Annotated in this window: 53 protein-coding genes (2 of these 53 cut by a window edge); 28 read left to right on the plus strand and 25 right to left on the minus strand. The window is 70.6% G+C overall.

The features are described from left to right. On the minus strand, positions 1-1127 hold the 5' portion of the coding sequence (locus ASD48_RS29500) for a SpoIIE family protein phosphatase (protein WP_057604787.1). The gene continues 592 nt to the left of window position 1, outside the view; the window shows 1127 of its 1719 coding nt (coding positions 1-1127); the start codon lies at positions 1125-1127; its stop codon lies beyond the left edge, outside the window. A gap of 193 nt (positions 1128-1320) precedes the next feature. On the opposite strand from ASD48_RS29500, the gene ASD48_RS29505 reads away from it, so the two are divergent. Further along, the gene (locus ASD48_RS29505) at positions 1321-2166 is read left to right on the plus strand and encodes an RNA polymerase sigma factor SigF (protein ID WP_057604788.1); all 846 of its coding nucleotides are present in this window, start codon (positions 1321-1323) and stop codon (positions 2164-2166) included. 120 nt (positions 2167-2286) lie between these two features. Here the strand turns inward: ASD48_RS29505 and ASD48_RS29510 are convergent, their stop codons facing one another. Then, positions 2287-2751 carry an ATP-binding protein gene (locus tag ASD48_RS29510; protein ID WP_057604789.1) on the minus strand — a complete coding sequence of 155 codons (465 nt, stop codon included), beginning with the start codon at positions 2749-2751 and terminating at the stop codon, positions 2287-2289. Positions 2752-3119: 368 nt separating this feature from the next. Between ASD48_RS29510 and ASD48_RS29515 the strand changes: the two genes are divergently transcribed. After that, the gene (locus ASD48_RS29515; RefSeq protein ID WP_107104426.1) at positions 3120-3668 is read left to right on the plus strand and encodes a DUF1062 domain-containing protein; all 549 of its coding nucleotides are present in this window, start codon (positions 3120-3122) and stop codon (positions 3666-3668) included. A 111-nt stretch (positions 3669-3779) separates the two neighbouring features. Here ASD48_RS29515 and ASD48_RS29520 read toward each other — a convergent pair whose 3' ends face one another. The 3 genes from ASD48_RS29520 to ASD48_RS29530 all read right to left on the minus strand — a co-directional run bounded on the left by ASD48_RS29520 (position 3780) and on the right by ASD48_RS29530 (position 5569). Continuing rightward, positions 3780-4376, minus strand: a complete 597-nt coding sequence (locus tag ASD48_RS29520; protein WP_057604790.1) for an HD domain-containing protein — start codon at positions 4374-4376, stop codon at positions 3780-3782. Between the two features lie 139 nt (positions 4377-4515). After that, positions 4516-4746, minus strand: coding sequence for a hypothetical protein (locus ASD48_RS29525; RefSeq protein ID WP_057604791.1), 231 nt, complete (start codon positions 4744-4746; stop codon positions 4516-4518). Positions 4747-4885: 139 nt separating this feature from the next. Continuing rightward, positions 4886-5569 (minus strand): hypothetical protein, encoded by a 684-nt coding sequence (locus ASD48_RS29530; RefSeq protein ID WP_057604792.1) that lies wholly within the window; start codon positions 5567-5569, stop codon positions 4886-4888. 1023 nt (positions 5570-6592) lie between these two features. Here ASD48_RS29530 and ASD48_RS29535 point away from each other — a divergent pair. Then, positions 6593-7030 carry a VOC family protein gene (locus ASD48_RS29535; RefSeq protein ID WP_057604793.1) on the plus strand — a complete coding sequence of 146 codons (438 nt, stop codon included), beginning with the start codon at positions 6593-6595 and terminating at the stop codon, positions 7028-7030. A 395-nt stretch (positions 7031-7425) separates the two neighbouring features. Continuing rightward, entirely contained in the window at positions 7426-7893 is a 468-nt protein-coding gene (locus ASD48_RS29540) for a tectonin domain-containing protein (RefSeq protein WP_057604794.1), read from the plus strand. A gap of 172 nt (positions 7894-8065) precedes the next feature. On the opposite strand, the gene ASD48_RS29545 is transcribed toward ASD48_RS29540, so the two are convergent. From ASD48_RS29545 to ASD48_RS42590, 3 genes are all read right to left on the minus strand, one after another. Then, on the minus strand, positions 8066-8413 hold the full coding sequence (locus ASD48_RS29545) for a hypothetical protein (RefSeq protein WP_057604795.1): 348 nt from the start codon (positions 8411-8413) through the stop codon (positions 8066-8068). 454 nt (positions 8414-8867) lie between these two features. Further along, the gene (locus ASD48_RS29550; RefSeq protein WP_057604796.1) at positions 8868-9251 is read right to left on the minus strand and encodes a hypothetical protein; all 384 of its coding nucleotides are present in this window, start codon (positions 9249-9251) and stop codon (positions 8868-8870) included. Further along, positions 9248-9454, minus strand: coding sequence for a hypothetical protein (locus ASD48_RS42590; RefSeq protein WP_078615999.1), 207 nt, complete (start codon positions 9452-9454; stop codon positions 9248-9250). The genes ASD48_RS29550 and ASD48_RS42590 overlap by 4 nt, the downstream gene beginning before the upstream one ends. Positions 9455-9732: 278 nt before the next feature. Between ASD48_RS42590 and ASD48_RS29555 the strand changes: the two genes are divergently transcribed. Next, entirely contained in the window at positions 9733-10500 is a 768-nt protein-coding gene (locus ASD48_RS29555; RefSeq protein ID WP_057604797.1) for a hypothetical protein, read from the plus strand. A 208-nt stretch (positions 10501-10708) separates the two neighbouring features. Here ASD48_RS29555 and ASD48_RS29560 read toward each other — a convergent pair whose 3' ends face one another. After that, positions 10709-11413, minus strand: coding sequence for a hypothetical protein (locus tag ASD48_RS29560; RefSeq protein ID WP_057604798.1), 705 nt, complete (start codon positions 11411-11413; stop codon positions 10709-10711). Positions 11414-11420: 7 nt separating this feature from the next. Between ASD48_RS29560 and ASD48_RS44895 the strand changes: the two genes are divergently transcribed. The 3 genes from ASD48_RS44895 (at position 11421) to ASD48_RS29570 (ending at position 14017) form a co-directional block, all read left to right on the plus strand. Further along, a complete protein-coding gene (locus ASD48_RS44895) occupies positions 11421-11579 on the plus strand; it encodes a hypothetical protein (RefSeq protein ID WP_199876052.1) in 159 nt (52 codons plus the stop codon). 397 nt (positions 11580-11976) lie between these two features. Further along, on the plus strand, positions 11977-13497 hold the full coding sequence (locus tag ASD48_RS29565) for a catalase (protein ID WP_057604799.1): 1521 nt from the start codon (positions 11977-11979) through the stop codon (positions 13495-13497). 187 nt (positions 13498-13684) lie between these two features. Then, positions 13685-14017, plus strand: a complete 333-nt coding sequence (locus ASD48_RS29570) for a putative quinol monooxygenase (RefSeq protein WP_057604800.1) — start codon at positions 13685-13687, stop codon at positions 14015-14017. 219 nt (positions 14018-14236) lie between these two features. Here the strand turns inward: ASD48_RS29570 and ASD48_RS29575 are convergent, their stop codons facing one another. Further along, positions 14237-14806, minus strand: a complete 570-nt coding sequence (locus tag ASD48_RS29575; RefSeq protein WP_057604801.1) for a hypothetical protein — start codon at positions 14804-14806, stop codon at positions 14237-14239. A 311-nt stretch (positions 14807-15117) separates the two neighbouring features. On the opposite strand from ASD48_RS29575, the gene ASD48_RS29580 reads away from it, so the two are divergent. The 3 genes from ASD48_RS29580 to ASD48_RS29590 all read left to right on the plus strand — a co-directional run bounded on the left by ASD48_RS29580 (position 15118) and on the right by ASD48_RS29590 (position 20650). Continuing rightward, entirely contained in the window at positions 15118-16122 is a 1005-nt protein-coding gene (locus ASD48_RS29580; protein WP_057604802.1) for a LacI family DNA-binding transcriptional regulator, read from the plus strand. 304 nt (positions 16123-16426) lie between these two features. Next, positions 16427-19396: a glycoside hydrolase family 2 TIM barrel-domain containing protein gene (locus ASD48_RS29585; protein WP_057604803.1), complete on the plus strand. Its 2970-nt coding sequence runs from the start codon at positions 16427-16429 to the stop codon at positions 19394-19396. 264 nt (positions 19397-19660) lie between these two features. Then, positions 19661-20650: an aldo/keto reductase gene (locus ASD48_RS29590; protein ID WP_057604804.1), complete on the plus strand. Its 990-nt coding sequence runs from the start codon at positions 19661-19663 to the stop codon at positions 20648-20650. 84 nt (positions 20651-20734) lie between these two features. Here the strand turns inward: ASD48_RS29590 and ASD48_RS29595 are convergent, their stop codons facing one another. Then, positions 20735-21379 carry an MBL fold metallo-hydrolase gene (locus ASD48_RS29595; protein WP_057604805.1) on the minus strand — a complete coding sequence of 215 codons (645 nt, stop codon included), beginning with the start codon at positions 21377-21379 and terminating at the stop codon, positions 20735-20737. A gap of 146 nt (positions 21380-21525) precedes the next feature. Between ASD48_RS29595 and ASD48_RS29600 the strand changes: the two genes are divergently transcribed. After that, positions 21526-21951 (plus strand): MarR family transcriptional regulator, encoded by a 426-nt coding sequence (locus ASD48_RS29600; protein ID WP_057604806.1) that lies wholly within the window; start codon positions 21526-21528, stop codon positions 21949-21951. Positions 21952-22494: 543 nt separating this feature from the next. Here the strand turns inward: ASD48_RS29600 and ASD48_RS29605 are convergent. Further along, entirely contained in the window at positions 22495-23238 is a 744-nt protein-coding gene (locus ASD48_RS29605; RefSeq protein WP_057604807.1) for a VOC family protein, read from the minus strand. A 378-nt stretch (positions 23239-23616) separates the two neighbouring features. Here ASD48_RS29605 and ASD48_RS29610 point away from each other — a divergent pair, with 378 nt between their 5' ends. The 5 genes from ASD48_RS29610 to ASD48_RS29630 all read left to right on the plus strand — a co-directional run bounded on the left by ASD48_RS29610 (position 23617) and on the right by ASD48_RS29630 (position 30088). Further along, the gene (locus tag ASD48_RS29610) at positions 23617-26169 is read left to right on the plus strand and encodes a discoidin domain-containing protein (RefSeq protein ID WP_057604808.1); all 2553 of its coding nucleotides are present in this window, start codon (positions 23617-23619) and stop codon (positions 26167-26169) included. Between the two features lie 311 nt (positions 26170-26480). Then, on the plus strand, positions 26481-27269 hold the full coding sequence (locus tag ASD48_RS29615; protein ID WP_057604809.1) for a DUF4097 family beta strand repeat-containing protein: 789 nt from the start codon (positions 26481-26483) through the stop codon (positions 27267-27269). 236 nt (positions 27270-27505) lie between these two features. After that, positions 27506-28210, plus strand: coding sequence for a VanZ family protein (locus tag ASD48_RS29620; protein ID WP_199876013.1), 705 nt, complete (start codon positions 27506-27508; stop codon positions 28208-28210). Between the two features lie 68 nt (positions 28211-28278). After that, complete coding sequence (locus ASD48_RS29625) at positions 28279-29016, plus strand: response regulator transcription factor (protein WP_057604811.1); 738 nt, start codon at positions 28279-28281, stop codon at positions 29014-29016. Beyond that, positions 29009-30088 (plus strand): HAMP domain-containing sensor histidine kinase, encoded by a 1080-nt coding sequence (locus tag ASD48_RS29630; protein ID WP_057604812.1) that lies wholly within the window; start codon positions 29009-29011, stop codon positions 30086-30088. The genes ASD48_RS29625 and ASD48_RS29630 overlap by 8 nt, the downstream gene beginning before the upstream one ends. Positions 30089-30124: 36 nt before the next feature. On the opposite strand, the gene ASD48_RS29635 is transcribed toward ASD48_RS29630, so the two are convergent. Then, on the minus strand, positions 30125-32422 hold the full coding sequence (locus ASD48_RS29635) for a helix-turn-helix domain-containing protein (protein WP_079074041.1): 2298 nt from the start codon (positions 32420-32422) through the stop codon (positions 30125-30127). 197 nt (positions 32423-32619) lie between these two features. On the opposite strand from ASD48_RS29635, the gene ASD48_RS29640 reads away from it, so the two are divergent. Beyond that, positions 32620-33519 carry a PIG-L family deacetylase gene (locus ASD48_RS29640; protein WP_079074042.1) on the plus strand — a complete coding sequence of 300 codons (900 nt, stop codon included), beginning with the start codon at positions 32620-32622 and terminating at the stop codon, positions 33517-33519. Between the two features lie 102 nt (positions 33520-33621). Next, positions 33622-34296: a DUF4232 domain-containing protein gene (locus ASD48_RS29645; RefSeq protein WP_057604814.1), complete on the plus strand. Its 675-nt coding sequence runs from the start codon at positions 33622-33624 to the stop codon at positions 34294-34296. Positions 34297-34413: 117 nt separating this feature from the next. On the opposite strand, the gene ASD48_RS29650 is transcribed toward ASD48_RS29645, so the two are convergent. Together ASD48_RS29650 and ASD48_RS29655 are read right to left on the minus strand one after the other, a co-directional pair. After that, positions 34414-38166: a family 78 glycoside hydrolase catalytic domain gene (locus tag ASD48_RS29650; RefSeq protein ID WP_057604815.1), complete on the minus strand. Its 3753-nt coding sequence runs from the start codon at positions 38164-38166 to the stop codon at positions 34414-34416. Positions 38167-38827: 661 nt separating this feature from the next. After that, positions 38828-39574: an SDR family oxidoreductase gene (locus ASD48_RS29655; protein ID WP_057605048.1), complete on the minus strand. Its 747-nt coding sequence runs from the start codon at positions 39572-39574 to the stop codon at positions 38828-38830. Positions 39575-39937: 363 nt separating this feature from the next. Between ASD48_RS29655 and ASD48_RS29660 the strand changes: the two genes are divergently transcribed. From ASD48_RS29660 to ASD48_RS29670, 3 genes are all read left to right on the plus strand, one after another. Next, positions 39938-41056: a ThiF family adenylyltransferase gene (locus ASD48_RS29660; RefSeq protein ID WP_079074044.1), complete on the plus strand. Its 1119-nt coding sequence runs from the start codon at positions 39938-39940 to the stop codon at positions 41054-41056. Continuing rightward, entirely contained in the window at positions 41053-41655 is a 603-nt protein-coding gene (locus tag ASD48_RS29665; protein ID WP_079074045.1) for a GNAT family protein, read from the plus strand. The genes ASD48_RS29660 and ASD48_RS29665 overlap by 4 nt, the downstream gene beginning before the upstream one ends. 567 nt (positions 41656-42222) lie before the next feature. Next, on the plus strand, positions 42223-43158 hold the full coding sequence (locus ASD48_RS29670) for an SDR family oxidoreductase (protein WP_057604816.1): 936 nt from the start codon (positions 42223-42225) through the stop codon (positions 43156-43158). A 214-nt stretch (positions 43159-43372) separates the two neighbouring features. On the opposite strand, the gene ASD48_RS29675 is transcribed toward ASD48_RS29670, so the two are convergent. The 3 genes from ASD48_RS29675 to ASD48_RS44475 form a co-directional block, all read right to left on the minus strand. Then, positions 43373-43975, minus strand: coding sequence for a hypothetical protein (locus ASD48_RS29675; protein WP_057604817.1), 603 nt, complete (start codon positions 43973-43975; stop codon positions 43373-43375). A 482-nt stretch (positions 43976-44457) separates the two neighbouring features. Further along, positions 44458-46002, minus strand: coding sequence for a hypothetical protein (locus ASD48_RS29680; RefSeq protein WP_057604818.1), 1545 nt, complete (start codon positions 46000-46002; stop codon positions 44458-44460). Positions 46003-46043: 41 nt separating this feature from the next. Further along, entirely contained in the window at positions 46044-46217 is a 174-nt protein-coding gene (locus tag ASD48_RS44475; protein WP_157880725.1) for a hypothetical protein, read from the minus strand. Between the two features lie 327 nt (positions 46218-46544). Here ASD48_RS44475 and ASD48_RS29685 point away from each other — a divergent pair, with 327 nt between their 5' ends. Further along, the gene (locus ASD48_RS29685; RefSeq protein WP_057604819.1) at positions 46545-48464 is read left to right on the plus strand and encodes an ABC transporter ATP-binding protein; all 1920 of its coding nucleotides are present in this window, start codon (positions 46545-46547) and stop codon (positions 48462-48464) included. 307 nt (positions 48465-48771) lie between these two features. On the opposite strand, the gene ASD48_RS29690 is transcribed toward ASD48_RS29685, so the two are convergent. The 4 genes from ASD48_RS29690 to ASD48_RS29705 form a co-directional block, all read right to left on the minus strand. Next, on the minus strand, positions 48772-48993 hold the full coding sequence (locus tag ASD48_RS29690; protein WP_057604820.1) for a helix-turn-helix transcriptional regulator: 222 nt from the start codon (positions 48991-48993) through the stop codon (positions 48772-48774). Then, positions 48993-49484 carry a DUF2975 domain-containing protein gene (locus ASD48_RS29695; protein WP_057604821.1) on the minus strand — a complete coding sequence of 164 codons (492 nt, stop codon included), beginning with the start codon at positions 49482-49484 and terminating at the stop codon, positions 48993-48995. The genes ASD48_RS29690 and ASD48_RS29695 overlap by 1 nt, the downstream gene beginning before the upstream one ends. A 145-nt stretch (positions 49485-49629) precedes the next feature. Continuing rightward, entirely contained in the window at positions 49630-49968 is a 339-nt protein-coding gene (locus ASD48_RS29700; RefSeq protein ID WP_057604822.1) for a nuclear transport factor 2 family protein, read from the minus strand. Between the two features lie 451 nt (positions 49969-50419). Then, the gene (locus tag ASD48_RS29705; RefSeq protein ID WP_057604823.1) at positions 50420-50671 is read right to left on the minus strand and encodes an acyl carrier protein; all 252 of its coding nucleotides are present in this window, start codon (positions 50669-50671) and stop codon (positions 50420-50422) included. 149 nt (positions 50672-50820) lie between these two features. Here ASD48_RS29705 and ASD48_RS42600 point away from each other — a divergent pair, with 149 nt between their 5' ends. Together ASD48_RS42600 and ASD48_RS29710 are read left to right on the plus strand one after the other, a co-directional pair. After that, positions 50821-51096: an acyl carrier protein gene (locus tag ASD48_RS42600; protein ID WP_157880726.1), complete on the plus strand. Its 276-nt coding sequence runs from the start codon at positions 50821-50823 to the stop codon at positions 51094-51096. After that, a complete protein-coding gene (locus tag ASD48_RS29710) occupies positions 51093-52295 on the plus strand; it encodes a bis-aminopropyl spermidine synthase family protein (RefSeq protein WP_057604824.1) in 1203 nt (400 codons plus the stop codon). The genes ASD48_RS42600 and ASD48_RS29710 overlap by 4 nt, the downstream gene beginning before the upstream one ends. A gap of 241 nt (positions 52296-52536) precedes the next feature. Here the strand turns inward: ASD48_RS29710 and ASD48_RS29715 are convergent, their stop codons facing one another. Continuing rightward, positions 52537-53583, minus strand: coding sequence for a BtrH N-terminal domain-containing protein (locus ASD48_RS29715; protein WP_057604825.1), 1047 nt, complete (start codon positions 53581-53583; stop codon positions 52537-52539). 217 nt (positions 53584-53800) lie between these two features. On the opposite strand from ASD48_RS29715, the gene ASD48_RS29720 reads away from it, so the two are divergent. Then, positions 53801-54202, plus strand: a complete 402-nt coding sequence (locus tag ASD48_RS29720) for an S-adenosylmethionine decarboxylase (RefSeq protein ID WP_242432767.1) — start codon at positions 53801-53803, stop codon at positions 54200-54202. Positions 54203-54212: 10 nt separating this feature from the next. Here ASD48_RS29720 and ASD48_RS29725 read toward each other — a convergent pair whose 3' ends face one another. Then, positions 54213-54908, minus strand: coding sequence for an alpha/beta hydrolase (locus ASD48_RS29725; RefSeq protein WP_057604827.1), 696 nt, complete (start codon positions 54906-54908; stop codon positions 54213-54215). Positions 54909-54921: 13 nt separating this feature from the next. Then, positions 54922-55998 (minus strand): PIG-L family deacetylase, encoded by a 1077-nt coding sequence (locus ASD48_RS29730; protein WP_157880727.1) that lies wholly within the window; start codon positions 55996-55998, stop codon positions 54922-54924. A 119-nt stretch (positions 55999-56117) separates the two neighbouring features. On the opposite strand from ASD48_RS29730, the gene ASD48_RS29735 reads away from it, so the two are divergent. Both ASD48_RS29735 and ASD48_RS29740 read left to right on the plus strand, forming a co-directional pair. Next, a complete protein-coding gene (locus tag ASD48_RS29735; RefSeq protein WP_157880728.1) occupies positions 56118-56762 on the plus strand; it encodes a hypothetical protein in 645 nt (214 codons plus the stop codon). Further along, positions 56759-56991, plus strand: the beginning of a protein-coding gene (locus ASD48_RS29740; protein WP_057604830.1) for a 4'-phosphopantetheinyl transferase superfamily protein. The gene runs 514 nt beyond the window's last position; the window shows 233 of its 747 coding nt (coding positions 1-233); the start codon lies at positions 56759-56761; its stop codon lies beyond the right edge, outside the window. Before ASD48_RS29735 ends, ASD48_RS29740 begins: the two co-directional genes overlap by 4 nt.

The following is a 56991-nucleotide window of genomic DNA, read 5'->3' on the forward strand; positions in this document are numbered from 1 at the left end:
AAGGCGTCGTACCAGTCGCCGCCCACCTGCGAGGCGTCGGGCGCGGGCAGATAGCGGACCGCCATCTGCAGCCCGGACACGCGCGGCATCTGCGGCAGCAGATGGTTCTGCATGGTCTCGGCGACCTTGCGCTGGCGCTGGTAGAGGCGCGCGTTGTCCAGAGCCAGGCCGGCGCGGCGGGCGATGTCCTCGATCAGGGGCAGATCGGCGGCCTTGAAGTCCCCCGGCTGCCTGGCCCGGCCCAGGGTCAGGGCGCCGAGGACGGCGCGGGTGCTGCGGATGGGCGCGATGGCCGCGGAGTGCACTCCGGTGGCGTCGAACAGGCGGCGCTGTTCGACCGCGATCCCGGAATCCGGCGGCCCCTGGTAGGTCTGCGGACCTGCCAGCGTCGAAGCGACTCCGCGCAGGGCCCTGGACAAGGGCATCGGGGATTCCTCGGGAACCGGCGGCATCGGGCCCTGGAGTTCCTCGTGCGGCACCAGGGCATCACCGTCCGCCTCGACGACGACAGTGCGCCACACCTCGTCACGTTCGGTGATCAGATCGATGATGACCCAGTCCGCCAGCCTGGGCACCACCAGGGTCGCCAGCCGCCGCAGCGCCTCGTCGACATCCAGGGTGGAGGTCAGCCGGGTGGTGGTCGCGGCGAGAAGCGCGAGCCGTTCGAGTTCCGGCAGCAGGGTGCCCGCCGACTCCGGCCGCGGGTCGGTCTCGCGCGGTTGCCGGCTGTGGAAGAGGACGAGCGTGCCGGGTTCACACTCACCGAGATCGAACGGGGTGATCAGCCACGAGATGGACCGCACGGTGCCGTCTCCGTGCGCGAAGTAGTCCTCCTCGGCCTGGGCGGTGCGCCCGGCGTGGAAAGCCTGCCGCATACGGCACTGGGTCCTCGGCAAGGGCTGGCCGTGGGCGTCCCGGTGCAGCAGATCGTGTGCGTCATGGCCGACGAGGTCCGCGGCGGGCCGGTCCAGGAACCGTTCGGCGCGGGAGTTGACGGCGACGATGCGGCCCTGCTCGTCGACGACGTAAGCCCCGGTCCCGATGGATTCCAGCACGTCGGCGACCGCGGCGGCAGGCGCCGACAGGAGCCGTCTCGCGTGGCTCTGCGTGTGCTCCGGTCCTACCATGCCGCGTTCTCCTCAGCCGACGGGCAGCACGTCCGTTCGACGTATCCGCTTGTTCCGACTGCCCAGGTACCGATGAATCCCACCCTCCGGGTGCGGGCCGGCATAGGTGCACAATGAGGGGGTATTCGCGCGGCGGTGCCGGTTGGATCCAGCCGGCGGGGTGATCGGGCTTCGATGCCGGGAGGGGCAGGTCATGGAACTCATCAGGGCGACGGCCACGGACACGCAGGCGCGCGCATTGCCGGAGGTCGGCGATCCTTCCCGCGTCGCGCCTCGGGACGCCCGAGAGCTGTCCAGGCTGTTCTTCGACCGGCTCGCGGGGCTGGAGGAAGGCACGCCTGAACATCAGTATGCGCGCAATACGCTGATCGAGATGAACATGTCCCTGGTCCGCTTCGCGGCCGGCCGGTTCCGCAGCCGGGGGCCGGAGGAGATGGAGGACATCGTCCAGGTCGGCATGATCGGCCTGATCAAGGCGATCGACCGCTTCGACCTCTCCCGGGAGGCGGAGTTCACCTCCTTCGCCATCCCCTACATCGTGGGCGAGATCAAGCGCTTCTTCCGCGACACCACCTGGGCCGTGCACGTGCCTCGCCGGCTCCAGGAGGCCCGTGTCCAGCTCGCGCGCGCCACGGAGGAACTGCGCAGCCGTCTGGGCCGCACCCCGACGGTGAAGGAGCTGTCGGAGCTGATGAGCCTTCCCGAGGAAGAGGTGTGCGAGGCCCGCCTCGCCGCGAACGGCTACAACTCCTCCTCCCTGGACGCCGCCATCAACGGCAGCGAGGACGGCGAAGCGGCGCTGCAGGACTTCATCGGCGCCGAGGACCAGGCTCTGGAGCTGGTGGAGGACTTCCACGTCCTGGCCCCGCTGCTCGCCGAGCTCGGCGAGCGGGACCGGCAGATCATCCACATGCGGTTCGTGGAGGAACTGACCCAGGCCCAGATCGGGGAGCACCTGGGCGTCTCGCAGATGCATGTCTCCCGACTGCTGTCGCGCACCCTGGCCCGGCTGCGCGAAGGCATGCTCACCACGCACTGAGGGGGCGCCGCGAGCGAGGCGGGCACACCGCCCGCCTCGGCCTGCGACGGCGCACCCGGGCATGCTCGCCTGCCGTGCCTGCCGTGCCTGCCTCGGCGGCTCGGCCGGGGGACCCCTTGATCACCCGGAGAGGCTCCGGCCCGCGGGCTTCCGCAGGCGGAGGTGGGCGACGATCTGCTTCCCGGTTTCCAGGGCGATCGTGTGCAGCTGATCGCACATCCGGGTGACCAGATACAAACCGTGCCCGCCGACGCGGCGGGCGTCGTGCGCACGCAGTTCGGGTGGGTGCGGGGAGCTGTCACTCACGGTGATGCGCAGCAAGGCGGCATCGGGCGTGACCTCCAGCGCCAGATCGCCCGGACCGGGCGCGTGGCGCAGCGCATTGGCGACGAGCTCGCTGACGACGAGCTGGGCGTCCTGGCTCGGCCGGTGGTCGGGGTGATGGCCGGCATCGGCCAGCAGGGTGCGTACGGCTGCGCGGGCCTCGGCGATCGATACGTCTTCAGTGTCCCAGGCGGCGCTGTATCGCAGGGGCGCCGCGGGTTCCTGTTCATCCGATGCCCGGTTCTCAAGCGCGGTGACCATAGAACTCTTTCCGTGGGTCGTTCCTCGTCGTTCGTCACAGGTTGTCGTTGTCGTACAAATCCGCGTACCCGCTGTTGCCTCGCTCATGGGGCATTCCTGCTATCGGCGACTGGCGCGGGGCACGGAACCGGCGCCCGTGAAGCGCCCGAGCGGCCCGCGAAGGGGACGAAAATCAGGTGGCGCCGCTCGAAAAACCGGTGGAGCAGCGCCGCTGTGCGCCGTTACCGTGCTGCCTGACCAAGTCGTCTGGGCTAGGACGTGCCGTTGTACACCGTGTGAGACCTCCCGAGTGCTGATTCGTCGCGCGTCGCGCATGTGCGCCGCGCTGCTTTTTGCTGCGGACTTCTCACTGAAACCGGTGTACTTCTGTGCTCGATATCTGGGTGGTCATGCCCACCTGCCTGCCGATCGTCCTCCGCCGTTGTCACGCGTGCGCGTCCGATCGTTTCCGGGCGAACGGCAAGTTTCGCGTCAACGCGAACCACAAGCTCCTCGACGCCTGGCTCCTCGTGCTCTGTACCGCGTGCGGGGACACGGCGAAGCTCACGGTCCTGGAGCGGATGAACGTGCGCTCCGTACGTCCTGAGCTGCTGGACCGACTGCACGACAACGACCCCGCCCTGGCGGCCGAGTTGCTCCAGGACCCGGTCGTGCGGCGCCGTAATCGCATCGCCCTCGACTGGGACAACGCCTGGCGCCTCGACACCGGCGGACCCGATCACCTGGACCGCGAGGTGATCGACGTCTCGGTCCGGTTCGCGGCGCGGATACCCGTCCGGCCGATGCGACTGATCGCTGAAGGCTGCGGCCTGTCCCGGGCCGAGGTCGAGAGACTGAACACGGAGGGGAGACTCGTTTCGGCGGTCCGGCTGAGCGGCAAGCTCTCCGGCGACTTCACCTTCACGCTCAAGCGCTGATCCCTCTTCGGGACCGGGGGCCCGTCCGGCATGCCCCGCCGGACAGGCCCCCGGCTCTGCCGGTCGCGAGCGCCCGCGGGACCGCCGTGGCGGGGCCGCCCGCCGCCGGCCTCAAACCTGTGCGTGGCCGTATCGCCCCCTGACCGAGGTCAGGTCGGGTTCACCGAACCGGGCCCGCAACAGGCCGAAGGCGTGGACCTTGGCCACGCCGAATTTCTCCACGCGCGCGGCATAGGTGTCGGCGCTGAGGAACGTAGGGGGAGTGGTCTTGCTGTGGAACTTGTCCGCGTACATCACCAGTTGCTCTTCGACTGTCTCGGCCAGGTAGTCGGCCTCGGGTATGCCGAGCCCCTGATCGCGGACGTCGTGCCGGGTGAGACCAACTCCCGTGTGGCAGGAACAGAAGCGGCACAGGCGCTCCGGGAATCCCTCCTGGTCGAGGATCTCGTGGCCGAGGACGCCATGGCGGATGTAGTTGCGGTGATCGATCCGCCCGGCCTGGTCGTACAGCCGGTAGACGCCGATGTCGTGGAGCAGGGCGCCGGCACGGACGAGATCGGTGTCGACAGGGAGGTCTGTCTGCGCCACAAGCTGTTCGGCGATGCCGCAGACGATCTCACAGTGGGTGAAGACGAGGTCCAGGGCCTCGGCCGATGGCGCGTACCGCTCGTGCAGCGCCCGTATCTCGTTGACCGTCGGAAGGATCACTTCGGCAGCGTACCGAACCGCACGTGAGGGAACTGCCGCTGAGGGAGCCCGGATTGGTCGTCGTCGCTGTGGTCGACGCCATCGACGACGTGGCCGCCGACCGCGCGACGGCGCCCGCCCGGTACCGGGGGAGCGCATGTCATTCCCCGAAGGGATAAGGCGGGCACTGCCGACTTGACGGGTGCGCACCGCAGTGCGCGTCCAGGCCTCGCCACGCCAGAACCAGCGCGGCAACGGCCGCGCCGAGTAAGCACAAGTAGAGGAACCACCACCGCAGGGCCGCCCGAGGCGGCCCCTGCAGTGTCGACAGGCCGACGCCCCCCGTGAGCAGCACGACCCAGCCGAGCACCAACACCAGCAGAATCAGCACGCGGCCTCCCGAGCGGTCGTCCGGCGGGCGGACAAGTCAACAGGGACGGACGAGCGACCGGTAGTGCCCGGTACAACCCAGACAACCCGACTGGTTGTGAGGCCAGTTGAGGCCCACCCGGCGCGAGTCCGTCAGTCCGTCAGGGGGTGAAGACCTCGTCGAGTTGGTCGATGGCCCCGCTGCCGTCGAGGTGGTAGGTGAAGACCAGCCCGGAGTTCGGGTGTGTCTCCAGCCAGTCGAGGAACTCCTGTACGCCGATGGGCTGGTTCTCGGTGCTCTCGACGATGGGGTTGGTCACGGTGACGTGGGCGGCCTGATCCATCGGGATGTAGGTCTCCTTGCCGACGGTCTCGAACGGTGCGCCGTCCGAGTCGGGCGAGCCGCATCCCCAGTTGCCGTACTTGACGATCAAGCTCAGAGATCCGCCTTCCGGCGTGTAGCGGTAGACCGCGATCTCGTCGGGGGAGATGGGCATCTTGTGATCGCAGTCGTCGGCATCGCCGTCCGCGCCCGTCGACCCCGTCGCCGTGGGGGCCGCAGGCTTGGAGGCAACGGGAACGACGCTGGGGGACTTGACCCCGCTGCCTGCGCCCGTGGAGGCCGCCGTGCCGGGCTTCTTGTCCGTCGTGGTGGCGGGCGCCCCCGTCTTGGCACCGGTGCCGATCGCCGTCGTCCCGCTCGGTTTCGCGTCACTGGCGGCGCCCGTCGTGTCGCCGTCCCCGGAGCAGCCTGTGAGGCCCAGCGCGCTCACGGCGCACAGGCCCAGCACGACCGCTCGGACGGCGCCCGGTCTGCGACGGCTCTTCCTCGGCGAGTGGTTCATGGTGCGTCCCCCATCTTGCTTGTCGAGATCTCCGTGAGCCTCGGCGGCTCGGGAAGAAGGGACGACTATCAGCCGTCGGCAGTTGCGCCCTGGCCAATTTGTTATGTCGTTTCCTACGGCCGATGCCCTGAGGTGATGGAACCGACCGCACGGGGACCTGCCGCACGGGGGACCGGTCCCTGTCCGGCTGGGAGGCGGCGGACAGGTCGGCCGACGCAACCTTCCGCGTCCGCATCCGCATCCGCAGCCATGTCAGGTGGTCGGGTTCCGCTACCCGATTGAGGTGCGGTGGCGCGTTTCAGGGCGCGCCGCAGCTAGTGGCTCCGCCGGGGCAGGTGACGTCGTCGTTGGACGTCAAGCCCGCGATCCCCAATACCACGACGATGATGGCCAGGATGATCAACGGTATGTTGTCCGCAGCCCAACTGCCCTGCTCGCGCGGAGGTTTCGGAGCGCTGGGCGGTGGGCTGGCATGGTCGCGTGCGGGCTCGGCACCGGACTCGTCGTGTCCCGCTGTGGCCATCGTGTCACCCACCGTCGTTGTCCCTCACATGATGACACGGCATCAGACCTCACCCGTCAAGCCCCGTGCCATCCGGGCACTCCTCGATTTCGAGTTGTGCCGGTACGCGTGTCGACCGGTGCACGTTGATCGTTACGATCATGGCCCTCGCTTCGCTGACCAGGGGGCCCGTGACGACGAAAGGCCCCAGGCGCAACCATGGCTCACCGTTCGCATGACCATGCTCCGGCTCGGTCCGGCGAATCCTGCTACCGCACCACCACGGACGACCTCGACCTGCTGATCCGTGAAGTCCTCCATGCCGCCGACACCGAACACTCCGTCGCCGGAACCGGAGGCCATCCTGTCCGCACGGTCCGGGGTGCGTAACCGGGCTGGTCGCCGACCGGCGGACACGCTCCGGACGCCGGTGGACAGGTCAGACGACCTCGACGGTGCCCGGTACTCGGCTGCGTCCTTGCCGAAAGCACCCGAAGGCCCGGCTCGGTAGCATGCAACGCATGGCCATCAGACTTGAGAACGTCGGCATCGCCGTTCGCGACCTCGAGGCAACGATCTCATTCTTCACCGACCTCGGCCTCACGGTCGTCGGCCGGGACACGGTCAGTGGTGAGTGGACCGACACCGCCGTCGGCCTCGATGGCAATCACGCCAACATCGCGATGCTGCAGACGCCGGACGGTCACGGTCGCCTCGAACTCTTCGAGTACATCCACCCCGAAGCGATCGAGTCGGAGCCCACCCGTCCCAACGAGATCGGCATGCATCGCGTCGCCTTCTCGGTCGACGACATCGACAAAGCCCTTGAGGCAGCCGCAAAGCACGGATGCCTTCCGCTTCGCGGTGTGGCGACCTATGAGGACGTCTACAAGCTCACGTACCTCCGCGGTCCCAGCGGCATTCTGGTGATGCTCGCCGAGGAGCTGAAGAAGAACTGACGGCTGCACGGTCGGCGACGGGGACCGGGCCCCAAGGCGCCGGACAGGGACGCCCTGTCGGAGGCCGCTGTGGCTGAACCGGCCCGAGGAGTCATGCCGGCGTCCAGGCGCGGAGGAGGGCCTCCCGCGCTCGCGGCTTCGGTGTCGCCTCCTGGCCGTGCTCACGGCCCCAGCAGTGAGGGCTCGGTGCCTCCATGTGGGTTACAGCGTTTCTGGCCTATCGGGAACCGCCACGGATTTCCCGGTTCCCGTGCTCCCGGAGGGTGGGGTGGCAGCAAACATCGACTTCTGGATCTTTTAAGCGGTCAATCAGCATATAGCGCTGTTTAGGTGTCCTAGTCGCACCGCATGTACCGGATGCAAGGTGCAACGGGCGACGTGAAAGGGGCACGGACATGGCCGACTGGAAGCAGATCTCCGGTGGTCTGACGACTATCTCGGTGGGGTCGMGGACCCAYGTGTGGGGSGTSAACTCGYYGGGGCAGRTCTACCGGTACACSGGSCACGACGCGAACCCGTGGGTCGGTATCCCGGGGCGTGCGGTGGACATCGGTGTGGCCGCGGACGGGACGGTGTGGCACGTCAACTCGGCCGGTGGGATCTTCCGTTACACCGGGGACCAGGGCTCCACCGACTGGGTCCCGGTCTCGGGAGGGCTGTCGCGTATCTCCGTCGGCTCCCGGACCAACGTCTGGGGCGTCAACTCCTCGGATCAGATCTACCGCTACACCGGCCACGACGCCAACCCCTGGACCGGCATTCCCGGCGCCGCGGTCGACGTCGGTGCCGCCGCCGACGGCACCGTCTGGGTCGTCAACTCGGCCGGCGGCATCTACCGCTACACGGGAGACCAGCCGAGCTGACCCGGTGAGCCAGGACGTGCGGGTCCCGGTCGACCGTGACCAGGACCCGCACACCGATCCGCACACAGAGCGGCTTACCGACTCGCACACCGATCGGCTTGACCGACCCGCACACCGCTCGCCCGGCTCGAGGGCACGGGCGAGCCACCTCGCATGACGCGTCCGGCAGATGTTAGAGCTGGAGCAGGCGTCGGGTGATCTCCCGGTACTGCCTCAGCGCGTGCCGGAGCTCGTCGGACGGGGTGGCGCAGTCCTGGTTCTCCCAGCCGGCCCGCAGGGTACGCCGCCGTTCCGCGAGGGCGTCGACGAGTTGGGCGGCGGCTTCGTCGTAGGCCGCCTCCGCCTCCTCCAGTGCCTCGCGCGGAGCGTCGGTGAAGGTGTTGAGGGCGTGCCCGAGTCGCCCGGCGATCTTGTCCCGATCGTCCAACGGGAGCAGCGGCTCCGGGCCCGGGGCGCGGCGCTCGGCGGGGCGCGAGGCTTGTCCCGCGGGCTGCTGGGCGCGTGATTGGTCGTACATCATCAGGTGCCGCTTCCGTTCCGCCCGAAGGCGCTCTTGGTCTTCTCAACGTCTTCTCGACGGCCTGCTTCAGAGGTCCGGCGACCAGGTCGATACTGCCCGGCTGCGGCTGCGGCTGCGGCTGCGGTCGAAGTCGCTGTTCGGGGTGACCTGGCCCAGGCCTTCGACGGTCCTGTCCTTCATCGTCTGCGCCGTGTCTCCGATGGGCCGGGCAATGGTCATGGCCGCCTGGCCGCTGTCCGGTAGGCGGTTCCCGCGAGGTCCGGGTGGGTGGGCGGGCGAAACGCATCTCCTGTGCTTCGTGGCGGCCTGACCCTGTGCCGTGCTGCCAGTCAACGTCCGGCGCGGGCGGGTGTCAACGCGGTGACCCTGCGATCCGGACCGCAGCGCACGACCTCGGCCGTGCTCTTCGTACCGAAGGCCGGGACTCCTTGCGCGGTCGTTCGGTTGCGGCGCCTCACTCGGTACGCCAGGACTCCAGGCGCTGCGCGATGGTGCGCAGATCGGCTTCCTGCGCGCGGACGGCGCGAGCGAGCTCGAACAGCTCGTCGTCCTTGGCCTGAAGGGGCTGACCGGAGACGTGCATGTACTGGCTGGTGCAGGCCCAGCCGATCACCAGGTTGTAGTCCGTGAAGGGGCGCAGCAGCAGCGCGGTGTGCAGGAAGGTCGCGGCCCGGGAGCCGATCTCCTCGTAGTAGAGGACGCCCCGCTCGCGCTCGAACTTGTGCCGGTCGGCCATGATCGCAAGAGTGCCCCAGTCCGCGATGGGCACGTTGAGCGGAGAGATCGCCGACTGGATCTGCAGGACCCAGCCGACGTCGACACGGATGATCGGGCTCACCGCTGTCCCTCAGGGAAGCGGGCAGCGATGCCGGGCAGGATCCGGGCGGCTTCGGCGACAGCGCCTTCGACGAAGGAGATCCGGTCGGCTTCCTCCACCGTCACATCGTGTACGTGCTGCTTCAGGCTCCGGCCCGTCAGAGCGGCCCGCTCGCGCAGCCGTGCCATCTCTTCTTCGCTGAATTCCACATTGAGTGCAGGCATGGATTCAAGGTACCGCCATTGGTACCGCGCACGGTACCCGCGTGGAGTGAGCAGGTCAGGGTCGTACCGTCGGCGCAGACGCCCCCCGGAAGGTGGTCACCGGGGTGGCTGAGGCGGCAACCGCCTTGTAACCGCTGCCGACCGGCGAAGGTCACACCGACCCGGCAGCACCTCGCACTGAGTACGCCTACTCATGCCTGCCCGCGGCGGGGCGGCGACGATGGGCCTGCGGTGCGGAACGTGCGCAATGTGCGGAACGCAGGAACGGGAGGCGGGGCATGGGCAGGTTCCTGGGGGCGGTGGCAGCCGTCGTCGCGGCGGCTGCGGCGTTGGTCTTCGCATACGTGGCAGGTGCGCCTCCCGCGGTGGTGTTCGCCGTCGGGGCGGGTGTGCTGAGCCTGCTGTGGCTGACGCTCCTTCTCACGCTGCCCTGGAACCTCTACTTCCGTGCGCACGCGGTGCTCGCCGAGATCGCGGTGAGCCGTGAGAAGGGCATGGAGGTCTCCCAGGCCCGGGACGCCGAGGCCGCGCGGATCGCCCGCACGATGCTGCGGACGGCGGTCGCGGGTCATGTCCTGACGGTGGCGGTCGTCCTCTCCGTGACCTGGGCGACGGGCGAGTTCACGGGCTACTGGTTCGCGGCGTTCTTCCTGCTGAGCACCTTCTTCCGGCCGGCCGGCGCGTATTTCGGCCAGCTCCGGCGGCGTCTGGGCACGCTCCTGAAGGACGTCACGTACCCGCGGGACGACGTCGTCGAGGTGCGGGCCCGGGTGGACCGCGCCGAGGCCGGGACGCGGGCCCTGGAGGAGAAGGCGGAGGAACAGTACAAGGCCCTCGCCGAACTGCGCCGCACGGTGGACGCGCTGTCCATGAGCACGTACGAGCGGGCCGAGGAGGTGGACCGCAGAATCGTCGCGCTGGGGCGGGAGTTCGAGTCCACGGTGAACCGGCTCACCGACAATCAGGACATCATCGCGGGCGTGAAGGCGTTCCTGCGCCTGCTGCGCACCACGGACGTAGCCGACGGCGCCCCGACCTCCGGGTGACAGGGGGCCGCCGGTTCGAGGCGCGGCAGCGCCGCCCGGCACAGGCGAGGATTCCGCACGGCACGTGACAAGGCTGTCCGTCGGTCGCCCAGCGAGGCCCGTCCTCCAGCAGGAGGCCAGGAGGCCAGGAGGCCCGGGAGGCAGGGAGGCCGGGAGACCAGGGGGGGTAGGGCGCCCGAGGGGCCGGGTGGCGGGCCGTGCTCGGGCATCACGTGCCCGCACGGCCGCCGAGGCGGGCACGTCGGGCCGTCGGCGCGGCGCCCCACCGCTTGAGAACGCCTGCGGGCTGGCTGACAGTGGGATGCATGAGCCGCCACCGAAGTCCACCACGCAGGGCGCCGTGGATCGTGGGTGGGGCAGCCGTCCTGGTGGCGGGTGGCCTGGGGATCTGGGGGCTGACGGCGTCGGACGGCGGATCCCCTCGACCGACGCCCTCGGCTTCGAGCGCCCTGACCCTGCCCACGTTCGACCAGCAGCCGTCCCTGACGGCCGAGCCGGAAACCTCCAGCACGGCCCGCCCCAAGCCCACGGAGACCCGGACCGCCCCCTCCACGGCGACGGCGGGGAACCCCACGCGCCCCAGCGGCCATGGGACAGCCGACCACACCCGTTCCCCCTCGCAGCCTTCGGCCGTGCCGACGAGGACATCGGCGCCGGAACGGTCCGAGAAGCCCGCACGGTCACCACGGCCGTCGCACACTTCGACGACACGTCCGCGACCAACGACAACGACGATGGCGGCGCCGACGCCCACACCGACCGTGTCCGTGCCATCCGTGCCATCGGCACCGTCCACGCCCACCCCGTCCGCACCGTCGTCGGTGCCGACCGTGTCCGCGCCGCCTTCGACCCCGGTACCCGCGCCGTCACCGACGGCCGAGAGCAGCCCGGGTGCGGCGACGGTCTGGTACACGTCATCCGTGGCCCAGGCCGCTGCTCAGCGCATGGCCGCCTCAGGGACGGTGGGTGACCCGGCGTGCTCCATGTCGGCCCTGGGCGAACCCGACCCGACGCTGGTGCCGCTGGTCGGCCGCATCGGTATCGGTACGTATGGCCACTACTGGTGCCTGATCTGGTAGCGCTCGCTTCGCTCTCCGAGCACTCCCCGCGGCGGCAGGGCGGCAGGGCGGCAGGGCGGCAGGGCGGCAGCGAGGCTGGACGGCTGGGTCGGCCGGGCCGGACCGTCCGACGAGGCTCTGGCCGGGCAGTGAGGTCGGCCGGATGGGATCGGGCCGGGAACAGCCCCCAGGACGCTCTCCTCCAGTCCCGGACGTTTACCGCGGCCGCTGCGGGTCACGCGGCTCACGGAGAGCGGAAGGCGCCCAGGAATCGCTGAGGACGAATCGAGCGTGTCCCTCCGGCCCGAGCCGGGGCAGGGAGTGCCCCGGGTGCTCCGGGCACCGCGCCGGGCGCACGTCCGGGCGTCACCACCGGGCCCGGCCCGCTCGCTGCGGCCGCGAGACGAAAGGCAGACGCATGACGGAGATCCGACCGGCCACCACCACCGACTCGGGCGCCCCGGCGGAGAGTGACGAACACTCGCTCACCGTGGGCCCCGGGGGACCGATCCTGTTGCAGGACGCCTATCTGATCGAGCAGATGGCGCAGTTCAACCGGGAGCGGATCCCCGAGCGCCAGCCCCATGCCAAGGGAAGCGGTGCCTTCGGCCACTTCGAGGTGACGCACGACGTCAGCGCCTACACCAAGGCGGCCGTGTTCCAACCGGGCACGCGTACCGAACTGGTCACGCGCTTCTCGACCGTGGCCGGCGAGCGCGGCAGCCCGGACACCTGGCGTGACCCGCGCGGCTTCGCGGTGAAGTTCTACACCAGCGAAGGCAACTACGACATGGTCGGCAACAACACGCCGGTGTTCTTCGTGAAGGATCCGATGAAGTTCCAGCACTTCATCCGCTCGCAGAAGCGCCGCGCCGACAACAACCTGCGCGACCACGACATGCAGTGGGACTTCTGGACCCTTTCCCCGGAGTCCGCCCACCAGGTCACCTGGCTGATGGGAGACCGCGGCATCCCGCGGACCTGGCGCCACATGAACGGCTACACCTCCCACACCTATATGTGGATCAATGCCGAGGGCGAGCGGTTCTGGGTGAAATACCACTTCAAGACCGATCAGGGCATCGAGTGCTTCACCCAGCACGAGGCCGACCAGATGGCCGCGGTGGACACGGACTACCACACGCGTGATCTCTTCGAGCACATCCGGGACGGCGACTTCCCCAGCTGGACGCTGCATGTGCAGGTCATGCCGTACGGCGACGCGGCGGGCTATCGATTCAATCCCTTCGACCTCACCAAGGTGTGGCCGCACGGCGACTACCCGCTCATCCCGGTCGGGCGCATGACGCTCGACCGCAATCCCACCGACAACCACGCCGAGATCGAGCAGGCGGCCTTCCAGCCCAACAACCTGGTGCCCGGCATCGGACCGAGCCCGGACCGTATGCTCCTGGCCCGGCTGTTCTCGTACGCGGACGCGCACCGCTACCGCATCGGCGCCAACTACCAGCAGCTTCCCGTGAACGCACCCGTCGTCGACGTCCACACGTACTCGAAGGACGGGGCGATGGCCTACCGCAAGACGACGGATCCGGTCTACGCGCCGAACTCCAAGGGCGGTCCCGAGGCCGATACCGCCCGCTTCGGCAGCCCGCCCAGCTGGGAGGCCGACGGCGAGATCACCCGTAGTGCCTATGTCTCCCACCCGGAGGACGACGACTGGGGGCAGCCCGGCACCATGGTGCGCGAAGTCCTCGACGACGCCGCCCGCGACCGCCTGGTCGACAACGTCGTGGGACATCTCCTCAACGGTGTCACCGAGCCGGTCCTCGAGCGTGCCTTCGCGTACTGGTCGAACATCGACGAATCCATCGGCAAGCGCATCGAGGACGGGGTGCGGGCCAAGGCGGACGAGAAGGATCCCAAGGCCGCCGAACAGGGCAATCCCGCACGACGGGCCATGCAGCACAAGGCGTGAGGTCCACTCGGCAGCGCCAAGTGGCGCCCGAGCTCTCGGACGAGCAGGCCGCCGACGCCGAGCGGCACGCCGTCGAGGGCCGGGTGCCCGGACGTGTCATTGTCGGTTCCCGACGAGGCCGCCCCGACGGCCCGGCGAGGGGTGCCGCCACCCCCGCGGGGCCGTCCACGACACACCAGGAAAGCTCATGATCTTCATCACCGCCCGGTTCCGTGTCCTTCCCCAGCACGCGGACGACTGGCCCGACATCACCCGAGGCTTCACCCTGGCGACGCGCGACGAGCCCGGGTGTCTGTGGTTCGACTGGTCGCGCAGCGTCGACGACCCTGCCGAGTACGTGCTGACCGAGGCGTTCCGCGACGACGAGGCTGGTGCGGCCCACGTCTCCTCCGAGCACTTCGCCGCGGCCTGCGCCGAGCTGCCGTCGTACCTCGCCGAGACGCCCAGGATCGTGAACGTGACCGTCCCGCAGAACGACTGGTCCCTGCTCGGGGAAATGGCGGTGGGGGACGACCGCTGACGCGCTTCTCCCTTCATGAACGCCGGATCGCGACGGGCCTGCCGTGCGAGCCGTGATCGACTCCGGTTCCGTGTCCGTGGAACCTGGGACGTGTCGGCCCGGTTCGCCGCGATCTGCCGGCTGGGGCTGTCCACGGCGGGTGCTTCGGCGTGCTCGCACGTCTGACCACGACGGCGACGGTCACAGCGGCCGACGCACCCGCCAGGAGATGGCCGCGGCTCAGGAGACGGCCACCACCACGTTGAACCACGGCGTGCTGAGCGACCTCAGCGGCGAGTCCAGCTTCTGGAGGTTGAGGCGGTAGGTGCCGGCCGGCAGCACCCCGCCGCCGGGCAGCGGTCCCAGGGGCAGGTAGCGCCCGTTGGCCGCACCGGCGCGGTTGTAGGTCCACACGCCCGCCGAGGTGTGCATGATCGTGTAAGCCCCGCGGCTCAGCGACGGGTTGACGGCGGACCGCCTGGTCGCGTCCAGGGCGAAGGAGGCGCCCGCGTACGACGGCACGCGCGCGGGCCGGGTGAGGGTGAAGCTGAAGTACCGGTTGGCGTAGCCGGCGCCGGACGTGAGCGGCGGGCAGTTGACCGCGACGACGGTCCGCCCGGTCACGTTCCCCAGCGAGATCGGGTTGCTGTACGAGCCCGAGCCGAACAGTCGACGGCAGTCGTACTGGTAGGTCGCCGCCGAGGCCGGCGGGGCGGCCACCAGTGCCGTCGCGGCGGCGGTGACGACGGCCGCCGCGACGACGCCCGCCCGGCGCGACAGCCGTCCGAGCGTCCTGTCGATGAGTGTCATGAGCAGTCTCCCCCTCTGCGGGCCCGGGTCCCGGACCTTGGTGAACAGCGGATCCGGCGCCGAATCTAGGGCCGCCGTCAGCCGTCCGGTGGGTGGTGACCGATGCACGGAAGGAAGAGATCACCGATGACGGTGCGTGGGAGTAACGGCCCACCGGGAGACGCGGGTTGATCGTGTGGGCTCCGCCGGAGCCCGGCACGGGCGGCCGCCGGGCCGCGAGCGGACCCGGCTTCGTCCGGCCCATCGGCCCGTGCATACTCGGGCTCTGCGCACGCACCCGCGTTCGCGAGAAGAGAAGAAGGAGGTGGGCGATGGTGTCGACACCGGGGGCCGAGCCCCGGAAGATCACGATCAACGACGTGGCCAGGTCCGCCGGAGTGTCCCGGCAGACCGTTTCGCGGGCCCTCAACGACAAGGGCGAGATCGACGGCGACACCAAGCAGCGTGTGCTCGACGCGGCGCGCGCGCTCGGCTACCGTCCGAGCCGATTCGCCCGGGGGCTGGTCCGCCAGGACACCATGACCATCGGGCTGGTCATCCCCGACCTGCTCAACCCCTTCTTCACCGAGGTCGCCGCCGGCGCCCTGGAGGCGGCCAGAACCCGCGGCTGGCACGTGGTCGTGTACGCCACCGCGGACCGGGCGGACGAGGAACGCGGCACACTCCAGGTGATCACCTCGCAGGTGGACGCGGTCATCGGCTACTTCAGCTGCTCCGAGAGCGAGCTGGAGTCGTACACCCGGGGCATGCCGGTGGTGCTCATCGGCCGTGAGGGCCGCAGCACGCGGTTCAGCTCGATCCGGATCGACGGCGAGCGGGGCGTCCGGGCCGCGGTGGCGCACCTGGTCGCGCAGGGGCACGCCCGCATCGGCATGCTGGACCACCGGACCCGCGCCGAGCCCAGCATCCGGTACGACTGGTTCACGGCGGCGGCGCGGGAGCACGGGGTCGACCCCGGCCTCGTCGCCGATGCCGACCAGACGGCCGACGGGGGAGGCCGGGCGCTCAGAACCCTGCTCGCCGCTCGTCCCGAGGTCACCGCGGTCTTCGCCTTCAACGACATCATCGCCGTCGGCGCACTTCGCGAGGCACGCAGGCTCGGCCGTAGCGTCCCGCGGGATCTGGCGGTGATCGGCTTCGACGGCCTCCAGCTCGGGGCGCTCGTCGAACCCCCGCTGTCCAGCGTCGCCCTCGACACGCGCAAACTCGGGGCACTCGCCATCGAGCAGCTGGCCCGCCTGCTGTCGGGGCTGGGCACGTCCGAGGCGGACGACCTGGTCGTGCACGCGGAGCTGCGCCTGAGCGGATCGGCCTGACGTCGCGGCCTGACGTCGCGGCCTGACGTCGCGGACGGCTGTCCGCCCCGAATGTCTTGACATGGCTCCGCGCCCGAGCGCAGACTTCCGAACATTCCACCCCACACTTCGACATTCATCTGCAGGAATCCTGAAGGCAGCCCCGTGAACGCTCCCGTGAACGCTCCCGTGAGCGCTCCCGTGAACGTTCACGGGAGCGCTCACGGGACGGTGGGAAAGCCGCACGGCAAGCCAGTCGCCCGCCGGTCGGTGCTCTCTGCCGACCGCCGGATCCCGGTCGTCACCAAGAAGGAGTCGTGACCTCTTGCTCTCCGAGTTCTCCCCCCATGTTTCGGACACCGCACCGGGCCGTGGTGCGCTCCGCCGGGCGCGCTCGTGGCTGCACTCGGACGCGCCCGCCCGCTCGCTGAACGGGCCCTGGCGATTCCGGCTGTCCCCCACGGCTTCCGTGTCGGAGGACTTCGCGGCCGAGGACTTCGACGACCGGAACTGGGACGACCTGCCCGTGCCCTCCCACTGGGTGCTCGAAGGCGACGGGGCCCACGGCCGTCCGATCTACACGAACATCCAGTTCCCGTTCCCCATCGAACCACCGCACGTCCCGGACGAGAATCCCACCGGCGACCACCGCCGCCACTTCGACATGCCCGCCGACTGGGCGGACGCCGAGCGGGTCCTGCTGCGGTTCGACGGTGTCGAGTCGCTCTTCCGGGTGTGGGTCAACGGCGTGGAGATCGGCAGCGCCGCCGGCAGCAGGCTCGCCCACGAATTCGACGTGACGTCCGCGGTGCGCCCGGGCGGGAACGTCGTCGCCGTACGGGTGTACCAGTGGTCGGCGGCCAGCTACGTCGAGGACCAGGACCAGTGGTGGCTGCCGGGCATCTTCCGTGACGTCACCCTGATTGCCCGGCCGGCCGGCGGCCTGGAGGACGTCTGGCTGCGGACCGGGTTCGCCGACGGGCACGGCAGGGTCGACGCGGAGATCACCGCCGAGCCGACGGCCTACCCGGTCACCCTGCGCATCCCGGAACTCGGCATCGAGCGCACCTGGTCCGACCCGGCCGAGGTGGCCCCCTTCGACATCGCCGACGTGGAGCCCTGGTCGGCCGAGCGGCCGCGGCTGTACGAGGTGACCGTGTCGACGGCCGCTGAGACGGTCACCCTGCGGGCGGGCTTCCGCACGGTCGAGATCCGCGGCGACCTGTTCCTCGTCAACGGCCGTCGCGTCGTGTTCCACGGCGTGAACCGCCACGAGACCCATCCGCTGCGCGGCCGTGTCTTCGACGAGGAGCACGCCCGCGAGGATCTGGCCCGCATGAAGCGGTTCAACGTGAACGCGATCCGCACCAGTCACTACCCGCCGCACCCGCGGCTGCTCGACCTCGCCGACGAACTCGGATTCTGGGTCGTCCTCGAATGCGACCTCGAGACGCACGGCTTCGAGAAGCTGGACTGGGTCGGCAATCCCAGCGACGACCCGGCCTGGCGCGCGGCGTACCTCGACCGCATCGAGCGCACCGTCGAACGCGACAAGAACCACCCCAGCATCGTGCTCTGGTCGCTCGGCAACGAGGCGGGCACCGGCAGCAACCTCGCCGCCATGTCGGCGTGGGTCCACGCGCGCGACGCCGAACGCCCCGTGCACTACGAGGGCGACTACACCGGTGAGTACACCGACGTCTACTCGCGCATGTACGCCTCGGTACCGGAGACCGAGCAGATCGGCACCGACGGATCCCGCTTCCCGCTGCTCCACTGCACTCCCGCGCAGGGCGCCCGGCAGCGCACCAAGCCGTTCCTGCTGTGCGAATACGCGCACGCGATGGGCAACGGGCCGGGGGCGTTCGACCAGTACGAGGCGCTGGTCCACCGGTACCCGCGGCTGCACGGCGGCTTCGTCTGGGAGTGGCGCGACCACGGCATCGCGACCACCACCGCGGACGGGACCCCGTACTACGCGTACGGCGGTGATTTCGGGGAGGTCGTGCACGACGGGAACTTCGTCATGGACGGCATGCTGCTGAGCGACGACGTCCCGACGCCGAGCCTTCACGAGTTCAAGGCCGTGATCCAGCCGATCGGCTTCACCTTCGACGGCGACACGGTGACGATCGCCAACCTGCGGCACACCGCGGACACGTCCGACCTGCGCTTCCGCTGGCGGGTCGAGCACGACGGCACGCCCGTCGAATCCGGCTGTCTGGACGTCCCGGCCGTCGTGGCGGGCGACTCGGGCCGGGTCTCGCTGCCGAGGATCCCGGTGGCGCCGGACGCCGAGACCTGGCTCACCGTCGAGGCGGTGCTGGCGGCCGCAACCGCGTGGGCAGACGAAGGGCACGTGGTCGCGACCGCCCAGCTGGACCGCTCACCTCACCGTCCCGTCCGAGCCGTGCGCGCCCGGACCGGTTGGAAGCCCGGCGACGGAACGCTGACGCTGGGCCGCGCCGAGTTCCTCGACGGCTCCCTCACGCGTCTTGGCGGCCGCGAGGTGACGGGCCCGCGGCTGGAACTGTTCCGTGCGCCGACCGACAACGACGAGGGCGCGTGGGGCGACGTCGCGGAGAGCGACGCGCACATCGCCGGGGTGTCCAACGCCGAGCTGTGGCGGCGTGACGGCCTCGACCGGCTGACCACGCGCCGGGTGTCCGTGGAGCACGCTGCCGCGGCCCTGCGCACGGTCGACAAGGTCTCCGCGGCCGACTCCGGAACGTGGGTGATGGTCGAGTCCGTCTGGTCGCTGGAGGGCGACGAGGTCGAGCTGCGGGTGGAGATCGAGCCGTCGCGCGGATGGCACACGGTGTGGCCGAGGATCGGGATCCGTTTCGACCTGCCCGACGGTGACGCTCCCGTCGACGGGGCCGCGTGGTTCGGCCTCGGCCCGCTCGAGTCCTATCCCGACAGCCTGCGTGCGGCACGCACGGGCCGCTTCTCCGCCACGGTCCGCGAGCTGGCGGTCGACTACGCGCGTCCCCAGGAAACCGGACACCGCTCCGCACTGCGCCGGTTGACGCTGACCAGCGCCGACACCGAAGTGCTGCGCATCGAGGCGCTCCCCGACACACGCGGACGCCGGCCCGGGTTCACCCTCAGCCGGCACACCCCCCAGGAGATCGCCCGAGCGGCACATCCGTTCGAACTGCCGAGTTCGACGACGAGCCACCTGATCGTCGACGCCGCCCAGCACGGGCTCGGCTCGCGCGCGTGCGGCCCCGACGTGTGGCCCGAGTACGCCCTGCGCCCGGAATCCCGCACGATCAGGCTGCGCATCACCTGATCCGCCACCGGGGGCCCGCACCGCACGAGGACCACCGTGCGGTGCGGGCCCCGGCAGTTGACCACCGATCTGCCTCGACCGCCGGCTTGCGCTGGAGTGCGCTCCAGGTCGTAGCGTCGCAGACACCACGGAGCACGAAGCCCGCCCCGCCCGGGGCCTCTCACGGGATGCCGGGCGGCTGGATTCGTCGCTAGATGGATGGAGGGCTCCGTGCGGTCCGGTCCGAACGACGAACGAGTTTGCAGAGAAAGGCTGGGACACGGCATGCAGAAGCGCAGTCTGCGGGACCTCCAGGTATCGGCCATCGGCCTGGGATGCATGGGGATGTCCGCCTTCTACGGATCCACCGACCGGGCGGAGAGCATCGCGACCATCCGGCACGCCCTCGACCTCGGGGTGAACTTCCTCGACACCGCGCAGGTGTACGGCCCGCTCACCAACGAGTCGCTCCTCGGTGAGGCGATCCGGGGTCATCGCGAGGAGTACGTGATCGCGACGAAGTTCAACTACCGGATGGACAACGCGGTACCCGGCGACATCAGCACGGTCGGCGCCCAGGACGGCTCGGCCGAGCACGTCCGCAGCTCGGTCCACGGCTCCCTGGAGCGGCTGGGGACCAGCCACATCGACCTGTACTACCAGCACCGCGTCGACCCGAAGGTACCCATCGAGGAGACGGTCGGCGCGTTGGCCGAGCTGGTCGCCGAGGGCAAGGTGCGGCACATCGGGCTGAGCGAGGCGAGCGCGGAGACCATCCGGCGCGCCCACGCCGTGCACCCGATCACCGCGGTGCAGAGCGAGTACTCGCTGTGGTCGCGGGACGTGGAGGCCGAGGTGCTGCCCGCCTGCAGTGAGCTGGGCATCGGTTTCGTGCCGTACTCGCCGCTCGGCCGCGGTTTCCTCGCCGGGAGGTTCACCTCGCCTGACGAGCTGGACGCGGACGACTGGCGCCGGGAGAACCCGCGCTTCCAGGACGCCAACCTGTCGGCGAACCTGCGCCTGGCGGCGAAGGTGAAGGAGATCGCCGCCGAGAAGGACGTGACCCCGGCCCAACTGGCGATCGCCTGGGTGCTGGCCCGGGGGGAGCACCTGGTGCCGATCCCCGGCACCAAGCGCCGCGCCTACCTTGAGCAGAACGCCGGCGCGGTGGACATCGTGCTGACCGGGGAGGATCTGGCCCGTATCGACGCGGAGCTGCCCGATGCGGCGGGCGAACGGTACGACGAGGCGGGCATGCGAGCCGTCGACCAGTAGCCGGGCGGACGCCGGCGGCGGCTGACGGTTCCGCCGGCGATGCCGAAGCCGACGACCGCATGCCGATCCCCCGAGTACGGGGCTCTACAGCCGCACTGTGGTGCCGGGTTCGAGGCGGCTGATCGGGGTGCCGGTCAGCCCGTTCTCGCCCAGGAGGTGGGCGGTGGACTGCTGGCCGAGGTCGCTGAGCATGAGTTCGTGGATCTGGATGATGCGCTCGGGCTTGACGGCGCGGACGAAGTCGGCGGCTTCGCCGAGCTTGGTCCACGGGCCGCTGGTCGGCAGCAGGAGCGTGCGCACGGGGGCGTCGGGCGCGAAGTAGGAGTCGCCGGGGTGGTAGAGGGCTCCGTCGTCGACGAGGTAGCCGATGTTGTCGGGGCAGGGGATGTCGGCGTGGATCAGCGCGTGGCGGTGGCCGTGGACGGTGGCGGTGAGGGAGCCGACGGTGAGCGTGTCGCCCGCGGCCACGACGTGGACGCGGCCGTTCCGACTGCCCAGGGCGGCCGCGACGGCGGCGGTGCCGTAGACCTGTAGGTCGGGCCGGGCTTCGAGCGCGGCGGCGACGAGCTTCTCGTCGAAGTGATCGAAGTGTTCGTGGGTGATCAGCACGGCGTGAGCCCGGGAGACGGCCTCTGCCGCGTCCGGGGTGAAGGCGCCGGGGTCGATGACCAGGCGGGTGTCGTCCTTCTCGAGCGTGACGCAGGCGTGGGCGTGCTTGGTGAGCTGCACCGCGGGTCCTTCCGGTACGAACGATTTCCTACAATGAAACTGTACACCTTGACTGTAGATAATCCTCGACGGAGGGGGCTCGCTCAGGACGGAACAACGCACCCAAGCTGTACAGCCTGGGTGATGGACATGAGTAGGCTGACGCCATGGACGACAACCGGCTGGCCGAAGAGCTCCGCCTGACCATCGGACAGCTCGTGCGTACGGTGCGCACCGCCGACACCATGCCCCCCGGCGAGGCCGCCGTCCTGGGCTACCTGGACCGCAACGGCCCGCTGACCACCGCCGAGGTCGCTCAACAGCGCGGAGTCACCCACCAGTCGGCCGCCAAGGCGGTCAAGGAACTCATCGGCCAGGGCTGGGTGCGGGCCGAGGCCCACCCCAGCGACGGCCGCAAACTCCTGCTCCACCTCACGCCCGCGGGAGGGGACCGCCTGGCGGAGGAGCGCCGACGCCGAGCCGACTGGCTCGGCACCGCGATCGACGACGTCCTGAACTCCGACGAGCGAGAGACGCTCGCCGCGGCGCTGCCCCTGCTGTCCCGCCTGACCGCACGGCTGAAGGCCAAGTAGGCCGGACCCTGGTGCGGGGGTTCTCGCCCGGGAACGCGCCGCAAGCGGCCCTGATGCTCAGTGGTCCGCGCAGCAGGGTGTCGGTTCGGGTGCCTCGAACGGGACCAGGGTGCCGCCCGTGGCGGGCATCGCGGTGAGCACCAGTTCACCGCTCTGCCACAGCGGACGTACATGACTGTGCGACAGGCGGCCGCTCGCCCCGCACGAGGTGGGTGCAGCCGAACCCCCCTTCGGTGAGGAGGAGTTCGGCCGCGAACGCGCGGAGCAGGTGGTCGGAGGCGCGCAGATCGCGGAGCCCCGCATCCACGGGAACGGAACGCGTCGACCGACGAGATGGGACCCGCGCGGGCGCGAGACGGGACCGGCGCGGGCGCGAGCCGCAGCGGCGACACCATCGCGTGCGCCCCGCCGTGCAACGGTGCCCACCCCCGTCCACGGCACGTGGTTCCGGCACGGCGGGCGTGGCGGACGGCGGGTGTCGTCAGGACTCGGCGTCAGGACTCGGCGTCAGGACGGGGCGTGACGGGGCGTCAGGATAGGGCGTCAGGACGGGGCGAGGACGCAGAACTCGTGGCCCTCCGGGTCGGCCAGGCACGTCCACGGGACGTCGCCCTGGCCGAGGTCGAGGTCGGTGGCGCCGAGGGCGCGCAGCCGAGCCACCTCTGCCGCCCGGTCGTCACCGGGGTACGGAAGCAGGTCGAGATGGAGGCGGTCCGGCACGGTCTTCACGTCGGGCGTGCGGAGAAACTCGAGAAACGGGCCGCCGGCACCCTTGGCGGAGCGCAACGACGCATGATCGTCGGTCACGTCGAGCACGGTCCAGTCCGTCGCCTCGCCCCAGAACCGGGCCATGGCCCGCGGATCCGTGCAGTCGACCACCACGGTGGCGATCGGCCCGGTGTCCCGGTAGATCTCCCGGGGCTCCAGCACGCAGAACTCGTTGCCCTCCGGGTCGGCGAGGACCGTCCACGGCACCTCGCCCTGGCCCACGTGGACGGGCGTCGCGCCGAGATCCTGGAGGCGTGCGACCAACTCCGCCTGATGGGCCGCGGAGGTGGTGGCCAGATCGAGGTGCACACGGTTCTTCGTCGACGTCTTGGGTTCCGGGACGGGAACGACGTCGATGCCGAGGGCGATCGGGTCGGGCCAGACGAGGCCGCCGGCGGGTCCGACGTAGGTGGTGACACCGGGGCTGTACGCGCTCCAGCCGAGCGCCTCCGCCCAGAACCGGCCGACCGCCGAGCTGTCGACAGCCTTGATGTTCACTTGAACAGGTCGCAGGGGCATGCCGTCGATCTTATGCGTCCGCTCCGCGATGATCGCCGCAGGCGCCGTCGCCCTTCTCTGTGGTCAAGCGGGAGCCGTCGGCGGCCGCCCTCGCCCACGAGCCGACGCCGTCACGGACGCCTCGACCTGGACATGCGGTCGGGCCGACGGCGGCCCGGAGGCTCGCCAGGGCCTCGCCTCCCGGCACGCCGTCAACATGTCAAGGGATGCGGCGAAAGAAGGTCCGGAAAGATTTCAACTTTCGAAGGCTTGCCGAGACTGAGAACTCATCAGTTAAATCAAGACGTGAACTAAGCGTCGCAGCAGTGACCTTGGCGTTTCGCCGCGGATGCTGCCGATGCTCCGTGTCCTTTTCCCGACGCACCCGCAGGGACCTTCATGAGACTCAGATCCCTGGGTGTCGCGCTCGCCGCCACGGCAGCGCTGATCACCCTGCCCACCATCCGGCCACCGGCGGCCGTGGCCGCCGACACCAACCTGTCCCAGGGCAGAACGGCAACGGCATCCTCGAACGAGAACGCGGGCACGCCCGCGCCCTACGCGGTCGACGGCGACACCGGCACCCGGTGGTCCTCGGCCGCCACCGACGACCAGTGGCTGCAGGTCGACCTCGGAACCGGCGCCACGATCAGCCAAGTCGTCGTCAACTGGGAGGCGGCCTACGGCAAGGACTACAAGGTCCAGGCCTCCTCCGACGGCGCCACCTGGACCGACCTGCGCACGGTCACCGGCTCGGACGGCGGCACCGACACACTCGCGGTCTCCGGCCAAGGCCGTTACGTACGTCTGCAGGGCGTCCACCGGGCGACGCAATGGGGCTACTCCGTCTGGGAGTTCCAGGTGTTCGGCAGCACCGGCGGAACGCCTCAGCCCGGTACCTGCTCGACGGCCAACTCGGCGCAGGGCAAGACCGCTTCGGCGTCCTCGACGGAGAACGCCGGCACACCCGCCGCCGCCGCGTTCGACGGCAACGACTCCACCCGCTGGTCCAGCCAGGCCTCGGACCCGCAGTGGCTCCGCGTCGACCTCGGCTCGTCCCAGGACATCTGCGGGATCGACCTGAACTGGGAAGCCGCGTACGGCAAGGACTTCCAGATCCAGTCCTCCGCCGACGGCCAGAGCTGGAACACCCTCAGGACCGTCACCGGCGCGACCGGCGGTCGCGCCTCCTACGACGTCAGCGGAACGGGCCGTTACGTCCGCGTTCTGGGGACCGCCCGCGGGACGGCCTACGGCTACTCGCTCTGGGAGTTCGGCGTCCACACCACGTCCGGCGGCACCGGAGGTCCGGTCCAGGGCGGCGGCGACCTCGGTTCGAACGTGATCGTCGTCGACCCCTCCACACCCAACCTCCAGCAGAGGTTCGACCAGGTCTTCGCCCAGCAGGAATCCGCGCAGTTCGGCTCCGGTCGCTACCAGTTCCTGCTCAAGCCGGGAACGTACAACGGCATCAACGCCCAACTCGGCTTCTACACCTCCATCTCCGGCCTCGGACTGAACCCCGACGACACCCAGATCAACGGCGACATCACCGTGGACGCGGGCTGGTTCAACGGCAACGCCACGCAGAACTTCTGGCGTTCGGCGGAGAACCTGGCGATCACACCGTCCAACGGGACCGACCGCTGGGCCGTCGCCCAGGCCGCGCCGTTCCGCCGCATTCACGTCAAGGGCGGCCTCAACCTCGCCCCCAACGGCTACGGATGGGCCTCCGGCGGCTACATCGCCGACTCCAAGATCGACGGCACGGTCGGCCCCTACTCCCAGCAGCAGTGGTACACCCGTGACAGCTCCGTGGGCGGCTGGACCAACGGCGTGTGGAACATGACGTTCACCGGAGTCCAGGGCGCCCCGGCGACCAACTTCGACACCGGCCCCTACACCACGCTGGACACCACCCCGATCTCCCGCGAGAAGCCGTTCCTCTACCTCGACGGCAACGACTACAAGGTCTTCGTCCCCGCCAAGCGCACCAACGCGCGTGGCGTCTCCTGGCCCGCCAACGCCGGGACCTCGCTCCCGCTCAGCCAGTTCTACGTCGTCAAGCCCGGCGCGACGGCCGCCACCATCAACACCGCACTGGCCCAGGGCCTGAACCTGCTGTTCACGCCCGGCGTCTACCACCTCGACCAGACGATCAACGTCACCCGCGCCGACACCGTGGTGCTCGGGCTGGGCCTGGCGACCATCGTGCCCGACGGGGGCGTGGACGCCCTGCACGTCGCCGACGTCGACGGCGTGCGGCTGGCCGGATTCCTCATCGACGCCGGCGCGACCCGCTCCGACACCCTGCTGCAGATCGGTCCCGCCGGAGCCGCCGCGGACCACTCCGCCAACCCGACCACCATGCAGGACGTCTTCATCCGCGTCGGCGGCGCGGGCCCCGGCCTGGCGACCGACTCCGTCGTGGTCAACAGCGACGACGTCGTCATCGACCACACCTGGCTGTGGCGTGCCGACCATGGCGAAGGCGTCGGCTGGGAGACCAACCGGGCCGACTACGGACTGCGGGTCAACGGTGACGACGTCCTGGCCACCGGCCTGTTCGTGGAGCACTTCAACAAGTACGACGTCGTCTGGAACGGCGAGCGAGGGCGCACGATCTTCTTCCAGAACGAGAAGGCCTACGACGCCCCCAACGCCGCCGCCATCACGCACGACGGCATCGTCGGATGGGCCGCCTACAAGGTCGCCGACACGGTGGCCGTGCACGAGGCGTGGGGTCTGGGCAGCTACTGCAACTACACCTCCGATCCCTCGATCGTGCAGCGCCACGGCTTCCAGGTCCCGGTCAAGTCGGGCATCAGGATGCACAACCTCCAGGTGATCTCCCTGGGCGGCAAGGGCCAGTACGCCCATGTCATCAACGACACCGGCGCCCCGACCTCGGGGACGGACACCGTGCCGTCGAAGGTGACCTCGTTCCCGTGATCCACGGGAAGGACGGCGCATCGCACCGTTGAAACCGTTGCCGGGGCCATGAATCCGTGGCCCCGGCAGCGGGCTGACGGCGCGCCGACGAGGCCGGTCCTTCGGCCGAAGGCCACACCGGGCTGTGTGCTGCGGCCGGACCGTGTGCTCGGTGCGCAGCGCGAAGGCCGGTGCGGCACCGGGTGCTGGGCGCACGCCGCCGGTGTCGAGGGACGGGTCGACAACGGCGAGATCCTCGAAGCGGCAGGCCGCCGGGCGTGCGGCGGCGTGCCGCGGTCATGACAGTGCCGACTCGGGGCACCCGGACGGACATGAAGGCGAAGCCGGCAAGGCCCGTACTGCTTGCGACCGTGGTCCTCGCGGTCCTCCCCTTCGCCGTGTCATGCGGTGACCAGGACCACGAGGGAGCCGGTGGATCGGCCGCGGCGGGACCGCCCGCCCTCGCGCGGTCCGGGACCCACCTCGTCATCACCACCGAGAACGGGCTGGTACTGCGCCCCGCCGACGGTCGTCGTGTCACCGTGGACGATCGCGCCGACGGCGCCTGGTCGCACGACGACGACACCTGGACCCTGGACCTGTCCTGCACGGACCGGGAGGGGAAGGGGGAGTGGGAGCGGGAGCGGCGCGAGGAAGCGTGTCCCCGAACGCCCTATGTGAAGGTGCCGGACGGCGTGAGCGTCACGGTCAGTGCCCGCAACGCGGGCGTGGACGTGGCGGGACTCGCCGCGGCGCTGGACGTCACGACCGTCAACGGCGATGTGACGGTGACGAGTTCCGGGAGAAACGACGCACCGGTACGGCTTGCCACCCGCAACGGCTCGGTGCGCGCGACGGCACTCGACGCGGGCCGGCTGAACGCGGCGACCACCAACGGCGACGTGATCCTCGCGTGTGCCACCGCGCCGTCGGGTGTCACCGCCGCCACCACCAACGGATCGGTCGCCGTCACCGTTCCGCACGACGCCCCCGCGTATCTGGTCACGGCCGGTACGGACAACGGCAGGGCCACGGTGAGCGTGCCCACGAGTGACGACCGCCAAGGCCCGGCGATGACACTGACGACGGTCAACGGCGACGTCGGCGTGCGCCGCGACTGAGCCGGTCGGCCTTCGCCGATCCCTCCGTCGATCCCTTCGCCGCCCTCTGTTGGCGCGCTCACCAGCGGCGGGAACCTCTCACCGGCGGTGGGACCGTCTCACCGCCGGCTCGCGCCCGTTCCTCGACATCGGGATCGGGGGTTCCGCTGTCGCCGGATGCCGGTCATCCCGTGTATCGCGGGCGTATCGAAAACCGCATACGCCGTCGCAACGGCCCTCCCTCTCCAATGGGGGGCGTGAATCACCCCTCATCTCTGTCGACCCCGTTCCGTCGCGCGCGCAGGATCGTGCTGCTCTGCCTGGCAGTCCTCGGCATGGCGAGCGCCGTGTTCGTCCTGCGGCGGCCGCTCATGATGTCCGCTCCGATGTGCGTGGCCGGGCGGTGGCACGGCTGCTTCGACACCTTCAACGGCGTGGTGCTCATGACGCTGGTCGCGCTGCCGTTGGCCGTGCTGGTGGCGGGGGCTCTGGCGTTCCGTCGGCGCGCCGCCGGTGTCACGTCGGCGTGGCGGATGTCGCTGGCCGAGGTGGGCATGGTCCACGGGACGGTGCCGTTCCTGTGGCTGACCATGATGCCGGGCGGCGAGGCCGACACCGCCCCTGCCCGGGTGAGCCTGGTACCGCTGCGGGACCTGGTCACGATGGGGCCCCTCGGGATCGTCGGCAACCTGCTGGTCTTCGCGTCGCTGGGGTTCTTCGCCCCGATGCGGTTCGCGCCGCTGGCGTCCCTGCCGCGGATCCTGGCCCTCGGGGCGGGCTGCTCGGCCCTGGTCGAAACCGCACAGTACGTCCTGCGGCTGGACCGCGTGTCCTCCGTGGACGACGTCCTGGTCAACGCCGTCGGCGCCGTGCTGGCCGGACTGGCGTCGCGCCGCTGGTGGCGCACCGCGGCGGAAGCGCCGTCGGACCGGCCTCGCCCCGCACCGGCACCGGCAGGCTGAGCGGCGTGCCCGGTGTACACCCGTGTCCGCATACGTCGGCGATATGCGGTGCTGCTTAGGCTGCGGACATGCGCGTACTGATCGTGGAGGACGAGCCCTACCTGGCCGAGGCCGTCCGTGACGGTCTGCGGCTGGAGGCGATCGCCGCCGACATCGCGGGCGACGGCGACTCCGCCCTGGAACTGCTCAGCGTCAACTCCTACGACCTCGCGGTCCTCGACCGCGACATCCCCGGCCCCTCCGGCGACGAGGTCGCCCGCCGCATCGTCGCCTCCGGCAGCGGCATCCCGATCCTCATGCTCACCGCCGCCGACCGGATCGACGACAAGGCCTCCGGCTTCGGGCTGGGCGCCGACGACTACCTCACCAAACCGTTCGAGCTGCGGGAGCTCGTCCTGCGGCTGAGGGCGCTCGACCGCAGACGCGCGTACGCCCGGCCCCCGGTCCGCGAGCTCGCCGGCCTGCGGCTCGACCCCTTCCGCCGGGAGGTCTTCCGCGACGGACACTACGTCGCGCTCACCCGTAAGCAGTTCGCCGTCCTCGAAGTCCTCGTCGCCGCCGAGGGCGGGGTCGTCAGCGCCGAAGAGCTGCTGGAACGGGCCTGGGACGAGAACGCCGACCCCCTCACCAACGCCGTGCGCATCACCGTCTCCGCACTGCGCAAGCGGCTCGGCGAACCCTGGATCATCACCACGGTGCCCGGCGTCGGCTACCGGATCGGCACCGGTACGGACACCTTCGCCCCCGGCAGGGATTCCACCGGCGCCGGCGGGGACACCGCCGATCCCGGCAGTACGCATGCCTAGACGCCCAGGGCTCAGCGCCCGATGGAAACTCACCCTCAGCTATGCCGGGTTCCTCGCCGTCGCCGGCGCTCTCCTGCTGACCGTGGTGTGGATGTACCTGCTGCGCTACGTACCCGACAACTCCCAGGGTCTGCTCGGGGTCTCGCCCAACCGCTACCTCCTGGTGCGCACCTTCGTCCCCGCCGCGGCCGTGGCGATGGCCTTCCTGCTCGTGTTCGGCCTGCTGGGGGGATGGCTCCTCGCCGGCCGGATGCTCGCACCACTCACACAGATCAGGGACGCGGCACGGACGGCCGGGAACGGGTCCCTGTCCCACCGGATCCGCATGAAGGGCCGCCAGGACGAGTTCCGTGAACTCTCCGACGTGTTCGACTCGATGCTCGACCGACTCGAGTCCCACGTCGCCGAGCAGCGGAGGTTCGCCGCGAACGCCTCCCACGAACTGCGCACCCCGCTGGCGATCTCGCGGACTCTCCTCGACGTCGCCCGCAAGGATCCCACGCGGGACCGTGACGAACTCGTCGAACGTCTGCACGCCGTCAATACGCGGGCGATCGACCTCACCGAGGCCCTGCTGCTGCTCAGCCGCGGCGACCGCGGAAACTTCCCCCGGGAGAGCGTCGACCTCTCCCTCCTCGCCGAAGAGGCCGCCGAAACGCTGCTTCCCCTCGCCGAACAGCGCCGGATCACGCTCGAGGTCACCGGCGGGGCGGCCCCGACCGGCGGCTCCGCGGAGCTGCTGGTGCGGATGGTGACGAACCTCGTCCAGAACGCCGTCGTCCACAACCTCCCCGCCGACGGCTCGGTGACGGTGCACACCGAGGCGCACGGCGGCACGAGCGTGCTGCGGGTGCAGAACACCGGCCCACGGCTGCCACCGGAACTGGTACCGACGCTCACCGAACCCTTCCGGCGCGGAGCGGAACGCGTACGCACCGACGAGCACGCCGGTGTCGGCCTCGGCCTGGCCATCGTGCACAGCATCGTCCGCGCCCACGACGGGACCCTCGACCTCGTGCCCCTCCCCACCGGAGGTCTCCTCGTCACGGTCCGGCTCCCCGGCGCGCCGTAGGCGGCGCGGCGGACCGCTGGCGCGGTCCCCGCGTGTTCAGTCGGCCGTGGTCAGTTCGTCGAGGGCGAGCGCGGAGGCGGCGTCGCCCTGCAGCGGGCTTCTCAGCGCGGCGAGGGCGTCCCGGGCGGCGAGCAGCGTCCGACGGGCCTCCGGATGACGCAGCGCGCTGAGGACGCGGCCCAGGTCGAGGCGGGCCGGCTCGGCCCAGGCGGGCATCTGTGCGGACTCGAAGTGTGCCAGGGCACGACGGAGCGGAGGTTCGGCCTCGGGCCAGCGGCCCATGGCCGCCAGGTCGTTGCCGATCTGCTGGTGGGCGACGGCGTGGTACATCGTGATCAGCCCTTCGGGCATGCCCGGGATTCCGCTGCCGGAGATGTCCGCGCAGCGGCGGTGGATGTCCAGGGCCTCGCCCGTCCGGCCCGCCTGGCGCAGGTGGGCGCCGAGAGTGTTCAGAACGGTGAGCTCGGCCAGCCGGGCCTGCGGGGAGGACTGCGCGCCGAGACAGCGGGCGGCCTCGCGCAGGCGCGCGTGCGCTTCCTCCGCCCGGCCCATCCGGTGCAGGGCCCCGGCGCCGTAGCCGAGCGCCCAGCCCACCTGGAGCTCGTCCTGGCTGTCACGGGCCGCGACGAGCGCGGCGTCGGCGGTCGTCAGGGCGGCGTGCGGGTCGTGGAGGCAGAGGTTGTAGGCCCAGGCGAGGTAGTTGAGGTGCACCGCCTCCTCCCGTGTGTCGCCCAGGGCGCGAGCCGCGTCGGCCGAGCGCCGGAACACCTCCGCCCACAGTTCCCAGTGCTGGTTGAGGTCCGAGAACCAGTGCATCGCCTCCGCCGTGTCCAGGACCTGCCGGTGATGGCCGCAGTCGTGGGCACGGCGCAGTGCGGCGAGCCACTGGTGGCGTTCGTTCTCCAGCCAGGCCCGGGCCTCCTCCCGGTCGAGGGGCGCTCCGGTGGGATCGGGGTCGCCGTGCGGCGCGTCCTGGTGATGTTCGACGTCGAAGCGGAGGGCGGCGGCGGTGGCCCGGCGCAGCATCCACCGGGCCGCCCGGTCCAGGGCCGCGTCGCGCTCCCGCGGCTCGTCCTCGGCTTCCGTCTGCTCGGCGGCGTACAGCTTGAGCAGGTCGTGGAACCGGTAGCGCTCGGCGGCGGGGTCGCTCTGCAGCAGCCCGGCGTCGGTCAACTCCTCGGCGCAGGCGGCCGCGTCGGCGTACGGCAGGTCGGCCAGGAGGGCGACGGTCTCGGGGCTGAAGTCGGGACCGGCGGCGAGCGAGGCGCGTCGCAGGAACGTTTGTGCCGCCGGGGGCAGTTGCCGGTACGACAGGGCGAAGGCGGCACGGATCCGCAGGTTACCGGCCTGGAGACCGTCCAGCCGACGGCCCTCGGCGGCGAGCCGGGCGACAAGCTTGTCGAGACGCTCGTGCGGTCTGCTGTGGAGCCGCTGACCGGCGATCCGGACGGCCAGGGGCAGGTGTCCGCACAGGTCGGCCAGGTCACGGGCGGCCTGGGTCTCCGCCTGGACGCGTTCCGGGCCGATGATGCGGGTCAGGAACTGGACCGCTTCCTCGCGCCGCAGGAGGGACAGATCGGTGCGGTGCACCGACTCCAGGCCCGCGAGGGAGTTCCGGCTGGTGACGATCGTCAGCGACGGGCCGTCGCCGGGCAGCAGGGGACGGATCTGGGCTTCGTCGGCCGCGTTGTCCAGCAGCAGAAGGACGCGCCGGTCGCCGACCATCGACCGCCACAGCCCGGACCGGTCGTCCGTGTCGGCCGGGATGGCGGCGGGGGAGACTCCGAGCGCCCGCAGCAACCGGGCGAGTGCGTCGCGCGGTGTGGTCGGCTCGGGATCCATGCCGTGCAGGTCGAGGGCGTACTGCCCGTCCGGGAAGCGCGGTGCGAGCCGATGCGCGGCGCGTACCGCGAACGCGGTCTTGCCCAGGCCCGGCTGGCCCGTGACCACGTTCACCACCGCACGGCCGGGGTCGGCGTGTTCCGCCAGGTCCTCGAGACGGGCGAGGGCCGGCCCGCGGGCCGTGAAGTCGTGGAGGTCGCGCGGCAACGCCAGGGCGGTGTGCGCGGCCGGTGCGGGGGCCTTCCGCGGACGGCCCAGGGCGGCGGCCCGCTCCAGTCGCCCGGCGGCGGCTTCGTCCAGTCCGAGCGCCTCGGCCAGGGCCTGCACGGTGCGGCGCTGCGGTCCACGGGTCCGCCCGCGTTCCATGTCCGCCAAGGCGCGCACACTCACGCCACCGGCATGGGCCAGTGCCTCCTGGCTGAGTCCGGCGTGCGTGCGCAGTGCGCGCACCTGCTGCCCGAAGTCCCCCGTGGCGGGTGCGCCACTCCACACAGTCGATGTCCCCGATCACCGGACCCGTCCGGATGCGGGCCCCGGCAGAAGTATGGCCGATGGCAGTTCTGCCGGTGAAACCGCCTGGGCCGCCGGCCCCGGGAGTGATCGACTGGTGGCAGGCGAGGGGCTGACCTCCTCTCGTCCGTGAGGTCCGCTGTCGCGCGGACCACCGACCGTCAAACGGGGAATCTCTGATGAACAGCATCGATGGGCCGCCCTTCGCCGTATCCAGGCGGAGCGTTCTGGCGGCGGGGGCGTTGACCGCCGCGGCCGTCGTCCACCAGTCCGTGCGGGCGCCCGCGGCTTCGGCCGCCGCCAAGCCGGCCATCTTCTACTCGCCGCACCAGGACGACGACGCGATCGGCCTGGCCGGGTCGATCCTCGAGCACAAGGCGGCGGGGCGGCCCGTCTATCTGGTGCTGGTCAGCGACGGCAGGAACCCTGATCTGGCCCGCCTCATGAACACCGACCCGTGCCCGCTGACCACCTGGGCCGATCCGCATCCGTGTGCCGCCGGGGGCAGCCACCGCCTCTCCTGGCCCACCGACGGCGTCAACAGAATCGTCGCCGCCCGGACCGCCGAGTTCATGGCCTCCGCGAAGGCGCTCGGCGTGGACAAGGTCATCAACTTCAAGATCGCGGACGACGGCTTCTCCGGCACCGCGGCCTACGACCGGCTCGTGGACCGGATCACGGCGAAGGTGGAAGCCCTCGCGGAGCGGTATCCGGGTGCGTCGCACAAGTTCTCCGCGGGCTGGCTGGAGCTCACCGAGACGCACAAGGCGTGCAGCGACGTGGCCTACCGGCTGATGAACGACGGCACGCTCTCGGACGTGCGGTTCCACCACGTCTACGCCTACGCGCGTCCGCGTGCCCGGCGCGCGGACGGCGCCGCGTACGTGCTGGACATCCCCGGCTCCCACATGAGGACCAAGCGCAACGCGATGTACGCCTACAACACCTGGGACCCCGGCCGGAACCTGTACGCCCTCGGCTACCACAGCGTCCCCGAGTTGCTGGAGGCCGCGCACGACGACCCCCGCGAGTTCGTCCACACCCTCCCGTCCGACTACCGCCCGGGCAAGGGCAACTGACGACGGCGCGACCACCGCGCCCGGACATCGCCCACACATCACCCGGAAATCGGCCGACGGCAGCCCGCCGCGGCCCCGCACCACTCACAGGGAACCCTCTTCATGAACGCACCGCGTCACCGCTCCATCCTGCTCGCCACCGCGAGCGCGGCCGTCCTCGCGCTGTCCCTCACCGGGTGCCAGGACGGCTCGGATGCCGACTCCGCCACGCAGACCGCCTCCGCCACGGCCGAAGCGGCCAAGGGACAGGCGACCGGCACCACCGCCCCGGCCGGCTCGGCCGCATCGAACGGTTCCACCGCCGGGGGATCCACGGGCACGGCTGGGGGAGGCGACTCCGACACTGCCTCCGCCACGACCCCGGTCTGCGCCGCCGGAGACGTCGGCATCACCGCCGCCACCCAGGACGGCCCGCCCTACACCCACCTCGTCCTGACGGCGAAGAACACCTCCGGCCACTCCTGCCGGCTGACGGGCTTTCCGCACATCCAGTTCCTGGAGAGCCACAAGGAGGACGTCCCGGCCGTGGCCAAGAGCAAGCCGGGCACTCCGGTCGTCCTCGGGGCGGGCGAACCGGCCTACGCGCTGGTGAAGCTGTCGGACGGCGGTACCGACGAGGAGAACGAACCCGTCTCGGCGTTCTCCGTCATGCTCGACGGCGACTCGACCGTCATCGCCGTCACCGCGCCCGGCAGCGGCGGTGTCGCCGTCGACCCCGCCAAGGCACTCACCGGCTACTGGACACCCGAACTCCGCAACGGCGCGGACGACTTCTGACGGTTCCGCACCCCTACGGGGTCAGACCCCGCCGGACGGCACGCCGGGCCGGTCGGGGACTTTCCCCGCCGGATGCGGGGACGGCGCTGTTCCTCCGTCCCCGCAGGTCGGCGGTGGTCAGGCAGCCGCGGTGAAGGTGTACCGCCCGGCCGGCAGGTGGTAGCTCGCCGGGCCCGTCGGGACGGCCTGGGCCGGGGCGACGACCGATTCCGGCAGTGGGGTGGGCACGGTGACGGTGGCGAAGGTGTTGACGGGGACGGTGACATGAAGCCTCAGCCGGCCGCCGGAGACCGACCAGCCGCTTGACGCGCTGCCGTATGGAGTGGCGTACGTGCTGACGGCGGAGGTCAGGCCGCCGCCGGGCCGCGGGGCGATGCGAAGAGAGGCGTAGCCGGGGCTCGACGGGCCGAGTCCGCCGACCTGGCGGTAGAGGAAGTCGCCGACCGAGCCGAGACCGTAGTGGTTGAAGGAGTTCATGCCCGGGTCGTTGAACGAGCCGTCGGTACGGATGCCGTCCCAGCGTTCCCAGATCGTGGTGGCGCCCTGGTCGATCATGTAGCCCCAGCCGGGGAAGCCGCGCTGCAGCAGTATCCGGTAGGCGGTTTCGAGATGGCCGTGGTCGGCCAGCACGGGCAGCAGGTTCTCCACGCCGAGGAAGCCGACGCTGAGGTGTCCGTCCGTCGCCGCGACCTTGGCGGCGAGCTTGTCCGCGGCCGGCCGGACCAGGGAGGAGGGCAGCAACTCGAAGGCCAGCGCCAGCACATAACCCGTCTGGGTGTTGCCCCGGACGGTGCCGTCGTCCGTGACGAAACGGGCCCGGAAGGCCGCTGCCACCTGGTCGGCGAGCTGTCCGTAGGCGGTCGCCTCCGCGCCGCGGCCGGTCGCGGCCGCCATACGCGACACCAGACGTGCCGACCAGGCGAAGTAGGCCGTGCAGATGAGGTCCTGAGCCGTGTTGTCGTCGACGTTCAGCCAGTCGCCGAAGGTCTGCTGATTGCGTATCAGGTCGCTGCCGGAGGTCGCGCGCAGATAGTCGACCCACTTGGCCATGGCCGTGAAGTGCTTGTCGACGACGGTGAGGTCGCCGAAGCGCTGCCACAGCGTGTACGGAATGATCGTTCCCGCGTCGCCCCAGCCGGCGGTGCCGGAACCGGCGATGACCGCGGGCGCGACGTCGGTGAAGGCGCCGTTTGCCTGCTGGGCGTCGGTCAGGTCGTCGACGAACTTGGTCAGGAGGGCGTGCGTGTCCAGATTGAAGGCGGAGGTCGCGCAGAAGGCGGCGATGTCGCCCGTCCAGCCCAGGCGTTCGTCCCGCTGCGGGCAGTCGGTCGGGATCGAGAGCATGTTGCCGCGCTCACCCCACACGATGTTGTGCTGCAGCTTGTTGATCAGCGCGTCGGAGGTGCTGAAGGTGCCCGGCTGCCCGGCGTCGGTCCATACCGCGCGGCCGATGACGGTGGAGTCGCCGGGCCGGAAACCGGCAGGCAGCCCGGTGAGTTCGACGTAACGGTAGCCGTGGACGGTGAACCGGGGCTCGTACGTCTCGACGCGCCCGGTGCCGGCGAGGGTGAAACAGTCGGTGGCCTGGGCGGCGCGCAGGTTCGTGGTGTAGAGCGTGCCGTCGGGGTTGAGGACCTCCCCGTGCCGGACGGTGACCGTGGTGCCGGCGTCGCCGCGGACCGCGATGCGGTTCCAGCCGGTGAAGTTCTGCCCCAAGTCGAAGATCCACACCCCCGGCCGTGGCTCCGCGATCGACACGGAGCGGAACTCGTGCTGGACGGTGACACCGTTGTCGACCTGGGCCACCAGTGGGGGAGTGGGCCCCTCGTGGACGGCGACGGCCACCCAGTCGCCGTCGTCGAAGCCGGCCGAGTCCCAGCCCTCGACGTGCAGACGCGCGTCGTACGTTTCGCCGTGGTAGAGATCGTCCGCGATGATCGCGCCTGTGCCGGTCTTCCAGCTGCCGTCCGTCGTCACCAGCTGCCGGGATCCGTCGGTGAAGGTGATGAGCAGCTGCGCCGCGTAGAACGGCCGAGTGCCGTACCGCTGGTTGCCGGCGAAACCCAGACTGCCGGAGAACCAGCCGTTGCCGAGCCATGCGCCGAGCGCGTTCGCTCCCGGCCGGATGTGCGCGGTGACGTCGAACACCTTGTACTGCACGCGCTTGGTGTAGTCGGTCCACCCGGGGGCCAGCACGTCGTCGCCGACCTTCGCACCGTTGAGCCGGGTCTCGTGCAGACCGAGCGCGGTGGTCAGCAGCCGGGCCGAGGCGACTCGCCCCCGCACGGTGAAGCTCTTGCGCAGGAGCGGGGCCGGCCCGACGACCCGGACGCCGGATCCCCATGGGCCGCCACCGTACGAGGCGACGGCGCGTGCCGCGGGCCAGCCCCCGTCGTCGTACGCGGGGTCTTCCCATCCCGAGGGCGCGTCCTGGTGCGCCTTCCACGATCCGTCCGTCACCACGGCCGGGCCGCCGGGCACCACGAGTTTGGCGATGACCCCGGCCGGGGACTGGCTGGTGTTCCGGCTCGCGACCGCGATCGTGTTGTCACCGCTCCGGAGGTGCGCGGTGACGTCGACCAGCGCAGCGCTCTTCCACGAGTCGGTCACTCGTCTCGAGGTGCTCACCGGGGTCCCGTTGACCCAGACATCCGCGGTGTCGTCCCCGGTGACGATCAGGGTCGCGACGGCGGGGACGTCGGTCAAGCCGAAGGTGCGCCGGAAGAAGCGGGTGGCGGCGGGCACCCCGGCCGCCGGATCGCCCTCCGGGTACCAGATCCAGGCGGCCCCCGACAGATCAGGGCCCGGCGGCCGCCCGATGAACGCGGCGGACCACTCGTCCGCGGGCGCCAGCAATCCGGTCTCGAACCACTGCGGCTTGCTCCACGCGCTCGCCCGGCCCTGGACGTCCCAGACACGCGTCCGCCAGAAGTAGCGGGTCAGGCTCTTCAGGGGCTTGCCCGCGTAGGCGATGTCGATCTGCCGGTCGGACGCGACCCGGCCGCTGTCCCACAGGTCGCCGGAACCCCTGGCCGTGGACGAGACCTGGATCCGGTAGCCGCCCTGGCGCTGCTGCCGCTCCGTCGAGTCGAGAACCCAGCCGAAGCGCGGGTGTGCCGCGTCCACGCCCAGCGGGCTCGCGCGACGCTCCACGGTGCAGGCGGCCACGCTCAGCGGTGACGGCGCGGCGAGATCGGGGGCGGCGACCTGGGCGTACCAGGGTGCCGTTCCGTAGGCGCCGAGATCCCGGGCGGCCGGCCAGCCTTCGGCACCGGAGCCGGGCTGTTCCCATCCCGAGGACACGGCCTTGCCCGCGACCCAGCGCCCGTCGCTGACGACATCGGTCGTACCACCGGTGGTCACGACGCGCAGCCGTGCGATGACCCCGGCCGAGCCGCCCTGGTTCCGGCCGGCCAGCGCGATGGTGTTGCTCCCCGTGGTCACGGCCGTCCGCAGATCGACGTACAGGGCGTCACGCCAGGAACGGGCGACTCTGGGCGAGCCGGCCAGAGGCTTCCCGTTGAGCCACACGTCGACGGCGTCGTCACCGGTGACGACGAGCTGCGCGTCGGTCACCTCGCCCTCCGCGACGGTGAAAGCGGTACGGAAGTAGCGGTGGCCGGCGGGGGCGTCGGATCCGGGAGTCCCTTCCGGGTACCAGATCCAATGGGCCCCGGACAGCTCCACGGGCTCGGCGCGCGCTGTCCCGGTGGCCGCGTGTGCGCGGCCGGCGAGCGGGCCGACGGCTCCCGTCGCGAGGGCACCCGCGGCCAGCGCGGACGCGGTGCCGAGGAAGTGGCGCCGACTGAAAGGGGGTTGTTCGGGGTGGGCGGACGAGTCGGGGGTGGGGGGAGTGGTCTGGCTTGCCAACGGAGTACTCCTTCACGCGGGTCAGGCGTTGCAGGACGGCCGGGCTGAGCGGTGGGCTCGGACGGCGGCTCCCGGTCGGGGCGCGCCTGTGGCGGGTGGACGACGGCCGGTTCGACGGCAGCACGCAGCGAGCGTCGGCGGTGTTTGAATCGTTTCAAACTGCCAAGGCGATGGAAAACTATGAGAGTTGACGAGTGACGTCAAGGGATCTGCCGCGTCGTTCGCTCGCGGTCGGACCCTTGCCGGGTGGCGGCGCGTCGTGACTTCCGTGGGGCGCGGGCGGCAGAGACGGAGCGGATACCGGGCAGACCCTGCAGCGGTTGAGCAGACCCCCAAGAGGGCGGGCGGGCCGGACGCCTGTTGGGGGCTGTGGCGCGAGCGTCGCGGACCGGGCGGCATGCAGCCGGCGCACGCAGGGGGGGGCAGCGTACGAAAACGCGATGTGCGACTACGCCCACTCCGCCGACCACGTCCAGCGTATGTCCGCGTTCGTCGGCCGGAAGGTGATCAGCCACGTGTCCCTGCCCGAACAGTCACGGCACTGCGCGGGCGGTGCCGGAGGATACCGCTCCGAGCTGACCGCCCCCGCACACCGAACCGGCCACTTTCATGACCCGCCTCGGCGGTACGGCGGCAGACGGGGCCGCCGTCGGGCGCCGCCTCACCGCCCCAGTGCCGCACCCCCGTTGATGTGCAGCAGTTGCCCCGTCATGTACGCCGCCTCGGGTGAGGCCAGGTAGTGGACGGCGGCGGCGATCTCCGACGGCAGGCCCGCGCGGCCCGTCAGGGACTGGGCGACCCGGGAGGCGACGAAGTCCGGGGTGGCGCGGTCCCCGAAGAACTCGGTGTCGGCCACGAATCCGGGGGCGACCGCGTTCGCCGTGATGCCTTCGGGGCCGAGCCGCCGGGCGAGGTCGTACGTGTAGGTGTTGATCCAGCCCTTCGAACCGCCGTAGGAGCCGGGGCCCCGCAGGGAGGCGATCGAGGAAAGCTGGATGATGCGGCCCCCCGGGCGGCGCATGTGGGGGAGCAGAGCCTCCGTGAGGAGGACTGCGGTCAGGACGTTGGCGTCGAAGTTACGGCGGTAGCTGTCGGCGATCGCGGCGAGCGAGCCGTCGTGCGAAGGCGCGACATTGCCACCGGCGTTGGCGACCAGTACCCCGACAGGTGTCTCGTCCGCGGCGATGAACTCGACTGCCTCGCCCACCTGTTCGGGGTCCGAGAGGTCGACCGCGTACCAGCCGGCCGTCGCCTCGCCGTGGGCGTCGTTCAACTCCTCGGCGGCTTTGCGCAGCACGTCCTCGCGCCTGCCGAGCAGGACGACGCGGTCCCCGTCGGCGGCGAACTTCCGCGCGGTCGCCAGTCCGATGCCGGTACCGCCCCCTGACACCACGACACGGCGCTGCATCATGACCGCCCTTTCCGCCTCGACATCGTCTTCGGATGTGAATCAAAGTCACGTCCGTGTACGGCATGCGCGACGCTACGGAGTGCATGACGACTCGTCAAGTGGTGGCGCTTCGGGCAGTGGTGCCCGGCCTCCGGCGGACCGATATATCGCTCCGTCCCCGGGGGACCGATATGTCGCTCGGTCCCCCGGGTGGCGGGCTCCGCGGAGCGAACGGGCGGCGTGCCGGTGGTGAACGGCCGTGCATGAATTCGAGTTTGCGCGCCCCCTGTGCACCGGCTTTTCCAAGATCGCGGGCTGCTATCTTCCATGATCGTGATCAATGCCGACATTCCATCCCCAGACAGTGCACAGCCGGACTTCATGCCACGAGCCCCTCGTACGACCGCAGTTCGGCCCGTCCTCCATCGGCCGCGGGAGGAGGCCGACCGTGCGCGCCTCCTCGACCTGCTCGCTTCGGGTGACGTACGCGAGGTGCACGACCTCATCGACGACCAGCTCGTCGAACTGGTGCGCTGCCTCCGGCCCGGAGATCCCTTGACCGACGGACAGCTGGCCGCCGCGATCGATGAACTGTGCGCAGGCGTCGACCGGCGGTACTTCGGTACCTGGGTCTGGTACCCCTGGTCGGGACGGCTGGTGCATGTGCTTCCGGAGCGGGAGTTCCGGCGTGTGCGCACCGACCGGAACCGCGACAAGATCACCAGCGCCGAGCAGGAGCGGCTGCTCGGCCGCCGCATCGGCGTGATCGGTCTGTCCGTGGGCAACAGCGCGGCGCTCACCTGCGTCATGGAAGGCGTAGGCGGATCGTTCCGCCTCGCGGACTTCGACAGGCTCGGGCTGAGCAACCTGAACCGACTGCGCGCCGGCGTCCACGATCTGGGGGTCCCCAAGACGGTTCTGTGCGCTCGTCAGATGTACGAGATCGACCCCTACCTCGACGTCGAACTGTGGAGTGAGGGAATCACCGAGGAGAGTGTCGACGCCTTCTTCGGGGATGCCGACCATCCTCTCGACCTGCTGATCGAGGAGTGCGACACCCCTTGGGTCAAGGTCGCCGTGCGTGAGCAGGCCCGCGCCCGTCGTGTGCCCGTCCTCATGGATGCCAACGACCGGGGGCTGCTGGACGTCGAGCGCTTCGACGAAGAGCCGGACCGGCCCCTCTTCCACGGCCGCGGTGGAGACCTGACCGCGCGGGACGTACGCCGTCTCGACCCGGCGGGCGCCATGGCGTACCTGCTCCGGGTCTGCGACGAGAGTCGCCTCAGCCCCGCCATGACCGATGCGCTCGGCCGGATCGGCCGCACCCTGTCCAGCTGGCCGCAGTTGGCCAGTGGCGTGATGCTCGGGGGCGCCCTGGTCACCGACACCGCACGCCGCATCCTGCTGGACCGCCCGGTGGCGTCGGGCCGCTACTACGTCGACCTCGAAGAGCTGATCGGTGCCGTCCCGGCCCTGGTCGGCATGGGAGCCGTTTCGTGACCCACCTGCCCGAACTCCACGGCGAACACCTGTGGCTGCGGGAGATGCGAGCCACCGACCTGGCTCCGTTCGAACGCATCCACACGCACCGCCTGCTGACCCGTTTCCTCGGCGTCGACCGGATGGACACCCGGCAGGCCCAGCAGGCCTTCGCCCGATGCCTCTCCCAGCCCTATGTGCAGCCGCGTCGCCAGCACACCATGGCCGTGTGCGCGCCGGGCGAGGACGCCATGGTCGGCACCATGGGACTGCTGGTGGAGGAGTACGGGCGCAACGCCATGCTGACCAGCCTGGTGCTGCTGCCGGGCGCCCCGGTCAGCGGCCACGGCCACGAGGCGGGCCGCCTCCTCATGGCGTACGGCTTCGGCCGCCTCGGCCTGCACCGCATCTGGGCAGGGCACCGGGCGGACCACTCCCGGATGCGCGACGTGATGCTCGCGGCGGGTCTGCACCCCGAGGCCACTCTTCGCCAACTCTTCAACACCCAGGGTGTCTGGCACGACGTCGCCACCTACGCGGCTGTGGCCCCGGAATGGATTCCGCAGGCCAGCGCCGCCGAACGGCACATCCTCGACGGAGACGCACTGCTCCCCGCCTGATGACCGCCGACGAAGCACAGCACGGCCCACGCGGCCGGACGGCCTCCCGGGCTTCGTGCCGACCGGGCGGGACCCGGCGTGCCTCTTCCGCCACGCGCCCTGACAGGAGGGGCGCCGGATCGAGCAGGCCGACGAGGGCCAGGAGGACACGGGGAACAGGGAGGACGAGGGGGACGAGAGGGGCGAGGGGGACGAGAGGGGCGAGGGGGACGAGAGGGGCGAGGAGGACGAGAGGGCGAGGGGGACGAGAGGGCGAGGGGGACGAGAGGGCCGAGGGGGACGAGAGGGGCGAGGAGGCCAGGTAGGCCGGGGCAGCCTCCGGCCGCGTGAGTGGCTCGCGCAGTCGGAGGGCTCGGCCGCCCCGGCCGGAACGAGGCCCCGGCCCACGCTGCCGCGCACGGATGGCGGCCGTCGCCGCATTGTGCGGGAATGAGGAGGTATGGGCAGGGAAACCCGCGCGGGATGTTCGGCCGCGGACACCGACAGGACGGTCGGCGGTGGAGGGCAACGCGGAGGACAAGGCGGAGGGTCGGTGGCTGGTCGGTGGCATGGAGGGAACGAGGGCGCATGCGCGGCACTCCCCGGGGCGGTCGGCGCCACGGCCTGCTCGACACGCCGCTGAACGGGCGGGTCGCGGTCGTCACCGGTGCCGCTCGTGGGGTCGGCGAAGCCCTCGCGCGACGCCTCTCCAGCGCCGGGATGCTCGTGGCGCTGGTCGGGCGCGAGGAGGAATCGCTCCGCCGGGCGGCCGCCTCCCTGCCCCACCGGAGTGTCTGCGTCGAAGCGGACGTCACCGATGGCGCAGCCCTGGACCGGGCGGCCGAGCAGGTCACCGGAGAGCTGGGCCCGGCGAGCGTGGTCGTGGCCAATGCCGGCATCGCCACCGGTGGCCCTTTCGTCCACACCCCGGCCGAACTCTGGCAGCGGGTCGTCGACGTCAACCTCATCGGATCCGCCAACACCGCCCGGTCGTTCCTGCCCCAGCTCGGCGACACCCGCGGCTACTTCCTGCAGATCGCCTCCACGGCCGCATTCGGCTCCGCCCCGATGATGAGCGCCTACTGTGCTTCCAAAGCCGGTGCGGAGTCGTTCGCGCTGGCTCTGCGCGGCGAGGTGGAACCCGACGGCATCACCGTCGGAATCGCCTACCTTCACTGGACCGGCACCGACATGGTCACCGGCATCAGCGACCACCCCGTCCTGCAGGCCCTGCGCCGCAATCAGCCCCGCTTCGCCCAGCGCGTACACACGTCCGCCCAGGTGGCCGACTGGCTGGCCAACGGCATCACCCACCGCGCCCGTCAGATCTACGCACCCCCGTGGCTGCGCTGGTGCCAGCCGCTGAGGCCCGCCTTCCCGGCGATCGTCACCCACCTCGCGCGGCGTGAGCTGCGCCGGCTGTCGCCGACGGAGCTGGCCGGTGACGTCGGAGTCCTGGGCGCCGGCGGCCGCGCCGACTGGGACGCCCACCGGGCATCCACCCGCCCGCCTCCGTTCGAGTAGTCACTTCACCGGTCGGCTTGACGACCCCCCATCCGCGATGTTTTTTCGCGAGCGGAAGTGCAGCGACCGGCTCGGGGCTCTCCTGCATGGCGTCGGCGTGGCCGGTGGGGATCGTGGACCTGCCGCCGGGATCGTCTCGGAGTCGGGTGCGGAGTTCGGCGAACGGCGCTTGCCGATCCGCGCCGTCTGCGCACTTCAGGGCCGTCTGCGCACTTCAGGCCTGGTCTTGCCCGCGCCGCCTGACGAACCATCTGCCCGCCAGCGCCAAGACGGCCAGCGTCGCTGCCGCCGGCGGCCAGTGGTGCCAGTGCCAGAGCGGGTTCTGCCACCGCCACAGCGGCGCGGGCGCGGCGTCGACGGGGATCGTGGCGCGGTCGTTGCCGGGTACCAGGTCGTTCGGACCGTACACGGTGATGGAGCCCTCGGCGCCGGGGATCCGCTTGTCGATGCGGATGTGGAAGCCGATGGTGGTCGAGGATCCGGCCTGCGGCGAGGAGTCGCACAGGAAGAAGTAGTTGTCCTCGTCCTGTGGGGTCCGGCAGGCGTATCTCCGATCGTCGTCGTCCCCTTCCCAGGGAATGGACGTGACGGTGGTTCCGGGCGGCGGTACGACCGCGAAGGATCCGATTTCACCGTCTGCGGCACCGGGGCCCAGGTTCGTCACACCGAGCCGGACCACGACGGTGTCCCCCACCCTGCCCTTCACCGTTTCGGCGATGGGTGCGTAGTCGGCAGGCGTCGACCGGGACACACCGGAGGTGCGGGCGGTGCCGACCCGTGCCGAGTCGGCGCCGTGGACCGGGGTGGTCGCCGACACGCGGGTGATATCGGGCCGTTGAGGCCGTCGACCCGCGTGGACGGTGAGCAGTGGTCGGTCAGTCTCGCTCCGGGCGCCGTTCCTGACGGGCACCGTGGACGGATCGGCCCGCGAGGTGGTGCGAACCTCCACCGACCGCTGGGGTTGTCCCCACACCGGCCCTGCCGCCGTCCCGAGCGCGACCAGGAACACGAGGGCAGCGCCGAGTGGGCGTCTGGCGGCATGTTCGGCCATGCGGTCGAGTCTCTCGGGTCGCAACCCTTTCGCACATCCCTCCATGGTCGGTGTGCCCTCCTGAGACGCTTGTCGCGTGCGCACCTGAGAGTTTCCCGGTCCAAGCATGACCAGGGGAGTCAAGAGGGCCATAGCCGGACCGGGGCCGGGCCAGAGCCGCCGGCTCCGACACGGATCTCACGCCGAGAGCCCACGGGCGAAAGCCATACCCGGACGACATACGCGCAGTTCCTTCCGCCCAAGCCGAGTCAGGCAACCGGCGTCCGCTCACCTCTGGCCTTGGCGCACAGATACGGACGCGCGAGTAGCAGGCCGGTGCCGGTCATGGCGATGCCCAAACAGACCGGCGCTAGGTGGACGAAGTCGGTGTAGTGGATCGCGCCGTGCACGACGACAGCAGGCAGGAAGCCGGCGGTCGCCGCCGCGGCCAGGGTCCAGAAGACCCAGGCCTCACCCCGCCGCCAGCCCCACGCGCTGAGCAAAGTGATGGCCGCTGCGGCGGACATCAGGGCACCGCCGAACCCCGCCCGGTCGTGGGCGATGAACGGCACGAGCCGGGGGTTCACGGTGTCCAGCGTCTGCGCGTCGGCGCCCAGGAACGTCAGGTCGGTCGGCACGAAGACACCGGTCAGACCGACCACCGAGATCACCGCTCCACCGACGAACAGCCCCACTCCCGTGACGATCAGCAACAACTGGCCGGCCAGCGCGCGTCGCCGCTCCGGCTCCGGACCTTCGGGCACCGGGCGCCACCGCGGTGTGTGCGGGGTCCGACGCACTGCGGCTACGAACATCGGAAACAGTACGAGGGCGGTGGCCGTGTGCAGGGGTTCCACGAAGCCGGTGGCCAGGAAGTAGAACAAGGTGGGGAAGCCGATCGTCCCCGAGAGCAGATACACCTCGCGGGCCCATGGCCAGCCGCGTCGGATCCCTCCCAGGGCGAGGCCGGTGTACAGGGCGCCGATCGCCACCATCGTGCCGGCCATGGTGATCCGGTCGTGCTGGAGGAAGTGCACGAGGTGGTGGTTGGCACCCCGCAGATCGTCCAGCGTCATGCCGAGGTAGTCGCGGTCGTACCAGAGCAGCACCGGTCCGAGCGTGATCGCCGCGGCGCCGAGTCCGGCGCCCGTCATGCCGAGCCCGACGAGGAGCGCCCACCACCAGACCGGCCATCGGCGAGGATCCCATCCGACGTCCGGCAGCCCGGGAGCGGGCGCGGTGGGCGTGGCTGCCTCGGTGACCCGCTGGAACCAGCCGGGTCCGGCCGCGACGAGCACGCCGGGCCGGGCGAGCACGACGGCGCCCGGCTCTTTGAGCGCTGCGGCCGCGGCGGTGACCGACGGGTCGGACACATGGATCACGCGCGGGTCGTCCCTGCTGGTGAACCCGTCGACATGAGGCTTCAGGGCGGCCTCGGCCTCCGCGTCGCAGGCGCCGAGCACCAGCGGGACCGAGCGGCTGGCAGCGGCCTCGCGTACCGTCTCGGCGTCGGCCGCGGAGACGGGCGCCACCTCGACGACACCAGCTCCGAGCGGGGGCAGAGCGCGTATCGCTTCGCGGGCGAGCGCGGGCGGGACGGATATGCCGAGGCGGACGGCCACGGGCACGCCGGCGATCTCGCCGGCGAGGCCCTCGGGCGGATGGCGGCGCGCGAATCCCCGGGCAATCATCCGTGCCCCGCCGGGACGCGAGCCGATCGTGGCCAGCAGCCGCAGTGCGGCTCGCTGCGAACGGCGCCGTCCGAGAAGGCCGGCGGCCAGGCCGCGCAGCGGGTGATACGTCCAGTCCGGCATCAGGGGCTCTCGCTCTTCGTCGTCGTCACCGGGTCACCGGGTCACCGGGCGAGGTCCGGCCGAGCACCGGCGTCATGGCAGCAGCGTCGTCCGCGTCGGTGCCGGTCGGGCGGCCGGGTCGCGCGGCAGCACAGCGGGCGGCGATGCGGGGCGATGGCCATCGCGAGCCTGCCGATGCCGCCGCCGACGACGACGGTCGCGGCGCGCTGCGGCATGGTTCCTCGCTCCGGGTTCGGGGGGCGCCGCCCCGGTCAAGTGGCCGTCGGTCCGGTGCCCGAGCGGCGCACGACGCGGCGCAGGCCCGGCCGAGCAGCGCCTCATAGCAACATGCCGACAGGTGCCTGTCAATGCGCTGATCCGCGGCTCGGCACATGCAGCTCCAGCTGTGGGAACGAGCGGCGGCTGCACCGACCGTGGCGAGGTCACGTCCGCTGCGCACGCTGAGCGCGGAGGTGTCCGGTTCTCGCCGGTCCGCGGTAAATGCCTGGACTGAGGACCTCACCGAACGGGACACTTCCGACTTCCGAACCACCGGGAGTGTGATGGGGACCACAGACACGCAAGGGTCGACGCCGGGCAGGAGCGCGGTCGTTCTGGCACTGCGCCGCTACGGCCGGGAACTGCTGCGACTACGACGGCTGGCCCTGCCGGCGCTGCTGCTGCCCGCCGTGGGCAACATCGGCACCCGCTACGTCGCGCCCCTGCTGATCGCCAAACTGGCAGGCCAGGCCGCCGACGACGACGGTCTCACCCTCGGCTCGGCACTGCCGTACGTAGTGGGATTCGGTGTGACGCTGCTGCTCGCCGAGGCCGTGTGGCGGGTGGGGCAGCACTGCCTGAACCGCGTGGACGCCCTCGGCATGGAACACCTGTACGTCAGCGGTATGGAGGAACTTCTCGCCAAGGACGCGGCATTCTTCCATGACAACTTCGCCGGTTCGCTGACCAAACGGGTGCTGAGCTTCGGCAAGCGCTTCGAGGACTTCGTGGACACGGTGACGTACCGGATCGTGGGCAGTCTCGTCCCCCTGGTCTTCGGTGCCGTGGTGCTGTGGAGCTATGAACCGATGCTCGTCGCGGGCCTTCTTGTGATGATCGCGCTGACGGTGCTCGCGGCGACCCCCCTGATCCGTCGTCGGCAGAGGCTCGTCAACGACCGTGAGGCGGCGTTCGCCCGGGTCTCAGGTCACGTCGCCGACAGCCTCATGAACATGGAGACCATCCGGGCGTTCGCCGCGGAGCGGCGGGAGGCCGACGAGCACCGCAGCCGTGTCGCGGATTCCCGGCGCCTGACGCTGCGGTCGTGGGACTACGGCAACCTGCGCGTCGACACCCTGATCGCCCCCATGTCCGTACTGACCAACGTGCTGGGCCTGTTGGTCGCGATCGCCTTCGGGGGCCCGGGCCAGGGAGTGGAGGAGGTCGTCGTCGCTTTCACCTACTACTCCAACGCCACCCAGATCATGTTCGAGTTCAACCAGATCTATCGGCGTCTGGAAAGCTCGATGACCGAGGCCGCGCAGTTCACGGAGCTGCTGCTGGATCCGCCCACCGTGCTCGACGCGACGGAACCCGAACCGCTCGCGCCGCGCGACACGGGCATCCGCTTCGAGACGGTGACCTTCGCCCACGCGGGCGCGAAGCCGATTTTCCGGGCACTCGACCTCGACGTGCCCGCAGGCGCACGGATCGGTCTGGTCGGCAGGTCCGGCGGAGGCAAGACCACACTCACCCGGCTTCTGTTGCGCATGTCGGACATCGACGGCGGACGCATCCTGATCGGTGGTCAGGACATCAGCGGGTTGCGCCAGAGCGATCTGCGCTCACTCATCGCCTACGTCCCGCAGGAACCCGCCATGTTCCACCGCAGCCTGCGGGACAACATCGCTTTCGCCCGGCCCGGCGCCACCGACGAGGAGATCCACGCGGCGGCGGCGGCCGCGCACGTCACGGAGTTCGTCGACCAACTCCCCGACGGCTTCGGCACTCTGGTGGGGGAGCGGGGAGTGAAACTCTCGGGCGGTCAGCGTCAGCGCGTCGCCCTCGCGAGGGCCATCCTGCGCGACGCCCCGATCCTGCTGCTCGACGAGGCCACCAGCGCGCTGGACTCGGAGAGCGAACTCCTCGTCCAGGACGCACTGTGGCGGTTGATGGACGGACGTACGGCCCTCGTGGTCGCCCACCGTCTGAGTACCGTCGCCGGCATGGACCGGCTCGTCGTCCTCGACCGCGGAAGCGTCGTCGAGCAGGGCACTCACGAGGAGCTGCTCACATCGAACGGTGCCTACGCCAAGCTGTGGCAGCACCAGTCGGGCGGCTTCCTCGGAGAGAGCACCGAGTCGGTCCCCGGATGCGCGATCGCAGGAGCCGGTTCCGGCGGGCTGCCCGGACCGGCAGACCCGACGCCGGACGAGGACCGCAGGACGTCGTCGCACACTCGTACGAGCACCGGTTCCACGTGACCGATCCGCTCACGGAACATCCTCACCCGCCGGTGCCCTGACGCTGATACGTCTGTCGCGACGCGCCCAACCGTGAAGTGCCAGGGACGGCAGGAGGGGTCGGGGGAAGGTTGCGTCGATCGCGTCGCCCCCGGGCGCTACGCGGTCACTGCTGGCGGCGAGCTTCTGCGCTGCGGTGGCGAGGGGGGACCCGTACGCGGCAGCCGCGTACGGCCCAACCGGCACCAGTCTGGGTGGGGTGGCCCCAGCCTCCTCCGGGAGGCGCCGCCCCGCCCTTCCGGCCGCTCCCGCCCCTGGGAAGGGTGCGTCAGTCGGCTGCGGCGTCCGCGGCCTCCCAGCGCAGCAGGTCGCCCGGCTGGCATTCGAGCACCTCGCAGAGCGCGGCCAGTGTCGCGAAGCGCACCGCCTTGGCCCGGCCGTTCTTGAGTACCGCCAGATTGGCGGGAGTGATCCCTACGCGGTCCGCGAGTTCGCCCACGGACATCTTCCGCCTGGCCAGCATCACGTCGATGTCGACGGCGATCGGCATCAGATCACCTCGTCCAACTCGGCCTGCATCTGCGCCGCTTCGACGTCACGTGCGACGGCCTGGGCGAGCAGCATCCGCAGCACGAGCACGATGAGCGCGACGCCCAGGATGGCCAGGCCGACCCCGCCCATGATGACGGTGACGCCCGGGTCGTCCCGCTGGCCCGGGGCATTGACGGCCGTGACCGCGAACCACACGAGGGCAGCCGCCACGATCGCGCCGATCACGCCGTCCACGTACCGGAAGGCGGCGTGGGAGAACACGGTTCCGCGTCGCACCATGGTCACCAGCCGCCATACGCAGACCAGGGCGACCTGGGCCGACACCATGCCCAGGATCGTGATCACACGCAGCGCGGTCAGTGGGAGCGACCCGTCCTCCGGATCGTTCCCGCTGACCAAGGTCCACACCATCAACGCCTGTACGAACACGGTGCCGACGAGCACCACCAGGAGTACGGCGCGCAGCGCACGCACGGCCAGCTTTCCCATGATCCACCCTTCCATCGAATCGCGATGGGAATCTATCGAGAATCGATAGGCCAAGCAAGGGTTGGGGTGGAGGATGGGTGGCGCGGATCGGCGTGAGCCCCGCGTCCGGGATGACGGTCGCTCCCCCTGTCGGCCGCGGATCCCGTCACACCTTCCCGCCGAAGAAGACCTGCACCTCCTGGATGAGGCCGTCGCGGACAGTGATCGCCTCCATGTTGCGGTGCCTGTCGCCCGTCGTGATCACGTACTCGTAATGGACGAAGACCAGCTCCTCGTCCGCGGGGACGACGTGGAGCAGGCGCTGCTCCGTCATCCGATCGGCCGTGGGGAAACACCGCTCGAAGAACGCCGCCTTGTCGATGTGATCGTCCTGCGGGCTGGTGAACGAGAACCCGTCGGCGTAGAGAGCGAAGGCGGCGTCGCGGTCCTGCGACCTGTAGTGCCGAAACGCCGCTTCGACGACGGCTGCCGGACTGTTGGTCATGCGGTCTCCTCGGTCGGAGGGCTGGCCCTGTTTCGCCACCGTATATCCGCGTTTCGCGTCCCTGCGGTGGCGACATCGGCGCAGAAACCGGTCCCGGCCCAGGCCGCCGCCCCCGACCGCCCCGCCGGTGCCCCCGACCTTCAGGTCACGAGGTTCAGGCCGCCCGCCGATGTCGGTGACGGCCTGCCGGGATAAGTGCGCCGACCGGGTGAGAGGCGCTTTCGGCGGGACGATGTCCCGGAGGAGGCACGAGCGCGGGCGGTCCGCGAACCCGTCTCCACCGGAGTCCCGCCGCGGGACAGACGCGTGGGATCAACGACAGCTGTTCGACTTGACTCCGGCCGGCCGGTGGCCGCGAGGCCGGTCCAGGGGCGGCAACCGGTCCAGGGGGGGCGATCGGCCCAAGGACGGCAACCGCCCCTGGGGGATGACGGGTTCGCCGTGGGCACGCTCAGGTGCGGGGGAGCTTCGACAGACTGCCCCACAGGGTCGACGGTGTCTCGAAGGTCTCCATGACCAGCATCTCGTCCGGCAGTTCCACCGAGAACCTGTCCTCCAGCTCCGCCACCAGGCCCAGCAACGTCAGCGAATCCAGGCCCAGTTCCGTCAGACTCGCGTGAGCGTCGACGGGTGTCTTCTCGTCGAGGAAGGGCAGTGACTGCCGCAGCACGGATTCGAAGTCGCTGTAGGAAAGGTCGTTCACGGGCTGCTCCTCGATGCTGTGGGGCCTGCGGGCGGCGACTGTGCCCCCGTACCGGCCAGGGTAGTCCGTACGCGATCAAGGAGGGGAGCCGTTTTCTGAAACAATCTGTTCATGTTTGGCCAATGATTTCCCCGAGCAGGTATTCCGGTGTGACAAGTCATCAGGGGAATGAATTATTCTATGACGTATCCACACTTCTGAAATCGGTCGACGACACATTCGATCCGGAACGGATCGCGCCCGATGCGCATTTACTTTCCCTCACTTTGGGATCCCTGCAGCTACTGGAGTTCCTGAACCGGTTGGAGGAGCGGTTCTTGATCTCCATTCCCGATGAGGATCTCGTCGTCGACCGCTTTTCCACCCTGGAGAAAATCGTCGCCTATGTCGCCTCGCGGCAGGCGGAAGCCGGGGACGGAGGGTGAGCACGGAGCAGCACGCCGCCTGGTCCCGGGTCCTACGGAATGCGGGGCCGGACGAGGTGCGCGACCCGCGGGCCACGGTGCGCGCGGTGGCCCAGGTCGTCCGGCGCGCGCGGGGCGGCGGACGCCTCGACGACCTCGTCCGTGGCCCGATGACGGTCAACTCCGGGCTGTGGGTGCTCTCACGGCTGTGCCGGGACGGAGCGGCACGCGTCGACCCCGACGGCACGGTGCGGCCCACCACCGGGACCCCGACCGCCCGCGACGACGGTGCGCCGGGGTTGGTCGACCTCACGCTCGCCGACGGACTCGTCGACTGGGATGTCCTGGCCGAGGTCCTGACCCGGCGCACCTACGCACCGGACCCGGAGCTGCACCAGAGCTTCGACACCTTCGCCTCGCTGCGGCGACGGCTCGCGGTCATGGACTACTACGACGACCTCGACGGCCGGACGGTGCTGCAGCTCGGAGACGACGAGATGTTCGGCGTGGCCATCGGCCTGGTGGACGGCGTACGGCACGTGCATGTCGCGGACACCGACGAGCGGGTGCTCAGGTCGATCGGGGACGAGGCGGACCGCCTTGCTCTGGCCCTCACCACGCACGTCGTCGACGTACGGCGGGACCGGCCGGAACTCCCCGGCGTGGACACGTTCTTCGTGAGCGGGCTGAAGGATCCCGGTGGTCTCTTCCTGTTCGTGGCGACCGCCGTCTCTACCGTGTCGGGAGCGGGTGCAGTCGGCTATGTCAGTTTTGATCTCGACGTGTACCGGGCCGGCGGCGGTTCCGGCCAGGGCGGGGAGCCGGCGCAGCGGGAGGTGCTGCGGATGTTCGACCGGCTCGACTGCACCGTCACCGCTCTCCTGCCCGGCGACGACGGGCTGTTGGAGGACTCTGTCCTGGCGGACCTGGGCGAGGCCACCCTGGGCGCGGCGCGACACGCCGCCTCCCCGACAGAGCTCGGGGCACAGCTGCGGCGACTGCTCGCCCGGCGGCCTGCCGGTGCCGACCTGTTGCTCTACCAACCCGGATTTCCGCACGCGCAGCTCAGGCCCATCTCGCTCGCCCGTGTCGAGACCGGCCCGGCGAGCAGACGGCTGGCGAGCCGCTACCTCGGGTTCCTGCAGAGCGCGGTGCCGACCGCGGGCGGCGGCCGAGAGCCGGTCTCGGGATCCCGAGAGGCAGCGCCACGAAGCCGGTGAGCGTGACGAGCGACCCGGAGGGACTCACTCCCTGCCGAAGCCGGTCACCGGGTGGGGTCGAATCCGCGGTGGACCCGAATCCGCGGTGGACCGCCAAACGGTGGCGAGATGCGCTTGTCACCACGCGGCCCCGGGCGGACCCGCGCCTGTCACCACGCGGCCCCGGGCGGACCCGCGTCTGTCACTATGCGGCTCCGGGCGGACCGAGCGAATCGGGACCCATCGACGCAGGGTCGGTGGATTACCGAACCTGCTCGGCCAGGGATTCCCGCAGCCGCTCGTTCCACTCCTTTTCCAGGGTCACCGTCTCGGTGATGAGATCCGCGATGCGCTGTACTGCCACGGATCCCTTGCGGAAGCGCAGGAAGAAATAGTTCCGCGTCATTTCCCAGCGCCGGGAGAGGGCTTCCGCGTCGGCGGCCCGATCGATCAGCGGCGGGAGTGCACAGGTCTCGGCGGCGGCCCGCAGGAAGCGCGCGTTCAGGGCGCGCTGGCTCGCCAGCTCGCCGAACCAGGCGCTGACCTCGATCGTTCCCACGGGACTGAGCGAGGCGAAGGCCTCCGGGGTGGCGCGCAGTTCGTCGGCGCACGCGGTCGCCAGATCAGCGCCGGCGGAAAAGTGCGCGTTCCCTGCGACGGTGGAGCGGAACCGCTCCTCTTGCCTCTCCTTGTGTGACTCCTTCTGTGCAGCCTGGTGTGCTTTCCCGGCTCCGGGCGGTCCGGCTTTCACGACCACCGTGCGGTTCCGCCAATCGGGGTCGCCCCTGCGGGCTTCTCCGAGCGCGTCCGAGGACATGGCGGTGAACAGCGTGCCGCTCTCCATGAAGCCGTCGAAGAGGGACCCCTGATAGCGGTCGACGATCCTCAGCACGCCCGCCTTGTCGGTGCCGTCTCCGTCCCCGGGACGGATCACTACCCGGTGTGAATGGTGCTGCTGTCCGTGGAACGAGCTGTGGGGGACGTGGAAGGTGTCCACCCAGGCGATCACCGGGTTCCCGTCCGACAGCTGGGCCCGAATGTATTCCTCGGCTCGTCGCGAGTCGGCGTGATGAATGTGGTCGGCGGTGAGTCCGTACCATTCGCTCAGGATCTCCTCGGGCGTCCGACGGTGGATCCCGATCTGTTCAACGGGCCATTCGGAGTCGACGGCGTCCGTCCTGCGGTGGTATCCCCAGTGCTCTCCCAGAACGCTCGGATCGTGACCGAGCCAGGCCGCCGTGATGCCGAAGGTCGCCGAAATGCAGTCAAGTGCCAGGAAATCCCGGTCCGATGCGCCCTGCCGCTCCAAGAAACTCCGCTCCTTCGTTGAACATCGCCGTCCGCAGCTTTCCGGCCAATCCGACGCGACCTCCCGTGATCCCCTTGACGCAGGGTGCCCGCGAGCCCTAGAACGCGCCGGATGCTACGCTGCGCCCCGCCGGGCCGTCGGTGAACCGGCCTCGCCGACCTTCCACTTCGGCCGTCAGACCAGCACATACCTATCTGAAAGGAGACGGGGGCGAGCGTTGAGCGGCCTCCGGTTCCCCATGACCAACTCCAGCAGTCCCGCCACCGAGGAAATAAACGTCGACGATCTGTGCTCGTACGCCGTCGACGTATGGGTGAGCGACCACAGCATCCTGACCGACGAACAGCGCCTCCTCAAGGTCCTTCGTACGGCCGCCGAGAAGGGGAACGCCACGGTACTCGGCGAGTCCTCGCACATCTTCCCGAACGGCGCCGTCACCGCCATCCTCCTTCTCTCCGCCTCGCACCTGAGCATCCACACCTGGCCGGAATTCAGCCTCGCCAACATCGACCTGCTCGCGTACGGCCGCCTGAACGGCGAACGGATGATGCAGAGCGTGGAGTTGGGTCTCTCGCCCACGAGGATCAACGTGACGCGCATGCTGCGCGCGGTGCACTGACCCGCACCCGTCACAGCCACCCCGACAGCGACGTGAGGAACGCCTCGAAGCTGTCCCGGTGGATCGCGTGCGTGGCGTCGGGCACGGTCCGCACCTCGAACCCCCGCCGTGTCAGCTCCGCCCGCATCTCCCCGCTCACCAGCGTGCTCGGCTCCGCCGCCTGGACGAGGGAGCGGACGACCGGCTTCCGCGGAGTGTGGTCGGCGGCACGGTACGCGGAGAGGGCGAGCGCCGACCTCTCGTCCCAGGCGTCCAGCGCCGCCAGCTCGGCCGCGATCTCCCGCTCTCCCCACTGCGGGCGCAGACTCCTGATCAGCAGCCGAGGGGCACGCTTGAAGAGGGTGAAGACGGCCGGGTCGAGGGTGCCGTCCGGGCCGCCGAGCCGCCAGGCGGGCTCCGAGTAGACGGCACGCTCCGGCTCCAGTTCCGCCACGGCGAGAGCCAGGGCCAGGGCGCCGAGCGAATGGCCCAGCGCCAGCTCCGGGCCGCGGGGCAGTGTCTCCAGCAGGTCCTGTGCGAACAGGTGCGGCGCGTACACGCCCCGGCCGCTGCCGCCGTGACCGCGCAGGTCCACGGCGAGGACGCGATAGCCCCGGCCGGTCAGGACCGGAACCAGTTCGTGCCAGGTGCGGTGGTCGGCCATCAGTCCGTGGACGAGGACAGCGACGCGGTCGCCGCTGCCCCACTCCCGTGTGTGCAGTCGCATGCCGCGCCTGCCCTCACCCGGCCGCGGCGGAGGCTTCCTCCGCCGCCTCGGCCGCCAACTCACCAAATGCGTGGGCGGATTCCGGCAGCACCCACAGGCGCTCCGCCCACCCCGGCGTGCCGAGCTGCCGGCCGTGCCGCACGATCCGCTTCGAGACCGCCTCCAGCACCTGGAGCCGGTAGGGCCACAGCGCCTCCTGCTTGGTGCGTACCGCCGCCTCCGACGCCGGGATCAGTACCGGGGCCGGCGTGCCCCGCTCGGGGCCGACCGCGAGGCGTCCGGCCTCGGCCGTGGCGTCGGCGAACAGCGAGTACGGCATGTCCTCGTAGAACGCGACCCGTTCGGGCTCCAGCCACTTGCGGGCGATCAGCTGCAGTGCTGCCTGCCGGGTCAGGACGTGGTCGACATGCCCGCCCACGGCCAGCGGTACGAGCACCGGGCCACCGCCCGTCACCTCGGCGGCCAGGTCGGCGGTGACGCGCTCGAACAGCTCCGGCTCCGTCGCCCGCGCCGCGTCCACGGCCTGCGGCCCGAGGAAGTAGCCGTCCCGCCAGGCGGCGCGGTCGGCGGCATCCGTGTGACCGAGCACGGTCAGCTCCGCGCCCAGCACCCCGCACGCCACGTGCTCCTCTGCCAGCAGCAGGCGCGAGGCGAGCGCGGGGCGGCTCCGGTAGTGGGGGCGGCGCGTCCACGTCTCGTGCGAGAACACGTCCACCACCCGGCCGCCGAACCGGGCGAGCAGTGCGCCCAGGGCGAGTTGGGCGTCGTCCGGGTGGGGAGACAGGACGGTCAGGGAGCGTGCCGGCTGCGGGCGGGGCCGCGGAGCGGCGACCACCAGACCCGCCGTATGCCAGCCCGCGATCAACTCCCGTTCCTGGGAAGGCCAGGAACGGTACGGGCGGGTGCCGTCGCATGCGTGCCACAGCTCCGCGGCCGACGAGGGGAAGAGCGCCGGATCGACCGGTTCGCCGAGGAACCGTACCCCGGCACCGTCGAACTCGGTGTGCGGCAGCCGAATCGGCCGGTCGTCCGCCTGGAGTGTGTGCGTCGTGCGCCGGACCAAGGGGGCGGGGGAGGGGCGCTCTGGCATGCGCAGGAGTGTAGACCAAGGGTCGATCATGGAACTATGGGAAGGAGAAAGAGAGTTAGGGCACGCGACAGGCCTGTGATCCACTCCGTGATCCGTACGCGACGAGAGGCTCGAACAGCATGTACGTACTCACCCGGGGACTTGCTGCGCCGGAAGCCACCCGTCTGCGAGAGGCCTGTGAGCGCACGGGGCTGCCGCTGAGGGAACCGGCGGCGCAGGACCGGCGGGAGTTGGCCGCGCACGTCGCCGACGACCTTCTCGTCGCCTTCGTGGCCGCCGAGGCGGACGGCTCGGCTCCGCTCGAACTGCGCGAGACAACCCGCGAAGGCGCCTACGCGGTCCTCGTACAGTCGGCGCCGACCGCCAAAGGCACGCTGACGGCGCTCCGTTCGGGCGCGGGCTTCGTCATGGCCGCGCCGCTCGGCGTGGAACGCCTCGTGTCCTTCCTGACCTACCTCCGGGACGTAGCCGCCCCCGCGTCCGCCCAGATCCTCGACCTGGACGAGTCCGGCGCGCTCACCACGCCGTCCGCGTCCGTGCGGTTGTCGGACGCCGAGGCCAAGGCGCTCCGCGCGCTCGCCGACCGCCGGGCCGTCATCGTCCCCCGGCCCGACCTGCTGCGGCTGACCGGCGAGGACCCGCGCGACGTCATCGAGTCGCTGCGGGCCCGTTTCCGGGAGGTCGGCTCGGGCGCACAGATCCTGAAGGTGCCGCACATGGGGTTCCGGCTGGTCGGGGAAGTGCGGCTGAAGGCCGGCGCGTGACAGCGGCGGTCCTGCCTCCGCGCCCGGTGCAGGTGTGGTGGGCCCGCCTGGCCGACGCCCACCCGGACCTGGTGGGACTGCTCGACCCCGTGGAACGCGGCCGCTACGAGGCCACGGCCGACCCCGGCAACAGAAGCCGGTTCCTCGCGGGCTGTGCGGTCAGCCGGGTGGTGCTCGGCGAACTGCTGGGCCTGCGGCCCGCCGACGTGCCCCTGCGGCGCGTGTGTCC

It is taken from the genome of Streptomyces sp. Root1310 (genome assembly GCF_001426425.1).
Taxonomy (GTDB): domain Bacteria; phylum Actinomycetota; class Actinomycetes; order Streptomycetales; family Streptomycetaceae; genus Streptomyces.

What these genes read in the sequence shown, in the direction of transcription:
- ASD48_RS29505 (WP_057604788.1), top strand. Translation starts at nt 1,321, where the DNA reads ATGGAACTCATCAGGGCGACGGCCACGGACACGCAGGCGCGCGCATTG.
- ASD48_RS29510 (WP_057604789.1), bottom strand. Translation starts at nt 2,751, where the DNA reads ATGGTCACCGCGCTTGAGAACCGGGCATCGGATGAACAGGAACCCGCG.
- ASD48_RS29530 (WP_057604792.1), bottom strand. Translation starts at nt 5,569, where the DNA reads ATGAACCACTCGCCGAGGAAGAGCCGTCGCAGACCGGGCGCCGTCCGA.
- ASD48_RS29535 (WP_057604793.1), top strand. Translation starts at nt 6,593, where the DNA reads ATGGCCATCAGACTTGAGAACGTCGGCATCGCCGTTCGCGACCTCGAG.
- ASD48_RS29545 (WP_057604795.1), bottom strand. Translation starts at nt 8,413, where the DNA reads ATGATGTACGACCAATCACGCGCCCAGCAGCCCGCGGGACAAGCCTCG.
- ASD48_RS42590 (WP_078615999.1), bottom strand. Translation starts at nt 9,454, where the DNA reads ATGCCTGCACTCAATGTGGAATTCAGCGAAGAAGAGATGGCACGGCTG.
- ASD48_RS29555 (WP_057604797.1), top strand. Translation starts at nt 9,733, where the DNA reads ATGGGCAGGTTCCTGGGGGCGGTGGCAGCCGTCGTCGCGGCGGCTGCG.
- ASD48_RS29565 (WP_057604799.1), top strand. Translation starts at nt 11,977, where the DNA reads ATGACGGAGATCCGACCGGCCACCACCACCGACTCGGGCGCCCCGGCG.
- ASD48_RS29570 (WP_057604800.1), top strand. Translation starts at nt 13,685, where the DNA reads ATGATCTTCATCACCGCCCGGTTCCGTGTCCTTCCCCAGCACGCGGAC.
- ASD48_RS29575 (WP_057604801.1), bottom strand. Translation starts at nt 14,806, where the DNA reads ATGACACTCATCGACAGGACGCTCGGACGGCTGTCGCGCCGGGCGGGC.
- ASD48_RS29580 (WP_057604802.1), top strand. Translation starts at nt 15,118, where the DNA reads ATGGTGTCGACACCGGGGGCCGAGCCCCGGAAGATCACGATCAACGAC.
- ASD48_RS29590 (WP_057604804.1), top strand. Translation starts at nt 19,661, where the DNA reads ATGCAGAAGCGCAGTCTGCGGGACCTCCAGGTATCGGCCATCGGCCTG.
- ASD48_RS29600 (WP_057604806.1), top strand. Translation starts at nt 21,526, where the DNA reads ATGGACGACAACCGGCTGGCCGAAGAGCTCCGCCTGACCATCGGACAG.
- ASD48_RS29605 (WP_057604807.1), bottom strand. Translation starts at nt 23,238, where the DNA reads ATGCCCCTGCGACCTGTTCAAGTGAACATCAAGGCTGTCGACAGCTCG.
- ASD48_RS29610 (WP_057604808.1), top strand. Translation starts at nt 23,617, where the DNA reads ATGAGACTCAGATCCCTGGGTGTCGCGCTCGCCGCCACGGCAGCGCTG.
- ASD48_RS29615 (WP_057604809.1), top strand. Translation starts at nt 26,481, where the DNA reads ATGAAGGCGAAGCCGGCAAGGCCCGTACTGCTTGCGACCGTGGTCCTC.
- ASD48_RS29625 (WP_057604811.1), top strand. Translation starts at nt 28,279, where the DNA reads ATGCGCGTACTGATCGTGGAGGACGAGCCCTACCTGGCCGAGGCCGTC.
- ASD48_RS29630 (WP_057604812.1), top strand. Translation starts at nt 29,009, where the DNA reads ATGCCTAGACGCCCAGGGCTCAGCGCCCGATGGAAACTCACCCTCAGC.
- ASD48_RS29640 (WP_079074042.1), top strand. Translation starts at nt 32,620, where the DNA reads ATGAACAGCATCGATGGGCCGCCCTTCGCCGTATCCAGGCGGAGCGTT.
- ASD48_RS29645 (WP_057604814.1), top strand. Translation starts at nt 33,622, where the DNA reads ATGAACGCACCGCGTCACCGCTCCATCCTGCTCGCCACCGCGAGCGCG.
- ASD48_RS29655 (WP_057605048.1), bottom strand. Translation starts at nt 39,574, where the DNA reads ATGCAGCGCCGTGTCGTGGTGTCAGGGGGCGGTACCGGCATCGGACTG.
- ASD48_RS29660 (WP_079074044.1), top strand. Translation starts at nt 39,938, where the DNA reads ATGCCACGAGCCCCTCGTACGACCGCAGTTCGGCCCGTCCTCCATCGG.
- ASD48_RS29670 (WP_057604816.1), top strand. Translation starts at nt 42,223, where the DNA reads ATGCGCGGCACTCCCCGGGGCGGTCGGCGCCACGGCCTGCTCGACACG.
- ASD48_RS29680 (WP_057604818.1), bottom strand. Translation starts at nt 46,002, where the DNA reads ATGCCGGACTGGACGTATCACCCGCTGCGCGGCCTGGCCGCCGGCCTT.
- ASD48_RS44475 (WP_157880725.1), bottom strand. Translation starts at nt 46,217, where the DNA reads ATGCCGCAGCGCGCCGCGACCGTCGTCGTCGGCGGCGGCATCGGCAGG.
- ASD48_RS29685 (WP_057604819.1), top strand. Translation starts at nt 46,545, where the DNA reads ATGGGGACCACAGACACGCAAGGGTCGACGCCGGGCAGGAGCGCGGTC.
- ASD48_RS29690 (WP_057604820.1), bottom strand. Translation starts at nt 48,993, where the DNA reads ATGCCGATCGCCGTCGACATCGACGTGATGCTGGCCAGGCGGAAGATG.
- ASD48_RS29695 (WP_057604821.1), bottom strand. Translation starts at nt 49,484, where the DNA reads ATGGGAAAGCTGGCCGTGCGTGCGCTGCGCGCCGTACTCCTGGTGGTG.
- ASD48_RS29700 (WP_057604822.1), bottom strand. Translation starts at nt 49,968, where the DNA reads ATGACCAACAGTCCGGCAGCCGTCGTCGAAGCGGCGTTTCGGCACTAC.
- ASD48_RS29725 (WP_057604827.1), bottom strand. Translation starts at nt 54,908, where the DNA reads ATGCGACTGCACACACGGGAGTGGGGCAGCGGCGACCGCGTCGCTGTC.
- ASD48_RS29730 (WP_157880727.1), bottom strand. Translation starts at nt 55,998, where the DNA reads ATGCCAGAGCGCCCCTCCCCCGCCCCCTTGGTCCGGCGCACGACGCAC.
- ASD48_RS29735 (WP_157880728.1), top strand. Translation starts at nt 56,118, where the DNA reads ATGTACGTACTCACCCGGGGACTTGCTGCGCCGGAAGCCACCCGTCTG.